A 57,671-nucleotide genomic window follows, 5' to 3' on the forward strand; every position below is an offset into this window, starting at 1 on the left:
CCGATTTAAACATCGAAGAAGGCAGCTGCAAGAGACCAAGTGTTACTGCTTCGTCTTTAACATACTTATGCAGAGCGGGGGCTTCTTCACTTTCAAACATAAAGTTAGGGATAAGCAGAACTAAAAAACCACCTTCTTTCAAATGGTTCATGCTCTTTTCAATCAATAAATGGTGAACATAAGAATGACCCTTATCAGCCTTTAAGGTAAACGATTGAGCTACTTCATCCTTTGGATAATACCCTACAGGAAGATCCGATACGACGACGTCAACTGGCGGGGACGCAAGCTGCTCAATGCTGTCTTGATGAAATAATTCCACGTCATGCTCTTGCAGGTTGGAAAGCACGTAAGCGATATTGAGAAGCGTTTCATCTACTTCTGCACCATAAGCTAAACTTTCTTTTGACAGCTGATTAAACACAGCACTCAAGAGGTTGGCTGTTCCTGCAGCAGGGTCCAGCAGTGTTAATGACTCTTTTTTGGTAGTTAATTTATTTACGAGATATCCCATAAACATGGCAACCGCGTCAGGAGTCATCGCATGGTGTGGCTGGACCGCTTCTTTCATTCCTTTTATGACAGCAAGTTGAAATGCTTTTCGTATTTCTTCTTTTTTCATTTCATTAGGCAGTTCTTCTGCCATTTTCTTTTCCAAGCGTTTCTTTTCTTCATCAGGAAGTGATTGGATAACGGCCTGCTGAAAAATATTTTCTCCGGTCTCAGCTAGTGCTTCTAAGTATGTCATCTCTGTATTATTTTGAATAGAAACAGCCATGTCATCAATTAATGCATGCAGCTTTTCCACTTCGGTTACCGGTTGCATGGTACATCGCCCTTTCCACAATAATCTATCTTATTATTGTTCGAGTTTTCATGCCTTTTCCCTTCGAAAGTATAGCAGAAATAAAGGGAAGAGGACAACAAAAACCCCATTCCTCATATGAAGGAACAGGGTTAAAATCGTGTGGTTTAAATAATCTGCTCTTATTTTGCTTCTTTTGCTGCGTTCACAGCCGCTTCATAGTCTGGATGATTGGTAGCTTCAGAAACATATTCAGCGTATGTTACTTCATCATTACTGTCAATAACAAAAATGGAGCGTGCTAACAAACGAAGCTCTTCAATTGCCACTCCGTAATTTTTACCGAAGGAAAGATCGCGGTGGTCAGATAATACTTGAAGATTTTCAATGCCTGCTGCTGCACACCATCTCTTTTGAGCGAATGGAAGGTCGACACTGATAGTAAGCACTTCTACACCTTCCAGGTTTGCTGCTTCTTCATTAAAGCGGCGGGTCTGCTGGTCACAAACCCCTGTATCTACAGAAGGTACCACGCTTATAAGACGTACATTTCCTTTCGAATCTTCTAAAGTGACCTCTGATAAATCATTAGCAAGCACTTTAAAATCTGGAGCTTTGTCTCCCGGCTTTACTTCCTCACCTAACAGCGTAACGGGATTCCCTTTAAAAGTAATTTCTGCCATATTACTTCCTCCTCTTTCCTCAAAATATGTACACTTCAATAGTACGCTTCTATTTTTCACTTTTCAAACAACAAACGTCAATAATTTCATTTTTCCTGTTTTGAAATAAATAAAACCCGGCAGATATAACATTTTCTGCACGGGTATATAATTTCCTTTAACTTGGAGGAGTTTGGTCCGGAGGAGTTTGGTCCGGAGGAGTTTGGCCGCTGTTACCTTTATTGTTTTGGTTTCCGTTTCCTTTTAGCATGTCTTGAATTTTATCTACGACTTGCGGGGTGAATTCAAGCAGTTTTTCATAAAGATGTGTACTTTCGTCCATGTGAACCATTTTTACGCCCGTGGAATTTACGATAAGAAAAGCAATTGGTGTTATCGATACTCCACCACCACTGCCTCCGCCAAATGGATGATCAATAGCTGCATCGTTGCTGCCGTTTTTCATGAATTCACTTCCACCAGCGGCGAATCCGAAACCTACTCTTGTAACAGGCATAATCACACTGCCATCCGGTGTTTCTACCGGGTCGCCTACAATTGTGTTTACATCCACCATTTCCTTCAAATTCTCCATCGCTGTGCGCATTAGGCCTTCAATTGGATGGTCAGTCATCAAGACGCCTCCTTGTTTTTATTTTCTTCCTTCGTCTTTTGCCACAATTTAATCACATTACCATTCATATGCTTTATCACACGAATTCCGGCAATGATAGCATGCCCCATCCGCATAAAAAACATACATGATAACCTGGTATCAGCTGCGGTACTTTTAAAATTAGGCACAATCTCCATTTGTGGAGAACATTTCCATTTAAATACAGCCGAAGCAATTCCAGCTGTCATGCTTTTGACCGACCAGAGCATTCCGGTTAGTAACCCTGTCCAGGCAGCATCTCCTGTACCGATTTCACTTTTCCAGTCGAATTCGATTATTTTTATTTTTCCTAGAAATGACGATAATATTTGGCGGAATCCATCTATGTGCTTCAACCATAATTGAATCATTTCCATTTGATTTTTAAATTCCTCCGGTGTTGCCTTCATATCTTTTTCCGTGTCTTTTCCTCCTGTAACTTTTGATTTTTCTTTAAAAACGAGTGAAGCGGATTCTTCATCAAATGAAACTATTGGGATTTGAAACGTTTTGTAAAAGAAGTACCAGACGGTAATTTTTATTGTTATATCCTGCTTTTTACTTTTTCTTTTAAATTGAAAGGAAATCTCAACCGGGGTTATTGATATAAGAATAATTAAAAACACAAACCCGACTGTAATACCTAAAAACCAAATCATACATCATCCATCCGTCTTTATGTAGTTGATTACCAGTATATCCAAAAATTCACTTCGTCAAACAAGAAGGTATCAGCAGCGGTCAATAGGCAATAAAACCAGCTGGTCTCAAAAGCCCCTGCATAGAAAACAGCCGGTCGTATAAAAAAAGTTCGACCGGCTGTTTAGATTTGTTTTCTCTTTTTGACAGGCTGTGCCATTACGTTTTTCAGATAGTTTGCAGCAGAACTTGATATGAACCCTCTCCAAACAGGATCTGCCACTTTCAATATAAATAGCGATTATATTTTAGTTGATGTAACATTCAGTCTTTTTATCGAAAGGAAGGTAACTGGGACTTCAATCTTTCTTGGTTACCGTTCGGCTTTTCTTTCACCTGTTCCGAGTTCCAAGGTCCCTTCTTGATGACCGATCCTCTTAGCTTCTTTCGGTTCCTGGTCCCAAGAGCTTTCCTTGAATACCGTTTTATCTTTCTTTCTCCCGCTACGGGATCCATGCCCACTTCTTGATGACCGTTGCTCCTTTGCTTCCCGAATGATTCCAAACATCAAGAGTCCTCCTTGGGGACCACTTCACTTTTCTTTTCCTGTCTCGGGCTTCAAGTTCCTGGCTTGCCGACGGCATTAGCACGTTTTCTGTAAAAAGAAGATTTGGTTATCCTTATATTAGGAAAGGGGATGCCCATTTCTTTCGAGACATCCCCTTAAATACTTATTTGTCGACATGTATCACTCTTGTATCCCCAAACATATCATGAATACCCTGTTTTTCATTTGTAAAACCAACCACAATATAAATAATATTTGTAATCACAAGGCTTCGGTAAATAAATCGGCCTACTACTTCCCGAAATAATAGGTCAGGCCAAGTTAGCGGAGCTGCATCCTTGTGCACTACTTTTAAACCAAAGATCATTTTTCCAAGCGTCTGTCCTAACCATTTTGTCATAAAAAGAAAATACAAATAAGAAGTTATCGCACTAAGAATCCCTTGCAATGTGAAAAATCCGAGTATATTTACAGGCTGGTTGTCAAGGAACATTAAAGGGCTGAGAATCAGGCCGTTTAAACTAAACACGATCAACAAATCTAAAAGATAAGCCCAGAACCTCATCCAAAAGCCTGCATATCTTCTAGACATAGCATACTTTTTTATATCTCTTCCGGAAGGCCGCACTGATTGTCCATCACCTGGGTATTCCTCACTTTGCCGTTCAGTATGTGAGGAGGGCTCATTATTCTTTATATCTTCGTTTTGGTAGTTGTTATCCATTTTCCGTGCACCTCCTTATTCCGTATATAAATACATAGCGCGCGGAGTTTCGGATTCCATCAGCAGCTCTTTAATTCCTAACAGCTCTGCATCATTAACAAACAAGCTCCGAGCGGATGTGCCGAGAAATTGATTAAACGTGAACGCCCCGTGGTAACGAACGACTTGCGGGTTATTAAGACCTTGATCTTCTTCCATTAATGATATGGTGTCTTCTAAAGATCCTAAATTATCGACTAGATCCAGCTCTTCTGCCTGCTTTCCGGAATATACACGGCCGTCCCCAATCTCACGTACTTCTTCTTCTGACATGCCGCGCCCATTAGCAATAACATTAACAAAATCTCCATAAAAATCATCAACCATAGATTGTAAAATCTCTTCTTCTTCCTCGGTCATATCACGATTTCCAGACATGATATCTTTAAACGGACCACTTTTAATGGTATTAAATTCAAGCCCTAATTCTTCAGCCAGCTCTGAATAATTAATGCTTTCCATTATCACACCAATTGAGCCGGTAACAGTAGCGGGATGAGCAACAATTTTATCCGCCGGAGCAGCTACATAATATCCGCCAGATGCTGCTGTGTTCCCCATAGATACATATACAGGCTTGCTATTCTCTTCTTGTATTTCCTGTACTTTATCATGTATTTCAGCGCTTTCCACTACGCCGCCGCCTGGTGTATTTACTCTTAGGATGATACCGTTTATGTTGGGATTTTCACCGGCACTCTCAAGCATCTTCATAAACTGACGGTGGTTATACATGCTTTGATTCATAAAGGAAGGAGCACCGCCGGTATCTTGAATAACCCCTTCTATATCAATTACTGCTATTTTATCCTGCCCCTGTCCTTCCTGCATTACTTCTTCTTCAATTCCATCGTCGCTTCCGCCGAACATGTTTTCAAAATTTCCCGATGCTATCGTCGAAACAAATTGAAAGCCTATCGACACAGCAAGCAGCAGTGCAGCGATTCCAAGTGCAAGCCATCTTTTCGTGCTCATTTGCAGTCCTCCTCAAAATTCGTGTCTAATCTTAAATATTTAAGTCATTATACTGAAATTCTTCTGCAACTACCGTTCCTTTGACATTTGCGTGAACCATTTCATCTTCGTTGATTGTCAAAATGTCCTGGTCTAAAATAGTGAAATCAGCTGTATAACCTGGAGCTATCTTTCCCATTTCCATTTCTTTTCCGATTGCCTTGGCACTTCCTGTCGTATAAAGAGAGACAGCTTCAAATGGTGTTAACTTTTGCTCAGGCAGATACCCGCTGTGAGTCTCGGCAGGTTTTTTTCTTGTAATAGCTGCCTGGATTCCTTCTAACGGGTCCACTGGTTCAATGGGAGCATCTGAACTGCCTGCGCACTCCACCCCTTTCTTTAATAATGTTTTCCAGGCGAATGAATGGGAAAGCCGAGTTGTTCCAAGCCTTTCTTTGACCCAAGGAAAATCAGACAGCACAAACCGGGGCTGTAAATCTAGAACAACATCGAGCTTCTTTAACCTGTCAATTAAGTCAGGAGGCGTAATTTGAGCATGTATAATCCGGTCTTTTTTGCCCCTGGGGACAGGATGCTCTTCAAGCGATTCGACAGCATACTCCAAAGCTAAATCACCAATGGTATGAATGGCAACGGGCATTTTTTCCTTCCGTGCTTTTTCAACCAGCTTTTTTAAATTCTCCCTAGAATGGATGGCAACGCCGGAAGTTTCTGGAGCATCATTATAAGGATAGCGTAAAAGAGCGGTCCGCCCGCCAAGTGCTCCATCGGCAAAGATTTTCACGGCACCAAATGATAAAAAGTCATCTACTGCGCCATATTCGTATCCAAGCTGCCTCATATCATCCACTACTTCGTGATGAACAAGTAGATTTGCTCTAAATTTCCACCGCTTCTCTTTTATAACATCCTGAAAAGCGCGAAAGGTTCTTTGAAAACCTCCATAGTAGTTTAGATCTTCAGTATGTCCGCCGGTAAGACCCTTTTTTACCATGTGTTCAACTGCTGAATTCAATGCCTGCCTTAACTCTTCATCGCTTACAGGCGGCTGCACTGCTTTAACTAAATCGGCTGCTTGGTCAAGCAAATAACCGGTTTCTTCCCCGTTATTATCTCTAACGATAATTCCCCCTGCCGGATTGGGTGTCCTTTTACTTATACCCGCTTTCTCTAAGGCAGGAGAATTTGCAAGCGCAGCATGACGGCAGATTCTTGTCAGTATAATAGGATTATGTGGTGCTATTTCATCCAATTCAGCTTTGTGAAAGATTTTTCTGTCCGCAAAATTGTTTTCGTTCCAGCCTTCTCCAATCAGCCATTGCCCTTCTTTTAAGGTTTTAGCTTTATCTACTAATGCCTGTTTCATTGCATTAGCATCTGTGAATTCAGATAAATCTAATTGAAGCATGGTTTCTCCAAGGGCAATCATATGTAAATGACTGTCTGTAAAACCAGGAAACATGACAGAACCTTTTAAATCCATACGTTGCTCAATATGAGGATATTTGTTTTCTAATTCTTCTTTTACACCAATGTCCTGTATCTTTCCATTTTCCGTATATACCGCTTCCGTCATATCATTTTCCTGCTTCATTGTATATATCTTGCCATTAAACCACAACGTACCCAGTTCAATCACCGTCTTTCGTCTATGTTTTACGGCACACCTTTAATAAAGTTTCACTTTATTAACGTACAATATATATCTTGATGTGTCACCTTAAACAGATCAAATGTAAAACTGTCTCCCGCAATCGATTCATTGGGGAGACAGCTGTGATTATAAAAGGTCATTCATTTGCTTTTCAAAACTTTCTTCTTCACTTCCTATATCAAGTATTTCTGCATTTTGAACAGCGGCTTCGATATAAGGCTCAAAGTCAAATGCTTCCTCAAAACGCCCAGCTTTATCCCGGCGCGGTTTTGTGACCGAATCAGGAGGAAGAAATATCGTACAGCAGTCTTCATAAGGAAGAACAGAGATGGAGTAAGTGCCTATTTTTTCAGCTACTTCTACTACTTCTTGCTTATCCATGGTAACAAGCGGCCTTAAAATAGGCATGTTGGTTACTTCATTAATGGTGTACATACTTTCAAGAGTCTGAGAAGCAACTTGTCCGAGGCTTTCTCCATTAACAATAGCCTTTGCCTTTTGTTTATCTGCTATTTTTTCTGTGATCCTAAACATCATACGACGCATAATAGTCATAGCGTAGTTCGAAGGAATGTTAGCATGTATAGCTTTTTGAAGTTCGGTAAATGGTACAACGTGTAATTTTATTCGGCCGCCAAACCTCGTTAAGGTTTTGGTCAAATCCTCTACTTTTTTACGTGCTCGTTCATTTGTATAAGGAGGGCTGTGAAAATGTACAGCTTCTAATTCAGCCCCTCTTTTCATAGCCAAATATCCTGCCACAGGACTGTCGATACCGCCGGATAACATGAGTGCTACCTTACCAGCTGTCCCAACTGGAAGTCCTCCGGCCCCTTCCACTCTGCCGCAGGTAATATATGTGCCCTGTTCCCTTACTTCCACTACTACTTCTACATCGGGGTGATGAACATCCACGGTTACTCCTTCGGTATTGCGAAGGATATAACCGCCAATGTACTGGTTTAAGTCTTGGGAGTGAATGGGAAATGGTTTATAAGAGCGGCGGGCACTCACCTTAAATGTTCCCTTTTTTCCGTCATGCTGTAAAAAAGCTTGCAGAGCGGCGTCTTTTATTTCTTCGATTTCATTAGATGCTTTCATAGCTAAACTAAACGAAGAAATGCCAAATACATGTTTCAGCTTCTCGATAACAGGCTCTGGATTTTCTTCATGTAATTCAATCATCATCCGGCCATAAGTCCGCTTTACTTTGCAGGCAGAATGTTCACTAATTGCAAATTGAATATTCTGCTTCAATTTTTTTTCAAAATCATTGCGATTTCTTCCTTTTAAAGCCAATTCGCCGTATCGAATTAAAATATGATCATATTTCATGAACGTTCCGCTCCCATAACCTTTTTCATTTCCGGTATAATCTCGTTCAATACCTCAATAAGTTTTTTTACATCTTCTTCTTTGGTGTCAAAAGAAAAACTTGCCCGAATAGCACTTTCCGCTCTTTCCATTCCTAAACCAGCAGCTTTAATCACTGCACTAGGCTCCTGCATTTTGGAAGAGCATGCTGATTTAGTTGATAAATGGTATTGACGTTTTGTCAGTGATTGAATAATAACTTCTGGTTTTACCCCGGGAAACGATACATTTACAATATGAGGAGCTGCACCTCTTTTAGGCGTATTTACTTCTGCTCCTTTTATATCGCTTAAGGAATCAATAAGAAAGTCTCTTAATTGATATAAGCGTTTTTCTTCTGCTGCTAAACGTTCTCTTGATATACGGAGTGCTTTTGCCATAGCCGTAATACCTGGAACGTTTTCTGTTCCTGCTCTGTATGTTTGTTCTTGAGAACCTCCATGAAATAATGGAGAAAGCACTGTACCCTCTTTCATAAATAAAGCGCCTGTTCCTTTCACACCATGAAATTTGTGTCCGGAAATTGTACATAAATCCACTTTTGCTTCATGTAAGTCCAACGGGTTGTGCGCCGCCCCCTGGACATGATCGGTATGAAAATAAAGCTTTGGATACTTTTCTAAACGCTTACCTATTTCTTCAATAGGCTGAATGGTTCCCATTTCATTATTAACATGGATAATGGAAACAAGAGTGGTATCTGCACGGACTGCGTTCTCTACGTCTTCCGGAGACACTCTGCCTTCTTTATCTACCGGTACATAGGTCACCTCGAAGCCAAATGCCTCTAACTGAGAAAACGCTTCTTTTACAGAAGGATGCTCGACAGTAGTAGTAACCAAGTGCCGTCCCCTTTTTCTGTGCTCTATAGCTGCTCCTTTAATAGCAAGGTTATTTCCTTCTGTCCCGCCAGATGTAAATATGATTTCATTTGGTTTTGCTTTTAATAATGATGCCACAGATTCTCTTGCTTTGTTTAGCAGTGTTTCTGCTTCTGAACCTGGCCTATGCAGCGAAGACGGGTTTCCAAAATAAGTGGAAGCTGCCTCCTGATAAGTCTCAAGGACTTCCTGCCATGGTTTTGTGGTGGCACTATTGTCTAAGTAAACCATTGGTTCTGCCCCTTTTCTTCATGTTACGGGCGAAAGCGAAAACCGACTCCCGTCCAATCTTCATGACCCTGTAATCTGCCGCCGCTTATTAATTTAGTCTTTGTTGCAGGGTGTTCTCCCTATTATTCCCGTAGGATGCAACAATATATATTAACATACAAGAATAGGAAAGAAAAGGACCAACGCCTTGTTTTTGAGCTGTGGAAACCAAGCAAAAAAAATTTCTATATACTTATAAAAGGATTCGCATAATTTCAAACAGATGGCCGGGCAGCTAGAATGGGATATGGCCTTCATTTGTCCGAAGTGCCTGGTTATCGAATGTAAAAAAGCTGTCCTTCTTTTAAAGGGCAGCTTTTAGCCGTATGGTTATTCATTTATGATTTCAAGCAGTTCGTCCACTGAAATAGTCCCTTCTTCAGATGCAATATATATAGCTCTGGACTCAGTAATTTTATTCGTTTCATTTTGTAAGGCCAAAGCGGTGGAAGAAGAATTACTATCTTGACCAGAAGCATTATCTTCTTTTTTGGCATCCTCATCTAAAAGATTTTCACTATCTTGTTCTAAAGAATTGTCTCGATTCAATGCCTCTTCTTTTGATGAAGAATCAGAAGTTGTGACCCCCAGTTCCCGGTCAAGCTCTGCGGCTAGTTCTTCTGTAGATTTTTGGGCTGCTGGTTCTTTCTCGTTATTATCAGCAAAAAGCATCATCCCGGCCGCCCCCAATACGGCAAAGCAAAGAATGATCGCTGCAGCCACTATATAAAAAGGTTTCATCCACCCTCCCTCCTTTCAATCGTGACTATTATATCACTTTTGATGAAAGAAGCGAACAAATTTGTGTATCTTTCGTGTATATCTAGCAAAAACTAGATACTAAGACCTAAATTTGCAGTGGATACATTAATATCTTCCGCTTATGTTTTCTAGTACATTGGGTTCTTTTTGTTCTAATGCCGCGATTGCTGTATTTACTGCTTCATCATAATATCCTTTGCGAAAATGATCTTCTGCTTTTAATAAGGCTTCGTCAATAGATAGGGACTGGCTTCGATATTTATTACCATGTTGGATAGCACGTTCAGCAAGACGGGCTTGTTCTAATGTTGTTCTTAATTCCTGATGAACTCTTTTGACATGATACTCTGCATCCTCTACTGCTGCATTGACTCTTCCCATTTCTACTGGGACTTCTTCAAGGGCAGACGCAGCAGCTTCCAACCTTTCTTCTGAAGCATCTACCTCGTTTAACAACAAAGAAGGTACTCTTGGCAGGAGGGATCGTTCAAGTTTCATTCTATCCTGAAGTAATTGTCTGCGTAACGTTTTCAAGGTTTCTAATGCTTTCAGTTCATCTTTGCGGAGCATATATAACTTTTCTTTTGAACTTCTAATATCCTTATCTAAAGAGTTTAATTCTTTTTTAAGTGCTTCGAGCTTTTCTTTCAAACTGGTAAATGACTGCTTGCGAAAATCATACATATCTTTAAAGACATTCCAATTTTTGAGTGTTTCTTCCATTCCGTTTTCTGCCTTCTTTTGCCGCTCATTTTCTTCTTCCGGGATTCTGTAGCTCATTTTCACTTTTTCGCATTCTATTTGGAGCTCATTTAATTGTGTTTCGAGGCGGTTTATTTCCTCTCTTACTTCGAGTGCTTGAACTTCAACGAATCTGCGTGCTTCTACTTCCTTTTCAAGCGTTTGATAAATATGCTCAAAATAGTCACGAATTTCTTGAATTCGATCCTTCACTCTTTCTAATTCCAAGTCAGCAACGGCTTTGCTTAACAAAGGGAATTCACTGTGAAACTCTTCTAATTGATAGCGGAAATCAAAATGAGAAAGTTCATACCCTGCCTGTTCCATTTCTTCCATGCCTTTTTCTACTTCATTGCATTCCTCCGGCAATTCACTTTCAACATCAACCAAGAGAGCAGGTACACTCTTTACATTTTCTTCCGTTTCGATAAGCTTCTCATTTAAATCTTTTAATATTTGATTTGCTTTCATGTAGTTCCCGGCTTCTGTTTCTTCATGAAACAACGCAAACAAATCCCTTAAGTCATTCATTTTGCTTTCAAACATACGGGCTGTGCCGCCTAAAGAAAGCCTGTTCTGAGAAATAAACTCTTGAATGGAATCAAATTTCCCTTGTGTTTCTGTTATTCCCGTTCGATTTTCTTCTTCACTATGTATTAGCTCTTCTACTTCATTAAAAATAGCAAGAATATGAGAATCTATATCTTGTAACTGAGTTTCTACGCTTTCTAAAAGCTCGTTTGATTTGCGGAAACGATATTTATTCGCCCACTCTTCTATATCAAAAAGAGCTTCTTCAATATCAGGGAGGTATGAGGCAAGAATTTCATCCCATTCTTTACGCCATTCTTCAAACTTTTCTTCGGTTTGCCCTGACATAGTAAGGCCTTTGACTTTAGAAATTTCCTCTGCTACAGGCTGGTTGGCTATTTTTGTTTTCCATTGCTCCAGCCTGTCCACTTTTTTATATATTTTTCTCCTAGAAACAGCTCCATAAATAATTACTGCAGCTATAATAAGAGCTGCTGTTAATATCACATACATCATCATGGGCCTTCACTCCAGTTTTGCCGCCGCTTAAATCGCATAATTTATTAGTATTGAAGTTTTTCGTCACGTTCAGCTAAATTCCTGCTTTTTCTGATATACTTTTTTTACTGTTCAAAAAGTATAAAATTTATTTACATAGATAAGCTAAGTTTTTCTCAAAATCTGGTTTGCACAGCAATAAATTCAATTATATGATAACATGGAAAGACTTTATTTGTGAAAAACGCAGGACAAAAACACAAATTTTTTCTATTCATTTAAATTGATCTTTAATTTTTAAGAGAAGAGGAATGAAAATTGGCTGTATTAAGAGATGGACACATTCACACCCCGTTTTGTCCGCACGGGTCTGGCGATTCATTTAAAAAGTATATAGAACGTTCTATTTCAGAAGGACTCCAAACAATTACTTTTGCTGAACATGCTCCGCTTCCTGCTGGATTTGAAGACACTGTTCCTGAAAAAGACAGCGCGATGCCATACACAGAATTACATTCGTACCTAGAAGAAATTAATAAATGGAAAAAAGAATACGAGAACGATATTGAAATATTAACAGGGCTGGAAGTAGATTTCATTGAAGGATTCGATCATGAAACGAAGGCCTTTCTTGATAATGTTGGACCTATGCTGGATGATAGTATTTTGTCTGTTCACTTTCTCCTTGCCGGAGGAAGCTATACTTGTTTAGACTACAGCCCTGAAAGTTTTGCGGAATTAGTGAAAAAAACAGGTTCGGTTGAGCGCACAGTAAATCTTTATTTCCAAACACTTCATCAATCGATTGACTGCGACCTAGGGAAGCACAAACCAAAGCGCATTGGACATATTACCCTTATCCGCAAATTTCATAAACGGTTCGACCCAGTTGATCTTCAAAGCAAAGTGCATGCTCTTTTAGATTCTATTGCAAGTAAAGGAATGGAGCTTGATTATAACGGAGCAGGTACAGCTAAACCATTGTGCCGTGAGTCCTATCCACCTCGAGATGTTGCTTTAGAAGCAAAAAAAAGAGGCATCCCGCTCATATACGGTTCGGATGCACACCAGGCAAAAGAATTAATGCAGGGGACAGGACAGCTTATATAATGGGAGTGATCATTACGGATGGATATAGTCAGCCCGCTTTTCTCTGGCGAATGTACGCCTCCCCTGATTCTTCTTATTTTCTTTTAACAATACTTTTGATGCCCATTCTCTTATTTCTTTACGGTAAACCGTAACAAAATGTGATTGCTGAGGCTGAAGATGGAAAACTTCTCTTACATACTGATGATGTAAAAAAGGCATGATAACCATTCCTCTAAATTGCATAATAGTCCAATTCACAGGGATGGAGGCAAATGTTCCTTCCTGGATTCCTTTTTTCAAAACAATAGAGTACAGGTGTTTTTCTTTCATGAGATAAGTACTGGTTATTTCGCGAATAAGAGTAGAATCTAATGTCATCTCGCGAAGTACAAAGCGAGCGCGTAAATGATGTACTTGCATATAAGTTAAGCTTCTTTCAGCCATATACAGCATCTTTTCATAAGCATCTGCATGCGTGACTTTCACGGCCTGCTCCAGCTCTTTCATATACCCTTCTAGAAAGTCTGTCATCAATGCTTCAAGCAGGCCCTGCTTTCCTCCAAAATAGTAGGACACAAGGGAAATATTGACGCCAGTCTTTGCGGCTATTTCTCTAATAGAGGTTCCATGAAATCCTTTACTGGTAAATAAGACCGTTGCAGCTTCTAACATTTTTTCCTTGGTGTTTTCGGTGGCGGACACAGCCATCGCCTCCTTTATAAACAATGTAGAAACCTATGATCATGAGCGATTTTCAACCTTACTTAATAATTCCTTCTTTCTTACTAATAACCCTTTAAAAAGTTGTCGACACTTTCAAGGTTTATTCGGCAAAGTGCTGTGTGAGACGTGACAAAATCTATATGATAAACTTGTTTTATCCAGAACCATGTTAGAAAAGGAGAGGAAAATAATTGTTTCAACCGGTTGAATATAAAGGTACACTGCAAGAAGGATTCACTACTTTATTTAAACAGCTCGATGCTTTACTAGAAGGGGAAACAGAGCAAACCGCCAATTTAGCTAATGCTGCTGCTTTATTAAATCAATTTCTAGATGAAGTTAATTGGGTAGGTTTCTATTTATACCAAGAACAAAAAGAGGAGCTTGTGCTCGGTCCGTTCCAGGGCCTGCCTGCCTGTGTGAGAATTCCAATGAAAAAAGGAGTATGCGGGACTGCAGCGAATGAACGACGTACAGTACGTGTAGCAGACGTTACTGCATTCCCCGGACATATTGCCTGCGACGGGGCTACACGCTCTGAAATTGTTGTTCCTCTTGTAAAGGAGAGTCAGTTAATAGGAGTGTTAGATATTGACAGCCCTGTTGATAACAGGTTCTCTAAAGAAGAAGAACAGTATCTGGAGCAATTTGCTGACATCTTATTGAAACATATTTAAACACTGGCATAGCTTCTATTCATTTAGTGCGTGCTGTCTTCGATTGTTCCTCACTTGCGTAAAGAAACCTATCAAAAGGGGGCAGCACGCACCTTTAAAATAAAGCATCCTTTGATTCTTCTTCGAAAACGACTTGATTTTTTCCTTACTTTTTCGCTTGATAAAGGGCGCGATCAGCCCGCACAAAGAGAAGATCAAGAGACACCTGCTCTTCTTGTTTCCAGTTTGCAGCGCCGCAAGACACAGTCACTGCTGGGGCTGATTCCCTTGCAACACTTTCTACAATTCGGCGTGCCACTTTTTTCCTGCTGACGCAGCAGTCTGAGGTAAATAAACTGCTAATTCTTCTCCTCCCCACCTTGCTGCAATATCATTTTTACGAATATTCTGCTGAATAATCGATCCAACTTGAATAATAATCTGATCTCCTGTTTGATGGCCAAAGGTATCATTTACTTTTTTGAATTTATCAATATCGAAAAGTAGAAACGTACCTTCCTTCTCTTGAGTAAGCGCCCGAAGTATACATTCATCAAGATAATGCCTGGAATGCAGTTTTGTTAAGTGATCGGTAATTACCATAGTTTCCAGCTGTTCATGGAGCATAGCATTCAGAAAAGCAAGGGTGGAATGATGAACAAGCGACTGCAGCAGTTTAAATTGGTGAAAAGTAAATTCTTTTACCAGCACAATAACAATACCCTTTATTTCCCTGCTTTGTACCATAGGCACAGCCATCAGGAGTTGTATTCCAATAAGCAATAGGTTGGTCTTGTGTTTAGGTCACTTATAAATAAAGGATCTGCTTGATTTTCAAATCGTTTAATCATTTTATATATAACTTTTATATGCTCCGGTTTTTTAAAGAAGCTTTTATTTAGCATTCGAAAATTATCATTCTCATTTGTAAGTACAAATTCAATTTTCATTTTTCAAGAGGGGATAAATTTTTTGATTTGGCTTTTCATGCTTTGTGCTGTCTCTTCCAGCTTTAACCTGGAATTTAATATATATGATGTCTCATTACATTTGAAGGACTCCATAAATTCCCTGTTTCCCTCGAAGCGGAATATATAACACAGATGTGTTGTTTCCAGAGGTGTCATCCTCTTGTATCATGCCGGATAAATAAGTTTGTTTCATTTATCCATTCATATTTTCTAACCCATTTGAATAATCAATCTCCGGCAAATCTTCTTGTACATCCCATTCTTGTGATAAATGCAGGGCAATACGGCATGATGAATAGACAGATTGAAGGGCCTTTATTACTTCTTTTAATACGGAACCAGCCCGCATCGATGAACTCGGCTGATCGCATTTTAAAGGAAACCGCCAAAGACTCCACTTCCCGTGGCAGCGGCGGCATTAGTCCATCCTGTACGTTGAAAATTTTATGATTTATTATATATGATACATTTGACCTGAGTCTTTTGCAGTTAAATATAACTTATTTATCCAAACTTTTCCTTTCTTTTCTTAAAAAATTATTTCACTTTATACAGCGGGAAATATTGACTTAGATTTCGAAAAATTATATAATGGCGTCTGTGTGAAAGACAGCCAGGACAAACTTGATATGTACACCCTTATCATTTTGTTCCTTAAACCTGCGGCTGAATCATTGGTTTAAGGGGCATTGCGTAACCTCTAGCTGTCGAGGCGAAGATGCTTGAAAACAAAATGAGCATGTCAGGAGATTGTCAACGTTGTTCTTTTTCCAATACTTTAATATAGAGGAGGCTTCTTGTATGGCACGTTATACAGGACCATCTTGGAAAAAATCCCGCCGTTTTGGTATTTCTCTAAGCGGTACAGGAAAAGAATTAGAAAAACGCCCATATGCACCAGGCGAACACGGACCGACTCAACGGAAGAAACTTTCAGAGTACGGCCTGCAGCTTCAAGAAAAACAAAAACTTCGCTATATGTACGGTTTGAACGAGCGTCAATTCCGCAAGTTGTTTGAACAGGCTGGTAAAATGCAAGGGGTACACGGTGAGAACTTTATGATCTTGCTTGAATCCCGTCTTGATAACTTAGTATACCGACTTGGCCTTGCTCGCACACGCCGTGCTGCGCGCCAGCTTGTTACACACGGACACGTAACGGTTGACGGAGAACGTGTAGATATTCCATCTTACCGCGTTAAGCCGAACCAAACAATCGGTCTTCGCGAAAAATCCCGCAACCTTTCTGCTGTAAAAGAAGCAGTAGAAGTGAACAACTTCGTACCAGAATATTTAACTTTTGACGAAGAAAAGCTTGAAGGAACGTACAACCGCTATCCTGAGCGTTCTGAACTTCCTTCTGAAATTACAGAAGCGCTTATCGTTGAATACTACTCCCGTTAAGCTAAACAAAAGTCAGGCTTCCTAAATTTAGGGTGTCTGACTTTTTTACGTTCAATATGAAAGAACCTGAGACCGGCTGCATGGTCTCAGGTCTGTTTTTAAGCATATTGAATTAAAAAATATTTCTTTTTCCCGCGGCGAATGATAGTAAAGGCACCATCAATTTTATCTTCCTTTCCAATGACTTTATCCAGCTCCTGACAACGATCTCCATTAATATAAATTGCTCCGTTTTTAATATCTTCTCTCGCTTGCCGCTTAGAAGGAGAGATGCCTGCTTCAACCAGAAGATCTAAGAGTCCCTTTTCTTTCTCCTCTATTACGTGAGCTGGTACATCTTTAAACCCTTGTTTAATTTCTTCGGCAGATAGTTCTTTCAGGTCCCCTCCGCCAAATAAAACTTGTGAAATGTGCTGCGCCTGGGTGAGTGCATTTTCCCCATGGACGAAACAAGTCACTTCTTCAGCAAGTCTGCGGTGGGCTTTACGCTCTTCAGGACGCGCTTCCAGTTCTTTTTCTAATTCATTAATTTCTTCATTATCTAAAAACGTAAAATACTTCAAGAATTTAATAACGTCACGGTCGTCCGTGTTAATGAGAAATTGATAAAATTCGTATGGTGACGTTTTTTCAGGATCAAGCCAAATGGCTCCGCCTTCCGTCTTCCCAAACTTCGTCCCATCTGCTTTTGTAACAAGAGGTATCGTAAATCCATAAGCATCCGGCTGTTCTCCTTCTTCTCCACCTTTCATCCGGCGGATCAGCTCTAGACCAGCTGTAATATTTCCCCATTGGTCGCTTCCGCCAATTTGCAGCTGACATCCTTTTTCTTTGTTTAAATGGTAAAAATCAAAGGACTGCAATATTTGATAGCTGAATTCTGTAAAAGAAATACCGGACTGGATGCGGGATTCAACTGACTCTTTTGCGAGCATATAATTTAAACCAAAATGTTTTCCTACATCTCTTAAAAAGGAAACAACACTCATGCTTCCAATCCAATCATAGTTATTTAGCACCTCAGCTTTATCGCCGCCCTCGAAATCCAAGTATTTTTGTAGTTGTCCTTTAATTCTATCACTATACATTTTGACGACATCTTCTTCATTCAATGTCCGTTCCGCTTTTTTTCCGCTTGGATCTCCAATCAACCCAGTAGCCCCGCCTACAAGCGCGAGAGGCTTATGTCCTGCCAGCTGAAAACGGCGAAGAGTTATTATGGTCAGCAGGTGTCCAATATGAAGACTATCCCCAGTTGGGTCAAAACCACAATACATCGTTACTTGTTTTTCATTTAACAGTTCCTGAAGCCCTTCTCTGTCTGTAACTTGATTAATCAATCCGCGAAATTCTAAGTCTTTTAAAATATCCACATTCCAGCGCTCCTTTTTTGAGAATAACAAATACGTTTCAAAGCTGAGTATCAAAGCCTAGGGATTTTTTCCCATTAAAAAACGCCCCTTCCTCTCTAGAAGGGACGATCTTTATCGCGGTACCACCCTTGTTGAAAGCTTACATGCTGCTTTCCACTCGGTTGTTATAACGGCAGATTCCGTCTTTTGATTCATAGGAAGAACACGTATAAACCAAAAGAAGCTCGAGAACGTAATTCACATCTTTCCTTTGTACCGGCTTGCACCAGCCGCCGGTTCTCTGAATACAGGGAGGAATATGCTACTTCAATCCTTCAATGCTTATTATTATAAAATTTTTAGACTATATTTCTTTTATCATATTTGCTTTCTTTCTGTCAACGGCAGAAGAGAAAATCAGTAAAACGCATAGGAAGCTAGTACCGCTTATGCTATAATATCGTTGACGTTTAGGAGGAATTATATATGCATAAATTTTTTGAAAGACTAAACCACAAGCTCGACAAGGTGAAAAACCATTCATTCATTAAAGGACTTAATATTACATCCCATGTGTTCTGGAACCTTGTCTTAATATCGGCTGTTCTGATGGTAATGCTGGCATTATTTGTTGGAGGGGCCGGGGCCGGCTATTTTGTCTCATTGGTAGAAGATCAGGAAGATTACAGTAAAGAAGAATTTCAACAGGAAGTTTATAATTATGAAGAAGTAAGCGATCTATATTTTGACGATGATGAATACTTAGGAAAAATACCTGCTGACCTTGAAAGAAAAGAACGGTCGCTTGATGAAATGTCTAATCATCTAATTCATGCTGTTATTTCTACAGAAGACGAATACTTCTTTGAACATAAAGGGGTCGTCCCAAAAGCATTATTTCGTGCTACTTACCAAGAGATAACCGGGGCCAGCACGCAGACCGGCGGCAGTACGCTGACCCAGCAGATTATTAAAAACCAATTATTGACAAATGAAATTTCTTTTGACCGAAAAGCAAAAGAAATTGCCCTGGCCTTACGAATGGAAAACTTTTTTGAAAAAGAGGAAATCCTCGAAGCCTACCTTAATATTGTTCCTTTTGGCCGAAACGCAAATGGCCGGAATATCGCAGGAGCCCAATCTGCCGCAGAAGGATTATTTGGAGTAGATGCTTCGGAATTAAATATAGCTCAATCTGCTTTTATTGCAGGTCTTCCAAAAAACCCCTTCGTCTATACCCCTTTTGCTGCAGGCGGAGAAGTTAAGGAAGATTTTGATGCCGGTTTAAACAGAATGAAATTAGTTTTAAACAATATGCATGAAAACGGCTTTATTACAAAAGAAGAATACGAAGAAGCTCTTGAATATGACATAAAAAATAATTTAACCGATCCATCCGGAAGCCTCGTTGAAGATTATCCATACCTTACGTATGAAGCACAAGACCGGGCTTCTCGAATCATACGTGAAAATTTATTAGAAGAAGATGGTATTGAGATTGATGACCTTGATGAAGAAGAACGTCAGGAAACTCTCACACAATATCTAGCTCAAGCTAAAAAGGAATTAGCCCTTGGCGGCTACAATGTCCACCTTACTATAAAAAAAGATATTTATGATTCCATGCAAGAAGCGGTTAATAACTCGGAATGGTTTGGACCTGACCGGCAGGGTGAAGATGGTACAGAGCCTGAAGAAGTCGGAGCCATTTTAATAGATAATCAAACGGGAGCTATTTTAAGTTTTGTTGGAGGACGAGATTTTAACAGGGAAAACTTAAATCACGCCACTCAAGCATACAGGCAAAACGGGTCAACGATGAAACCCTTGTTAGCATACGGCCCTGCTATTGATCAAGGTGTTGTACAGCCGGGCACCGTACTTCCCGATGTCCCAAGTGAGTATAGAGATGGGACAGAGTTTACAAATTTCGGAGGCAGTTATCAAGGTTTTGTCAGTGTTCGAGAAGCATTAAAGGAATCTAGAAATGTTCCAGCCGTCAAGACTTTTCAAAGGATAGAACATGAAACTTCCAGGCAGGCGCTTGAAGACATGGGATTTCAGAGGCTTGATCCTGATGAACCTTATGAGTCTGGATCAATCGGCGGTTTAACTTACGGGGCAACTGTCGAACAAAATACGAATGCCTTTGCTACATTTGGAAACGAAGGGCAATTTCACGATTCGTATTTAATCGAAAAAATCGAGAAAAAAGATGGGGAAACTGTTTATGAACACAATGCGGAAAACAATAAAGTCTTTTCGCCGCAAACTGCTTTTCTAACGGTAGATATTTTAAGAGACGTCTTAGAACCAGGTGGTACAGCAAGCGCTCTTCCTGGTATGCTCAAATTCGGCGGTGATTGGGCTGGTAAAACAGGTACAACAAACGACACAAAAGATTCCTGGTTTATCGGTTTAAACCCAAACGTGACCTTTGGTACCTGGATCGGATATGATGACCCACAGGCTCTCGCTACACCTTACAAAGGGTTAAGTTATGGTGCTAGAACACAGCAAATATGGGCAGAAATGATGAACGCAGCTTATGACGCAGACCCTGATGTATTAGGAATTGATGATGAGTTTGAACAGCCTGACGGCATAGTACGTCAGACCATTTGTGGTATTTCAGGAAAACTGCCTAGCTCCCTTTGTAAAGAAGCAGGCTTGACAACAACAGATTACTTTAACGAGGAATTTTTACCATCAGAAACTGATGACAGTCTTAGCGAAGTATCTTCTGTTACGATTAATGGTGAAAGATATAAAGCTTATGACTCCACTCCGTCAGACTTCACTCAATCAGGAGTATCGATTAAAGAAGATTATTTTGATGCTGACGATATGAGTGAATATCTACCAGATGATTGGGATAATATTGTTCCTGACCAATCGGCTCCTAATAATGGCCGCAGACCATCACAGGTGACCGGAGTGTCTTTTAATGGCGGTCAAATTACATGGAACCAGCATCCTGACAATGACATTGTTGGCTACAGGATATACTCTCGTGACGGATCGAGAGTAAAAACAGTGCGTTCAAATACCACTACTTCTACAAGCGTGAACACAAACGGAAAATTTTTCGTGACTGCTGTTGACTCCAGGGGCAGACAATCAACAGAATCTAATTCGGCTGAAGGCAGCAGTCAAAATAATGACGACAACGAAGAAGACAATGATTACGGTGATTCTTCTAATAATGAGTCCAATAATGATAATAGCAATGAGAAAAATAATGATCGAAGTAATGATAATAACAACGGGGGCCGTGAAGAAGGCGATGACAGCTCCTCAGAAGACAATAACAGGGAAGAAGATAGCGATACCGAGCAGGATAACAATGATACGAATGAAGATGATAATACCGATGAGGAAAACGATGGCGATGATAATGACAACAGTGAAGACGATGACGATTAATCATACTTTTTCTTGATAAAGCGATTGTAAAAGCCCTGCTGAATACTTTCAGCAGGGCTTTTGTTAAAATAAATTAATCTTCCATCGTAGAAAGGTCACCAGTTGGTAAATCAAGCTCCCAGGCTTTTAACACACGGCGCATAATCTTACCGCTGCGCGTCTTCGGCAGCTTATCACGGAATTCAATTTCACGAGGTGCCGCATGAGCAGCCAAACCTTTCTTAACGAAATTGCGAATATCCTCTTTTAATTCTTCTGTTACTTCATGCCCATCTCGAACTGCAACAAATGCTTTGATGATTTCTCCTCTTACCGGATCAGGTTTTCCAATGACACCTGCTTCCGCTACAGCCGGATGTTCTATAATCTTACTTTCTACCTCAAACGGGCCTACACGCTCGCCAGATGTCATAATAACATCATCAATACGGCCCTGGAACCAAAAGTAGCCATCCTCATCCATATAAGCTGAATCTCCAGAAACATACCAGCCATCTAATTCAAAATAGCTGTTGTATTTCTCTTCGTTATTCCAAATCGTTCTCATCATGGATGGCCACCCTTTACCAATCGCAAGGTTCCCCATTCTATTCGGAGGTAATTCATTTCCCTGGTCATCTATAATAGCTGCTTTTACGCCCGGAATAGGTTTACCCATTGAACCTGCTTTTATCGTCATAGAAGGATAGTTACAAATCATCATAGCCCCGGTTTCCGTCATCCACCAAGTATCGTGAATACGCAGATTAAATACTTTTTCTCCCCAGCGCACTACTTCTGGATTCAACGGCTCCCCAACGCTTAAGATATGGCGCAGGTTAGAAAGATCATAGTTTTTCACTACCTCGTCACCAACACTCATCAGCATACGGAAAGCTGTAGGAGCACTGTACCATACAGAAACTTTGTAGCGTTCTAAAGTTTCATACCAATCTTGAGGACTGAAACGGCCGCCGCGTACAACATTTGTCGCTCCAGCGAGCCACGGCCCAAAAATACCATAAGATGTTCCAGTTACCCAGCCCGGGTCAGCTGTACACCAATAAACGTCATCCTTTTTAAGATCGAGCACCCACTTAGCCGTTTGATAATGCTGAAGCATTGCATTATGAACATGAAGAACACCTTTTGGTTTCCCAGTTGACCCAGAGGTGTAGTGAAGGATTAAACCATCTTCACGATCGACCCATTCTGGTTCAAATTCAATACTTGCTTGATCCAAGCGGGATTGAAAATCAAGATAAGGTCCTTCTTCTTTTACCCCGTCTCCCTTAATGAAAACAGTATCTAAATAAGGAAGATCATCTACCGGAACGCGTTCAAGCAAATCAGGAGTAGTGACTAGTGCTTTTGCTTCGCTGTCTTCAAGACGGTCCCGTACAGCTCCTTCCATAAAGGCTTCAAATAAAGGCCCTACAATAGCGCCTGCTTTGATTGCTCCGAGCACCGCAAAATATAACTCAGGAGAACGCGGCATAAAAATAAACACGCGGTCGCCTTTTTGAATTCCTGCTTCTTTCATAATATTTGCCGCTTTGTTCGTTTTTTCTTTCATTTCGGCAAATGTATATTTCTCATCTCTGTTCGCGTCACTGTAATATAACGCTACTTGATCTTTTTTCTCTGGAGAGTCCGCATGGCGGTCGATAGCTTCATGGGCCATGTTCACTTTTCCTGTCTCGAACCAGCTGAATTCCTTTTCTGTTTCAGTCCAGTCAAAGCTTTTAGCCGCTTCTTCATAATTTTTTAGATTAAATTCTCCATTTTTTGGTGGAAGCGTTTGCACTTTCATATACCATCTTCCTCTCTGCTATGTATTTTATGTTCTAATACACATTATAATATATTATGAATTTTTGTTCAATTTATATTTGCAGGATAGTCCTCCTCCTCTCTTAAACAAGTATATTTTTTATTTCACCGCTGTTTTAATTTAAAACCCCGCCCCAAAAATTTATTGGTTGTCCCCAACGTCTGCATTCAATAATGTATAATAGAAAATAATTAACTTAGGTAATAAACAACATAAAAGGTGGTACATGGATGATCCATAAGAAGACGTATTATTCCAGGGAATTAGAGTTCGAAGGCCGTACTCTCCTTATGGAAGGCCCTATTTCAGGAAAAAAAATTCATGAATATGATTTTCATGAAGGGCTGGTAGCCTTCCGTCCTCCAGAAGAGCAAAAAAAAGCATTAATAGGTATTGCCGACCTGCCCGAGGGCCGTATTAACGCAGTTATCGATGAAAACACGATTGTCGGTTATGTTACGCTTGTGCACCCAGATCCACTTGAGCGGTGGTCCGAAGCAAATATGGAGAATCTGCTGGAGCTTGGAGCAATTGAGATTGCAGCAGAGTACCGGGGAGCAAAATTGGGAACAAACCTGCTTGAGTTTTCTATGCTGGACGATGCTGTAGAAGACTATATTATTATAACAACAGAATATTATTGGCATTGGGATTTAAAAGGAAGCGGTTTGTCTGTGTGGGAATACAGAAAAGTTATGGAAAAAATGATGAATGCCGGAGGACTGGAGTGGATGGCAACCGACGACCCTGAAATCAGTTCTCACCCTGCCAATTGTTTAATGGTGCGAATTGGAGAACGTGTGGATAATGAGTCTATTCAACAATTTGATGCCGTTCGTTTTTCAAACCGCTTTATGCATTAGGCAGCTGTTCCTCCAACCATCATACCTGGATAAGTATGAAAACGCTTAAAGGGGTGAACTTTGAAACATGCTCGTAGAAGAAATTATGAAAACAAATATTATAACTATCTCAAAGCATACCACTATTAAAGAAGCCATGGAGCTGCTTCATCAAAACAAAGTCCGGCATATTCCCGTGGTAGAAGACAACTATAAGATCGCCGGTATTGTTTCAGATAGAGATATTCGAGATGCCAGTCCTTCTATCTTTCATATGAACGAACATGAAGAAGATCTGAATAATCCGGCCTCTAAAATAATGAAATTTCCTGTCGTTACTATACAGCCGCTGGAGTTTGTAGAAGAAGCAGCAGTTATATTGTATGAAAATGATATCAGTGCCCTTCCTGTCGTCAATGAAGAAGACAAAGTGGTGGGCATACTGACAGAAACCGATGTCTTACATACACTTGTGAAACTTACAGGGGCCCACCAGCCTTCCTCAAGAATCGAAGTCCAGGTACCGAACCTTTCCGGTCAGCTGGCTGAAATATCTTCTATTTTCAAAGAAAACAAAGTGAACGTGACGAGTGTGCTCGTTTACCCTAACCCTGAACCTGATACTAAAATTTTAACCTTCCGAGTACAAACAATGGACCCTAGACATATTATTAAACAAATTGAATCTAAAGGCTATGAAATTAAGTGGCCGCGCATTCCGGGGATAAATCAATGACACGTGAAGCTATTTTTGTTTACTCGGAAGAACAATTAACCTACAAATTCAGTGAAGATCATCCATTTAATCATCTGAGGCTAAATTTAACACATGATTTATTAAAATCGATCGGTGCTCTTCATTCGGATGTGATCATTCCTCCAAGAATGGCCACAGACAAGGAAATTGAGCTTATTCATGATAAAGCGTATATCAACGCGATCAAATCTGCAGGAGAAGGAAAACTGAGCCGTGGAATTGCAAATAATTATGGCATTGGTACAGAAGATACACCTATTTTTCCACACATGCATGAAGCTGCCTCTTTGCTGGTAGGAGGAACACTCACAGCTGTAGATATGGTGATGGAAGGAAAAAGTAAGCATGCTCTCAATCTTGGCGGAGGGCTTCATCATGGCTTCAGAGGAAAAGCTTCGGGGTTTTGTATCTATAATGACAGCTCTATTGCTATTGAATATATGCGCCGCAAATATGGCGTTCGAGTATTATATGTTGATACCGATGCACATCATGGCGACGGAGTACAATGGGCTTTTTACGATGACCCGGAGGTTTGTACATTATCTATCCATGAAACAGGACGTTACTTGTTTCCTGGCACAGGCAGCGTAAATGAAAAAGGGCACGGTCAAGGTTTTGGTTTCTCTATTAACCTTCCTATTGATGCATTTACCGAAGACGAGTCCTTTCTTGAATGTTATGAAACTGCTTTTCGAGAAGTGATTGAATTTTTTAAACCTGATGTTATACTTACTCAAAATGGGGCTGATGCTCATTACTATGACCCTTTAACTCATTTATCTTCATCCATCAAAACCTATTGCCATATTCCAAAACTGGCACACGAACTGGCTCATGAATATTGTGATGGAAAATGGATTGCAGTAGGAGGAGGCGGCTATGATATGTGGCGTGTTGTACCGAGAGCCTGGTCTATGATTTGGCTGGAGATGACCAACCAAACACCTCTTATTAAACAGGGAATCCCAAAAGAATGGCATGATAAATGGCAGCCTAAAGCTCCTGTTACTTTGCCGGCATCCTGGACAGACCCGGAAGATATGTACCCTGCGATTCCAAGAAGGTCTGAAATCATGGAAAAAAACCATAAAACGTTAGAAAAAGCACTTTTTCACATCCGTAATGAAAAAAATAAAAGGTAACAAGCGCATACTCAAAAAGCAAAGACCTGTAGTTGCATGACTTCATATTAGGGACATGCTGCGATCCCGCTAATGCTTTGGACAAAACTTCCAAGAACGCAGTGGTACCATTTTGCTCTGGAGAAGCCGTGTGTACTCTCTTTGGAACCACGTACAATAGGGAATGTAAAATACAATGGGGGTGTCCATAGCCGGTTTTTATCGACTAGCGGACACCCCTCATATTAAAAGGACAACCCGATTTCTTGATGAGAAACAGGTTATCCTTTTAATTAAATATCACCAGCTCCTTCCATTAAATCCTGTTCATAAGCTGGATCGGATATAACAATAACCACGCGCCGGTTTTCTCTTAGGTTGTCCTCGGAATTGTTAGGAGCGATTGGCCGTGTTTCACCATAACCAGCAGCTATAAAGCGATCGGAATCTAGAGAATGATTATCTGTTAAATAGCGAATCACACTGCTTGCCCTCGCCCCGGATAATTCCCAGTTCGAAGGATAGCGATATGTAGAAATTGGCCGGTTATCTGTATGGCCTTCAACTTTAACAAGGTTAGGCAGAGAATGCAGGAGGGTTCCTACTTTATTTAAAAATGGTTCAGCATCGTTTAGTATGTCTGCTTCTCCCGTATCGAAGAGAAGCTGCTCCTGCAAAACGAGAACAACACCCCTATCATCTCTGGTTGCAGAAATATGATCATTTAAATCATTTTCTTGAAGATAAGTTTCTACTTCATTTAACAGTTCATCTAGGTCCATTTCTTGATCTGTTTGTTCATCATTCATTCCACTGTATAGATCTGCTTCATTTTGAGCTGTTCCCTGGTCCGCATTTTCAAATTCTATCATAGAAGGAAAATGTTCAAGGATTTCTCTGTTTTGAAAAGAATCTGCAATAGCTTCAAATTTTTTAGCGTCAATCACCGACATCGAAAAGAGCATCACAAAAAATACAAGGACAAGAAGAATCATATCCGAAAATGTAACCATCCACTTCGGTGATCCTTTTTGAGGCTTTCGAACTCTACGCCTCATTAGCTAGCTCCTCCGTTTCTTCAAGTTCTTCATCCTTTCCATTTTCCCTTACAAATGCACTTAGTTTTTCTTCTAAAATTTTAGGATTTTGACCGGACTGAACACCAATAACTCCTTCAACGACTATTTGTTTCACAAACACTTCATCATCTGTTTTTTGTTCTAGTTTACTAGAGATTGGTAGAAAAATAAGGTTAGCCAATATCGTTCCATAAAGCGTTGTTATAAGTGCCAGAGCCATATTAGGGCCGAGGGTTGCAGGGTCTTCTAGTTCTTGCAGCATGAGTACAAGACCTATCAAAGTCCCTACCATCCCCCAGGCTGGTGCATATTCCCCGGCCTTCTCAAATAACAGTCGGCCTTTTTTATGACGTTCTTCCATAGCAACTACTTCTGCCATCATAATATCCTTTATTATATCTGGTTCAATACCATCTACCGCAAGTAATACACCTTTTTTTATAAACGGGTCTTCTACCTCATCAAGACCTGCTTCTAATGCGAGCAAGCCTTCCCGGCGTGCTTTAGTAGACAGATTAACAAACGTGTCAATTAATTGATTTAAATCATGTTCTTCGTAGCGAAACACTTCGCGCGTGACTCTTGGCAAAGCCTTCATTTCTTGTGAAGAAAAATTAATTAACAATGCAGCAGCAATCCCTCCAAATACAATAAGGAAAGAAGCAAGCTGGATAAAAAACACAACAGAACCCATGCCCGCGTTGGTAAATACTGCAAACAGCAAGGTCGATATCCCTACTAGTATTCCTATGGGCGTCAATATATCAAATTTTTTCATACGCCGATCCCTGACTCCCTATAAATTAAAATTTTCACATACCACGCATGCAGGCACGAGCAAGCAATTTTGAAGCATGCATTTTACCCAGCTGTTTTTTTATGAGATTCTTAAAAAGAAGTAGAATCTCTATATTCAAGCCGGTGAGGCAGCTCCACCACTTCATCTTGAACTTCTTCTTTATTCATATACTTTGTTAACAGGCGCATAGACACGGCTCCAATATCGTACATTGGCTGAACAACCGTAGTAAGAGTGGGGCGTACCATGGTGGCAAGGCGTGTATTGTCAAAACCTATGACTTCTACATCCTCTGGTACCTTTAAGCCATCATCCTGCAGTCCATGTATAACGCCTAATGCCATTTCATCGGTTGCTGCAAAAACGGCAGTTGGCGGGTTTTCCAGCTTTCTAAGTTCCTGTACAGCCTCTATACCGGAATCGTAGGTATAATCCCCGACTGCTACCAGGTTTTCATCAAAACCTTGTCCTTTTTCTTCGCAAGCTTTTTTATACCCGCTGAATTTCTGGTATCCATTTACCGGGTCTTCTAAAGAACCAGATACCATTCCAACTCTTTTGTGGCCTGCTTCAATTAATTCGGTTACAGCGTCAAAAGCTGCTTGATGGTAGTCGATATTTACAGAAGGTATTTCCTTATTTTCATCTAATGTCGCTGCCAAAACAACTGGAACCGGTGAGCGTTTAAACTGTTCTACGTGTTCTGGGGTTATTTCGCCGCCCATAAACAAAATACCGTCCACCTGCTTTTCAAGCAGTGTGTTAATCAAATGAATTTCTTTTTCTTTATTCTGGTCAGAGTTACTAAGGATGATGTTATATTTGTACATCGTTGCAATGTCCTCAATTCCGCGTGCTAATTCAGCAAAAAATATGCTTGAAATATCTGGAATTATTACACCGACCGTCGTTGTTTTCTTGCTGGCAAGACCACGAGCTACCGCATTAGGGCGGTATCCTAGCCTTTCAATTGCGTCCAGTACCTTTTTTCTGGTTGCTGGCTTAACATTAGGGTTTCCGTTCACTACGCGTGAGACAGTAGCCATTGAAACCCCTGCTTCTCGTGCTACATCGTAAATGGTTGTATTCACTCCGAAAGCCTCCTCTTTCTTCCTTTCATTATACTTTCATAACGTAGTGTTATCATATTATAACTAAAGGAGGTTCCGCAATTCCTTTCCCTAGTTATATCGGTATGTTCACCAAATTTTACACTATTTTATACTAAATACGACAATTTTTTATAACTTCTTCTTCGTAAGAATACGGAAAAAACGCCTTCCCTGTTTCAGGAAGACGCCTTTTGATGCTTATAATTTGTATAAACCGGAATCACGTAATGATTGAATGAATTCATTAAATTGCGGAATATCCATTTGCTGAGCGGAATCAGACAACGCCACTGCCGGGTCTGGATGAACCTCTGCCATAACTGCATCTGCTCCAATAGCAAGAGCTGCTTTCGCCGCTGGAAGAAGTAAGTCACGTCTTCCGGTAGAATGCGTAACATCCGCCAATACTGGAAGGTGTGTTTCTTGTTTCAATATAGGAACAGCAGAGATATCTAAAGTATTTCTTGTAGCTTTTTCATAGGTACGAATACCGCGTTCACATAACATAACGTTTTCGTTACCTTTAGCAAGAATGTATTCAGCTGCTTTTATAAATTCATCAATAGTGGCCGACAGTCCGCGTTTAAGAAGAACTGGCTTACCTGCGCTTCCTGCTTCTTTGAGCAGATCAAAGTTTTGCATATTACGGGCACCGATTTGGATAACATCGAGGTATTCAGTGGCTAAGCCAATGTCTGCCGGATTCATCACTTCACTAATAACTACCATATCCAATTCATCTGCAACACGCTTTAAAATTTCGAGTCCTTCTTTTCCAAGACCCTGGAAATCATATGGAGAAGTACGAGGTTTAAAAGCCCCGCCGCGAAGCAGCTTTAAACCATGTTCTTTCATAGCAGAAGCTACTTCGTATACTTGCTCGTAGCTTTCAACAGAACACGGACCAGCAATAAGTCTTTGGGTTCCGTCGCCAACTGCTTCTCCTTTTAAGTTAACAATGGTATCTTCTGCTTTTTTCTTTCTGGACACAAGCAATGCTTTGCGGTTATCATCCTCTTGCAATTCAAGACTCGCCTGAAAAATTTGTTTAAATAAATGCTGCAACGTGGAGGTCTCAAATGGTCCATCATTGTTTTCAGCAATCATATCAAGCATTTTTCTTTCTCTGACTGGATCAAAACGTTTCTGACCAGCTATACTTTTTACCTGGCCAATGTCCTGAACCAGGCGGGCACGTTCATTTATTAAATCTAATAGTTTCATATTTACATCGTCAAGCTGTTCTCGCAAAGCATCTAATTGTTCGTTACTCATTTTCTCCACTCCTTAGGTCTCAGTTTCCATTTTTTTGATATGTGTTACATTTCTTAATGATTAGGGACTATTATATACGAAGATTTACAGAATGTCAGCCCCTTTTTCTTTATTAATTAAACGCTTTTAAGTGTTAAAGTAAAAAATGTTAATTTATCAGTAAATCCTCCATTTTTATTCAAAAATTTTTTGCAGCTTCGGCTTTCATCATGCAGAAAGTGATGTTTAGAGCCGACGAGTGCCGATATCTAAAGCGAATAGTTGCTGCCCGGTTGCTTTCATAATAACCACACCCTTTTAGAAAAACTCAATTTACCACCTTGTAAAGGAGCGAGCCGAATTAGAAATGGGATATACTGTATTAGAGGAGGACATTGTCCCACTTGAACTTGGATTCTTGCTTTGGAAGCGGAAAAAGAGCAAACATTTTCCGTTTACATAGAAAACATTCAGAAAAACGGAGCAACGCGGATATAAATCAGAAGGTTCAACATCTGGACAAAATCACAACAAAACCTGTTTCGGTATCGTTTATCTTTCAAGACGTTTTTAACTACGTTGACATTGATTTAAACCATGCCTCTTCTCATCAATAGACATTAACTAGAAATGAGGAGCCTGCGTCCTTTGCCGAAGACCTCCTTAATGGAGATGTCATTGAACTTTTTTTTCAAGATTAAATACAAAGTAAATGAGAGCTCGAAAGTAAGAGGGAGTTCCTTTTACTTCCACCGGATTTTCTTTTTTGCAGCATACGTGTGATTGTGCTGTGCCTTTTCGAAAAACAATAGGCTGTAAACTCATATCAGGAGAAAGCCAGGAGGAACAGTAATCAAAGAAGGCTCTTGGCACTCGAAATCGGAGGAAGAAAGAAGGAGGATCTTGAAAAGATTTTGGAGCCCAGTCACCCGTATTTCTAGGGTTGTTGGCAGGAGGGGCCCTCTGTACAAAAAGAGAAAAAGAACAAAAGCGCAAGCGCCCTGATCAGCCTCGACAGGTAAATGTTCAGTCATGAAAGGCGCTCTTACTTCCACAGGATGTGGTGACTTCTGCGTTGCACTTTCGTCGCCAAAAACGCCACGTCCTGTGGCATTGGCGACATTAGCACGTCCTGTGCGTCGACGTGTGCGTCTTTAGCAGATGGGTCCTGAAGGATGTTCGACTAAGAACGTCACGTCCTGTGACAACGTCGAACTGGCTTGCACAGGATGTCTGACTTTTGCGTTGCGAACACGATGTTCGCGATTCTAGCAAAAGTTCCTTAAACCGTCTTGGGCCTCCGAGAGGCTGGGCGCTGAAGCTAGACGCGGATCAAACAATATGAAGATAGTTATCCACAACTTGTAAAAACATAATTTCCTAAACAACAAGCAAAACAGCCTTGAGAATAGCTCCTTTTGAATTAGCGTCAGCTTATTATTTTAACGGTTTGCTTCTTGCTCCACGGAAGCATGCAATTCTCTTACATCGTCTTTTACATTTTCGCTCATTGCTTCTTCTGCTTCGTCCAAATCACTGGATAGCTCGTCTGCCAATTCATCAGCTGTTTTCTCCTCGTTTCCATTTGATGGTTTGACGTATGAGGTCGCTTCTCTAACTCGATCGTACAGCTGGCTTGATTGATCAGAGACGTTCCTTGCAAAATCAGATGATTTTTCTCTAGCTAACGTTGCCCACTCCGAGCCCTTCTCATAAGCATTCGTAGTAAATTCACTCGTTTTTTCCCGAGCAGATTGAGCACCTTCTGATATGTTTCCGCGTAATTCTTTACCTGATTTAGGAGCAAGCATTAAAGCAGAACAAGCTCCAATAATTCCACCAATTAAAGTTCCTATCACAAAATCTTTCGTATTCATATCTGACATCACACATCACCCTCCTGTTGAATAAGAATTTTCTTTTCGCTGTTCTTCTCTTTCCTTCTTCTTTGTCTGCCATTTCGCATAAAGATCAATTGCTGCGTTTCCCCACTGAACAGCTTGGGCTACCTGCTCAGACTGTTGTTTCGACTGGCGGGTTACCGTCTCAGACATATCCCGAAAGGAGTGGTTAATAGAATCAAGCGAATCACCAACATTTTTAAGAGATGCAAACAAACCGTTCAATGATTCGGTTTTGTGGTGCACATCTTCTGCTATAATGTTCGTTTTTTGAACTAATTGTTCCGACTCTTTTGTAATTCCCTGCATCTGGTTTTCAAAACGTTCAAATGTTACCGATACTCTTTCCATGGTTCCTGTTGCTGCTTTTAAAGTTTTAATTACATAAACGGTGAGCGCTGCGATGGAAAGTGCCACAATCAATGCACTTATGTATACTATTTCCATTGAACGATTCCACCTCCTTTTGTGAGTGTACCACTTTTTCTTTACTCTGAAACGTGATTATTTCACCCAGCCATATATCTCATTTCGTTTCATGTATAATTTTCGATAAAAGCCTGCTCAAATCCTTCTTGTATCTTATAAAAACTTGGTTTTTCACTGTGTTTTACTTACAAAAACAACAATCCGTTTCCTTTCTTATTCCAACGAGAAGAAACGGATTTATAAGTTTTGTCTTTATTCAGCCTTTCTATCCTCGTAAGCCTGCTGAAATTTTTGAATATCTCCTGCTCCCATAAACAGCAAAACACCATTTTCATGAGCGGTGAGTTTATGAATGTCCTCTTCTGTAATAATCCTTGAGTCAGGGACTTTAGCTTGCAGGTCTTCGATAGTAAGAGAACCCTTTTTTTCCCGGGCTGATCCAAATATATCGCACAGATACACGTAATCTGCAGCTTTTAAGCTTTCTGCAAATTCATCTAAGAAAGTTTGAGTTCTAGAAAAAGTATGTGGCTGAAAAACAGCTACAATTTCCCTGCCAGGATATTTTTGCTGTGCTGATTCTAACGTTGCTTTAATTTCCGTTGGATGATGGGCATAGTCATCTACCAGGATTTGACTGCCAAAGCTTTTTTCAGTAAATCTTCTTTTCACTCCCGGGAAAGAAGCTAGCTGTTCTTTCATTACCGAAGCAGGTACTTCCTCATAATGACAGAGCGCTATAACGGCTAATGTATTTAATACGTTATGTCTGCCAAAGCCGGGAATAGTAAACGTGCCAAAACGGTCTCCCCGGATTTGCACATCAAATGTAGTGCCATTCTCATCATATTCAATATTTTCTGCATTAAAATCATATTTCCCATCGATACCGTAATACATAATCGGCACAGAAGCGTTTAGTGTTTGTAAATGTTCGTCATCCCCGCAAGCTACGATGCCTTTTTTAACTTTAGCTGCCATTTCTTCAAAAGCAGACACTACATCCTCAATATCTTTAAAATAGTCCGGGTGATCAAAGTCTATGTTTGTCATAATGGCGTAGTCTGGCTCGTATTGGAGGAAGTGGCGCCTGTATTCACAAGCTTCAAACACAAAGAATCTGCTGTTTTCTTCGCCTTTACCAGTTCCGTCTCCAATGAGGTAGGAAGTTGGTTTATAAGCTTCTAAAACATGAGAAAGCAGCCCTGTCGTAGAAGTTTTTCCATGTGACCCAGCCACTGCTATAGAAGTAAATTGGCCAAGAAACTGCCCGAGAAAATAAGGATAACGCTGGACTGGTATTCCAAGTTCTTGAGCCTCTTTAACTTCTTCATTTTCCTCTCCATAGGCTGCAGATGCAATCAAAGTTTGATCTTTTTTTATGTTTTCTTTTTGAAAGGGGTAAATAGGTATTCCTTTATTCTCCAAAGGGTTTTGCGTAAAAAAACGCTTTTCCACATCTGACCCCTGTACTTTAAAATTCATGTCGTGAAGGATTTGAGCAAGCGCACTCATTCCTGATCCTTTTATGCCTATAAAATGATAGGTTGTCATAATTATGGCCCTCCATCTCATCCTACTGCCCGCTTAGAACTTTAATATACGGGCAACAAACACACTGAAGTTTCCTTCTATGTTTGTTATGTAACTGTGTATTTTTGCGCTTTTCCTATTATAGCAGAAACAATTACCTGCTCCAATAAACGAAATAAAACAGCAAACTTTTTGTGATTCTTTTAATATTCCTTGTCATCAGCGTATGCAATCAGACGTACTCCGTTTTCTTTTAAAAATCGTAAACGCTGATGCTCCTCTTCTTTCCCTTGCACTGTTTTTCGCCAATTCTCTGCTTGGTCCTTATGAAGCAGCCGTAATGGAATGACGGGGCTTATTATTCGATTTTCAAACCCGCAGCGAATGAAGCGCGCCAGAAAATGAGAAGCTGAAAAATGCAGTGATGCAGATGCAGCCGGCCCCATAGTTAATTCTATCTTTTCCTTTTTTAACCAGGATTTCGCTACAAGAGCACCTTCTTCTTTTTCAATAAGCTGATAAGGTTCAAGTGCCGCCGTTAGAATCAAACCGCTCAATTGTTTTTCAGCTGGAGAAAGCTGCTCTGCTTTCTCTTTAACAAACATGTCGAAAAGTCTCGTTCCTATAATTGTAATATAGTCAAAAGCAAACCAATCTTCAAAATAAAGCTTCCACGGCACTTCCTCCAGCTCAAGCATCAAACATCCTGTTTTTTGGGAAAAAAGATGTTTGGCTCTTACTTTTTCTCTTAAGTTAGTATTAACAGCAAGCCATTTATGATAAGACTGAAGCAAATTTCTTAGGTCACTGTCAGCTTTTTGCTGTTTACGCTTTCGATACTCCTTGAAATCTGGCAGATTCGGAGCCATTATCAAAGACCCCTTTCCATCCTTTCTTGTCATCCTGGGCTGTTTTAAACTTTTTCCAAACGCGGATTTGGTCTGAATTTGCGCCCAGCTTTTGCTTCGTGGCTTCCGTTCAATTTTACATTATCTCCGGTAAACCCTATATTTATTTTCAACAGACTGCTTCCTACTCCATACATATCCACTGGTACATTCTGCTCTTCATATTCTTTAATTCTATCCACAGTAAACCCGCCGCTGGCCATGATTTTAACATGGTCGAAGCCTTCTTCATCAAGCGCACTCCTCAGAGCAAAAATCAATTCCGGGTTAACACCGCGAGGATCAAAGGAACCCATTACTTCAGGATGGCGGCAGAAATATTGATCCACAATATTATTCGAAGTATCAAGGCGAACGGCTTTCAAGTACTCTCCAAATTCTCGGGCAACCTTTAAAGAATCATTAATCACATCATTGTTGTAGTCGACTAAAGAAACTAGGTCATCTTCTGGATACGTTTCCTGGTAGGCTTTAGAAGCAGCTACAATATCGCCTTCAAACAATTGTATTAACGCATGAGGCATCGTGCCCATGCCTCTTTTTCCCCACCACTCACTCATGGCATGTGTCGCCTGGGCTTTTGAACCGCCTATATAAGCTGCATAACCATCTCCAGCCTGCTGCGTGAAATGATCGTCCCGGTCCCCCATAAAAATAACCGGCTTTTGCTTTCCAGATTTTCTTGCCGCTTTTACGACATTATATACATTTGTAGCCACTGATGTGCGGCGGGCAAAAATACCATCAATGATACCTTCTAAAAAGCCGAAATTTTGATAAGGACCTGTAATCGTCAGCACCGTTTCAAAAGGTTTTATTTTATCTCCATCTTCAAGTGAATGTATTTCGAGTTCTTCCGGGTTTTTTGAAAATGTTTTGATTAAGGCTATTACTTCGTCTGTTCCACATAAGACGGCATGAGATTTTTGAAAAAACTGCATCGTTACTGTTTCATTTTCCTTATATTTTTCTGCAATTTCCCGGGTCTTTAAAAAGTAAACTGCAGAAAACCATCCTTCCCCCACCCGTTCATCGAATTTAAATGTTTTATTTGTTAACCTTTTTATTTTTCCTTGCATTTTCAGTTCAATTTCTTTCATGTCCCTGCTCCTTGTTTTCCTTTGTAATGATGTGAGTTAATAAGCTAAGTATTAGAAAATCTCGGCATATCGCCGAGGCCTTATTGCGAATGCCGTAGTTTTGCTTATACTGTTTACCAATAAAAAAGTTATACGTTCCTAACTGTATAAAAAAACAGGGTAGGACTGCCTGTCGATAGTAAAAACATCTTTTAAGGCTATTTTATACTTTTTATATTATCAGAAAAAGCTGCCTCAAAAGAAGGCGAGCTGCAGAGGTCCCTTTTAAAGGTGAAAACCTCCGTTATAACTCGCACTCTTTACTTTTGAGACAGCCCCTGAGTTTTTTCTTGCTACGTTGTTTCTGTTTGAGATGAACCCCAAACACAAAATTTTTAATGGGGCACAGAACTTTTGCCGCGTTCCATAATCACAGCCTCTACGATCTCTTGTACATCTGTTTCACTAACATCTCGCAAACCATCCTGAAGAACGATGGGTACGCTGCGTTCTTCTTTCTTCAACAACTTTAATCCTTGCGGATACATAAATTCTAATAATACTTCGAGCTGAATCTGTTCCATAAGAACTCCTCCTTTTTATTGTAAGAAGTCGACTTACGTAAAAATTCAGCCTTTGCTGCGAATCTTGCTGCAATGGAAGAAGATTTTATTAGATTGTCAAAAGGCTGGTTTGATGCAATAGATCTGTGTTACTACCTATCATATATAACCTTGAAACGAATGACAAGAAAAAAAGGCTTAAAACTTTAGTCTCTATGCTAATATATTATCTTCTATCTCATTGTATGTCATAAGAACACGCCTTGGTTTGCTGCCCATGGATTCAGAGATAATACCCCGATTTTCCATCATATCTATTAATTTAGCAGCACGGTTATACCCTATTGAAAACCTGCGCTGAAGAGATGAGGAAGAAGCACTTCCCTGCTCTACGACAAATATACATGCTTCCTCAAACAATTCGTCTCCACTTTCCTGCTGATCGACTTTCTTTACTAATTCTTCACGCTTAAACAAATAGGAAGGTTCTCTCTGTTTTTTAACAAAGTCAGTAACAGCATCTATTTCTTCATCCGTCACAAATGTGCCTTGCACCCTGATTGGTTTTGGGGAACCATTCTCGTGAAATAGCATGTCCCCTTTTCCGATCAGTCGCTCTGCTCCTCCCATATCAAGGATGGTACGGGAATCAGCCTGAGAAGATACAGCAAATGCAGTACGGCTTGGTATATTTGCTTTAATCAAGCCGGTAATAACATCAACAGAAGGCCGCTGCGTTGCCAGCAGCAAATGAATCCCACAGGCCCTTGCTTTTTGAGCTATCCGGCAGACAGCATCTTCAACATCCTGAGGAGAAACCATCATTAAATCTGCCAGCTCATCAATAATAATGACAATGTAAGGCATTTTCTTTTCCGGGTTTTCCTGCTGCATCATGCGTTCATTGTATTTTTTTATGTCCCTTACTCCTTCATGAGCAAGCTTTTCATACCTGCTTTCCATTTCTTCGACAGCCCACTTCAAACCTGCTGTAGCTTGTTTAGCATCGTTAATTACAGGAGTAACAAGATGCGGCACATCTTTAAAAGAAGCAAGCTCGACCATTTTAGGGTCGATTAACATAAGCTTCAGTTCTTCTGGTGAAGCTTTATAAAGCAAGCTTAGCAGAATGGAGTTAATACATACACTTTTTCCTGAACCTGTAGCGCCGGCAATTAACCCGTGAGGCATTTTTTGAAGATCTGCTACGATTGGATTGCCTGAAATATCAAGTCCCATTGCTACTGTTAAAGGGGAGTCACTTCGTGTAAAAACATCTCTCCTTAATATCTCTCTTAAAAATACAGGCGTACTTTCAGGGTTTGGCACTTCAATACCAATAGCATTTTTTCCGGGGATAGGAGCTTCCATCCTTAAGTCTTTGGCAGCTAAAGCCAATTTAATATCATCAGTTAAGTTTGTGATCTTATTGACCTTAACACCAGGAGCCGGCTGTACTTCAAACCTTGTGACAGAAGGACCTCGTGTGACATCCACTACTTTTGCATTTACGTTAAAGTTATGAAGTGTTGCTTCTAACTGGTCTCTTTGCTTCTGTAATGCTTCCCCGCCATTATCTTCTTTTCGCGGCGGAACATTTAAAAGCTGCAGTCCAGGGAAGTGATACTGTCCTTTCTGTACGGCATTTCCTTCTTTTACCGGATTTTTTTCTTTTCTTTTTTTGTCGCTCGGATACATTAACACATTAAAGGGCACACTCGGTTTTTGCTTTTCGTTTTTATTTTTTCGTTTCTCATCTCTTCTGATTCGTTTTTCGGGTGCATATGTCCGGCCTTGTTTTTGATCAGGGAGTGGTTGTTCTTCTGCTGGCTGCGGATAAGTTGGACTCTCTTCACTTTTTTCCGTCCCGCTTGTTAGGTTCTCATCGGGTTTTGAGTGATTCTCTTGTGTCGGAGCATCCTTGGTATTAACTTCTTCCTTTTCTTCCTGACGGTTCGAAAAACGTGCTTGACTTTCATCTGTAAACGCATTAATTTCTTTTTCTTCGTAACTCTCTTCTAATATATCGCTGTCCGTTTCCATCTCACTGGTGTCTGCTCCCGCAGCAGTTTCTTCATTCGTTATAAAAGAAAAAACATTACTATCTGCTGACACGAAGGGCTCGTAATCACTCTCCTCATTAACAGGAGCCTTTCCTTCACCAGCATACTCCTCTTTATCATGTGTTACAGGTGTGATAGATTCATTTTTCTTTTTTAAATTATCTGGATGGAGCTGGACTTTTTCAAATCCAAATACAGGCGAGGGAATATCCTCTGGTGCAAAATCATTTCCTTGGAAATATGACCGCTCTGTTGAATAGGCTGCTTTTTCATATGTTTTATTTTCTTGTTTACTTTGCTGAGGTTGTGGTTTTTCCCAGTTTTGTCGATTTGATTTCTCTTCAGTACTGTTTATGTCTTCCCTATAACTTTTTGTCTTGTATTCTGCTGACGTACTGCTATTTTGCTTCGTTTTATTTGGTCTTGATGGTCTACTGGATTCCCTTGGCTTTGTTAGAGAGGATTTCTTATCCTCAACGTCTAGTGGAAAACGAAACTTTCCTTCTTTAGGGTACTGATGAAAAATCTTTGCACCAGTTTCTTGTTGATGAAAAACACGCGGCCTGGATTCTGGTTTCCTTTTTCCTGCTTTCGGATAACGACGGTTTGAGTCAGACTGTTCGGAGGCAGGTTGTGTTTCTTCCCATTCGTCTGTTTCCTCGCCAAACATGAAATTTTGCAATCTTTTTATCATTCGTTGAAAGGAACCGGCCATTTTACCATCTCCTTTTTCTATAATTAACCATTATGTACTTCAAATTGTAAAGAGTGCCTTAATTTTATTGTAAAGGAGCAAGAAAAAAACCACTAGCCCCTGCCAGTGGTTTTTCGAATCTCCTACCTTTGCCTCAGCTGGTTCAGCGGTGGTATTGAAGCAGAAAATCTCTTCCCGTTTCGTACTGTTCATCTAAAACAAGTATACCTTTTTCTTTTGGTGCTTCCGGTAAAACGATTTCTTTTGCAGAACAGATCATCCCGTTGGAAACAACACCACGCAATTTTGATTTTTTTATTTTCATACCCGTAGGCATAACCGCCCCCGGCAAAGCTACCACTACCTTTTGCCCTTTTTCTACATTTGGAGCTCCACATACAATTTGGTGACTCTCATCTCCTGTATCCACCTGGCAGACGCTCAGTTTATCTGCATCCGGATGCTTTTTCTTATCTTTTACTAGTCCGACTACAAATGAGGGTTTTTCAGGAAGTTCTATAGTTTCTTCAAAGCCATTTACTTTCAATGCCGTTTGAACAATATCAATAAGGGCTCCTGTTATAGGCAGCATTCCCGAGTGTTGAATGGTTCCGTACTCAGATACATTAAATATGTTATAACCTGCCGTAACACCGCTGTCTTTGTGATGCAGCCGGGCAATATCTCCTTTACGTTCCACCTCCCGTTTGTCTTTTTCGATTTCTTTTAGTGAAACGAGAAGCGTATCACCGATTCCTGTTTTGTTATAAAATACATTCATCGTACCCATTATCTCCTTCTTATTGCAATTTCCGTTTCATATTTTACCATACCCTCATTTTTGCTGTGACTGCTTTTCTTATTTCTGAGGTTTTTTGCGTGCAAGAATAAATATTGGCTCTAATTTTTTATCTTCATATAAAAATGGAAGAGCGGTAATGGGTACCCGTCCATTGGAAAAAAAGCGGAATGAAAGCTGTCCCAGCACATCATACCCCTGCTTATTCCGAATGTCTGCAAATATCAGTACGTCCTGGTGCGGCACAGCAACAGCTGTTTTACCTTCCATTTTTTTGTCCATCTCTACTACGAAATTTTCATTCAATAGACGGCTCGCATCATAACCATCATTTGTATTGACAAAGTAAAAAATATTTCCGGCAACTTCGTCCGTTTTATAAGAGGTTTTTGCCGCACGAATATTAAAAAGTGCCGTTTCTTTTATCTGCTCAGCTGTATACCCTTCTTGCTCTACTGTCTGTTTTTCAAGCATGGTATAAGCTTCTCCCATGTCAAGCGCGTAATAAATACGGGTTTCTGCTGTGTGGTCTGTAAATAAAAGCTCTTTTCCATCTTTCGTTTCTGTTGGAAAGGAGGTAGAGCGAAGAACAGGATAAATATATTTTTCTTTTCCTTTTATAACGACTTCTCTTTCCATTGCCTCAAAGGAAGTATTGATATAGTGGGCCGCATCCTCCAATGCCTGCTCTTTATTTTTCTCATGCTTTGCGAGCAGTTTATTTAAATCCAAATCGACTCCTTTTTTCAAAGCGGTATGGTCTACGCGCAGCATACTCTTTTCTTTGTCAAAAGAAAAGGAGCGGTTTTTTCCGGCCAGTCGTTTTTCTAATTTATTACGGAATTCAGTGATATCCACGAATCTTCCTCCTTGAGCATACTTTTTCAAACGTCCAAATTAAGCTTTTTATAGTTTAACATGCCACGAATAGACATAAAAACGATCTGCCCTTATTTTCTTCAAAGCAATTTAACAGGACATAAGTTTTGTGCATTTAGGTTTAAAGTTGTGCGATAAAAAACTTTTTGTCCACATCTTTAGAATCAATTATTTACAGTTATAAAGGAGAGTTTTTTAGCAATTGTGCTCGTCTTATTATTCAACAGCACCATTTCTAATATTATTTTATCTGCCATTGAGTCCGCACCTGTAAATTTGGGAGTGCTTGGTGTCTGGCTTAATAATTTCATGAACATAATAATCTCTACTGTTAGTTTAGGACTTCTTGTTCACTTTTTTATTCTTCGCCCTATTCGATCTATGATCAAAAAAATGGAGCAGTTAGAATTGATTAAGAACAGCTTTCGAATACAGAGAGCATTCGAAAAGCACTCAAGCAGTTAAAAGATGATTTTTCGAACAATGAAACGTCTATCTCCACTTCATCGGCAGAAACTCTCGCTGCCGTACCAACTTCTAAAACAATCGCCGGGCACACGCTTAAAAAAACTCGCCCAGCAAGGCGAGTTTTTTATTGATCTAAATGAACTTTTGTTTCATTGATAAACTGCTGTACCTCATCGGGAGTTTTTCTTGTTTTGCTGACAAATCGGTGAATTTCCTTCCCATTATGAAAAGCAATAAAGCTTGGAATGCCAAAAACATCATACTCCTGACAAATATCAATTAATTGATCTCTGTCAGCGTGATAAAAAACAAAATCTTCGTTTTCTTTCATAATTTCAGGCAGCACTGGTTCAATCACACGGCAGTCCGGACACCAATCAGCAGAAAACATAACAATTACTCTGTCGTTATTAATAGCATCTTCAAATGCTGCCCGGTCCTTTATTTCTCTCATTTTAGCGACCTCCTTATCCCTGGTCTAATTTCATATCTCCTAGTGTAATCCAATTTCTTTTTCTCATCCACTCAGACAAACTGAGACTAACGACTGCAGGCCCGATAATATGTAAAAGAATAATTCCTGATAATACATGAGAACTGAATCCCATAACCGAAAAAGTCATAATTTGTCCTACGAACCCGCTTGTTCCCATTCCCGCGCCAGCTGCATTGTTTTCTAATAAAAATACCATTGTTGAAAACGGAGCACATACGGCACCCGCAACAGTCGGCGGTATTAAAATAAGCGGATTTTTAATGATATTAGGTACTTGGAGCATGGAAGTCCCAATCCCTAGTGCCACAAGCCCCCCTGCCCCATTTTCTCTGTAACTGCTTACAGCAAAACCAACCATTTGGGCTGAACAGCCTACCGCAGCTGCACCAGCAGCAATGCCTTCAAGACCTATCATAATGGCTATAGCTGCACTTGATATTGGCGCAGTTAAAGCAAGTCCCATTAATACAGCTACTATGATCCCCATAATAAATGGCTGCTGTTCAGTTGCCCACATAATCAGTTCCCCAAAACCAATTAAACCTGTATTAATTACGGGACCTAGAAAATATGCAACAGTAAAGCCTGCTGCTATTGTTACAAATGGAGTAACAATAATATCAACTTTCGTTTCTTTAGACACAAGCTTTCCTATTTCAACAGATAGCAGAGCTGCGAGAAAAGCTCCTGCAGGGCCGCCAAGCTCAGATCCGGCTGCTCCGCTTACTACCGCTGAAAAAAGGATAAGCGGAGGAGCCTGTAAACCATATGCCACTGCTGCCCCAATTGCAGGCCCCATCAGGCCCATTGCTAAAGCTCCCATTTCGATTAAAAACGGCCAATTCATCTGCTCGCCTGCAGTTTTAATAATTAAACCAATAATAAGTGACGCAAACAGCCCAAGTGCCATATAACTCAGCGAAGTTACAGTATATGTCTTTACAGATAAGTTTACACCTTTACGTAAAAAAAAGGGCTTCATGTTTCTCCTCCTATGTACTCCCATGTGTTAGTATTCACTTATTTTCATCATACCTTGTTTGCATTTTCTAAAGCAACAATATTATGATTTAATTATTAGATTTTAACATACTGAACTCGAGGAGGAGCCGTAATGGAATTAAACGTTTATTTAGCTGGACAGATTCATGATGATTGGCGTGAGGAAATTCGACAAAAAGCCGAAGAAATGCATTTACCTTTGAATTTTACTGGTCCAATGGAAAATCATGACCGCTCGGACAGTATCGGCGAAGAAGTGATCGGACAGCAGCCGGATAATGTGTTAAAGGATGAAGCTGCCTCAAGTTTAAATAATCTGCGAACTCAGATTTTATTACAAAAAGCTGATGTCGTTATTGCTTTATTTGGCGAAAAATACAAACAATGGAATACTGCTATGGATGCAGGTTCAGCTATTGCATTAGGAAAACCGCTCATTCTTATTCGGCCGCAAGAGCTTCATCACCCTGTAAAAGAAATTGCAAACAGAGCTCAAGTAGTAGTGGAAACGAAGGAACAAGCATTACAAGCTTTATCTTACGTATTTGAAACCAAATAGATGTGATTAAAATATCAGCAGCCTCTAGGCACTGAATCCATCTGGTCGTTCGGCTATTAAAAAAAATGGATCTGGTACCCTCACCAGATCCTCACCATTATTTTAATTTTTGATAGAATTCCCACTGTCCATACAATAACCGGACAATATGGGCAAACATCTTCGCACGTGAAACCAGTCCATCAGAAAAGATACCTACAGCACCTTCGTTATGGCTGACTCCTTTTCTATTGGTGTAAGCATCCATAACTGTTTTCAATTCTTCTCCTTTATAAAGTCCGTCTGCAACTTCTTTCGGCAGAAGGATTTTAGCTCCGGCAGCAGTAAATACCCGTCCTTCCTGGTCGGCCAAGCCACCCCAGTTACAAAGGTATAAGCCGTCATCCATAGGCTCTACTCCGCCTTCTAAACCTACTCCAAAAAACGCGTCCTTTGCAAGAGCCGCTTTCGCTCGGCTGATTGCTCCTTTTTTTGTTTCTTCCTCTGAAAACGGCTGTTCTGATACGGTTGTATCTACACGAAAACCTTTAATCTTATATGCGTCAGATGGAAAAACACTCGCCGCAGCTTGTATTTTCGCCTTGTTTTCTGAACCTATAACTATGATTTTTTGCATAAATAATCGACGCTTCTTTCTTTAGACACCTTTTCTAATTTGTTCGATAGTATTTTTATCGGTTGTTTGTACAAGTTTTACTATTAACTCTTTAGCAGCCACGTAATCATCTATATGAAGAATAGAAGCAGAAGTATGAATATATCTCGAACAAACTCCTATAACTGCTGACGGTACTCCTTCATTAGACATGTGAACTCTTCCGGCATCCGTACCGCCCTTAGAAATAAAAAATTGATAAGGGATATCATGAGATTCTGCCGTATCAAGTACAAATTCCCGCATTCCTCTGTGGGTCACCATTGTTCTATCGAAAATACGAAGTAATGTTCCTTTTCCGAGATGGCCGAATGCATCATTACCACCGGTAGCATCGTTTGCCGGACTGGCATCTAACGCATAAAATACATCCGGCTTTATCATATGTGAAGAGGTAGCTGCTCCTCTCAGTCCGACTTCTTCTTGAACGGTAGCACCGGAATACAAAATGTTCGGATGTTCTTTTTTATGCAGCTCCTTTAGAAGTTCAATAGAAAGTCCCACGCCATATCGATTATCCCAAGATTTCGCTAAAATTTTCTTTTTATTTGCCATTGGTGTAAACGGACATATAGGAACAACTTGCTGTCCTGGTTTAATTCCTATATTTTCAGCATCTTTTTTATCATCCGCTCCAATATCTATGTACATCTTTTTAAGCGGCATAGGTTTTTTTCGCTGAGCTTCTTCGAGTAAATGAGGAGGCGTTGAACCAATGACACCTATTACTGGACCATTCTCCGTCATAACCTGTACGCGCTGCGCAAGCAGTACCTGGCTCCACCAGCCTCCCAGTGTCTCAAAGCGGATAAGGCCTTTTTTATTTATAGACTTAACCATGAATCCTACTTCATCCATATGTCCGGCTACCATCACTCTCGGACCTTCAGCGGCCCCGTGCTTCACCCCAAAAACGCTGCCTAAATTATCTTGAATGATGTGATCACTGTATTTTTCCAATTCACCTTTTAAATATCTTCTTACTTCATGTTCAAAACCAGGTGCCCCTGGCAGCTCTGTTAGCGTCTTAAACATTTCCTGGGTTTCTTGATTCATAAAAGTCTCCTTTCTCGTTCAACTATTACATATATTTTACCGAAAGCCCTTGTTTATTTCTACCATATTAAAGATTGTCGTTTGGAAATTTGTTCATTTTAGGCTATACTTGAGAGAAAGTAAATAGGAAAGGCAGGTATATGTATGAAGGTAAGAGATATCCTTATTGGAGCAGGTATTGGCTTTTTAGCAGGTTATGCACTTAAGGAATATGCGGGCGGGGATCAAATCTCCCCGGAAAAAGCACTGAAAACAGTTAAAGAAAACATTCAGGATCATATTCCTGTCAACGGTTCCTGGATTCACATGACAGCTGAAAATTACAAAAAAGATGACCTGGAATACAAAGTATACCGGGGCGGCATTTCAAGCACAAAAGAAGGCGAAACAAAGCAAATGGATTTTATTGTAGATGCAAAAACAGGTACGATTTTAGAACTTACCTCATAATGAAAAGCAAAGAAAAGGGGGCTGTTTGTAAGTAAGAGAACAGTCCTTTTATTAACACCTTTTTACAATATTCGTGTGATTAGAAGTCCCGTGCGGCCTTCCTCACACAAAGATGTTGAAGCCAAATACACTAGTAAGTAACATGAAACGGTCACCAAGGAGGGCTCTTGGCACCCGAAACTACCTAAAACAAGAGGCAACGGTCATCAAACAAAGGGCTTGCATTCTATAGCAGTCGTAAAGAGAGTTGCAACGGCAATTAAAGTGAGCTCTCAGCTCCCGAAACTTTGGAAGATAAGAGGCCCGGGCATCACAATGGACTTCGAAAACCACAACAAGAGGAAGAAGCGCCGAACAGTAACCTAGAAAGAATTGGAAATCGAAACCCCAGTTCTCCCTCCTTAAGTAAAATATAATATAATAAAAAATTTGTACTTGAGGAAGGTTCATATTTAGCACTGCTGAACCTTTCTGAATAAATGCAGTGACACCGCCCACAGAAAAACAGCTGGTCGTGAAAATAATAAATCACGACCGGCATTTCCAGTATCTATTTTAATTCTCTTGCAGGTTTTTTCAATGTTCCTACGAGCAGAGCTGTGACGACAGTTCCGATGAGAATCGCAAGAACATACAGCCAAGGACTTCCTCCTTGAATAGCAGGGATGACAAATATTCCCCCGTGAGGTGCCGGCAGGCCATTTCCAAACAACATCGCAAACGCTCCCGCTGTTGCGGAACCAGCAATAATCGAAGGAATGACACGCCCCGGGTCAGCCGCTGCAAACGGAATGGCACCTTCTGTTATGAAAAATGCTCCAAGAAAATAACTTGAGAATCCTGCTTCTCGTTCCTCTTTTGTAAATTTCTTTTTAAACAGTGTCGTAGCAAGTGCGATACCAAGAGGCGGCACCATACCTCCAGCCATAATCGCAGCATGCGGAGCATAATTTCCAGCATCAATCATAGCAATACCGAACGTAAACGCAGCTTTGTTGACAGGACCGCCCATATCTACAGCCATCATACCGCCAAGGATAAGTCCTAGAATGACAATGTTTCCAGTTCCCATGCCATCCAGCCAATTTTCTAAAAATGTGTTAAACACACTGATCGGTTCGATAACAACAAAATGCATGAGCATCCCCACAATGAATATGCTTAATACAGGGTAAAATAAAATCGTTTTAATTCCATCTAATACTTTTGGAAAGCCTGCTAGTGCTTTTTTAAGGAAAATCACTACATAACCAGCAAGAAAACCTGCTATTAAACCGCCAAGAAACCCAGCTTCTCCAGTAGCAGCCATTAAACCGCCAATCATACCAGGAGCAAAACCTGGACGGTCAGCAATGCTCATTGCGATAAAACCAGCAAGGACCGCTACCATTAGTCCAAAGGCGTGATCCGCACCAATGACACTTAAGGCTTCAGCAAACGGATGATAGCTTGGATCCTCTGGATCAGCTGCATTGATACCGAAAAAGAAAGAGATTGCGATTAATACACCACCGCCGACAACAAACGGCAGCATGTTGGAAACACCATTCATTAAGTGCTTATAAAAACCTTTTCGTCCGTTGCTGTCACCAGACCCTTCCTCCTGGCCTCCGCCAGAAGCTTTGTAAATAGGAGCTTCTCCGTTTTTCGCCTGTGTTAACAATTCTTCTGGACGGCGAATACCGTCTGTCACACCTTTTACCAGCACGGGCCTTCCGTCAAAACGGTTCATTTCTACTTTTGTGTCTGATGCAACAATAATAGCGTCGGCTTTTTCAATTTCTTCTGCCGAAAGGCGGTTTTTCACGCCGTCGGATCCGTTGGTTTCAACTTTTATAGACAGCCCCATTTCTTTAGCCTTGTCTTTTAACGAATCAGCCGCCATGTAAGTGTGAGCAATACCAGTCGGGCAGCCTGTCACAGCAAGGATTTGAGGTGTATTACTTGTATCTTTGTACTTTTCTGTACTTTCTGCTGATTCTTCTTCTCCTAATTTCTCTTTTTCTTTTTTATCAATCATTGTAATAATTTCTTCTTCCGTGTCTGCCTGAAGCAGCTCACTGCGGAAAGATTCGTCCATTAACAGCGTGGAAAGTCTGGATAGTGTCTGCAAATGATCTTCATTTGCCCCTTCACTAGCAGCAATCATAAACACTAGATGTGCAGGCTGTCCGTCAAGCGATTCATATTCTGCTCCATTTTTTGAGCGTCCAAATGCTATAGCAGGTGTTTTTACTGCTGCCGTTTTAGCGTGAGGGATTGCCACCCCTTCACCGATTCCTGTAGAACTCTGCGCTTCACGTGTAAGAATAGCTTCTTTAAAATCAGCTTTATCGTTCAGCCTGCCTGCGTTATCTAATTTGTTGACAAGCTCATTAATGACCCCGTCTTTTGTATTAGACTCAAGATTTAATACCATCGTGTCTGTTTTTAACAGCTCGGTAATCTTCATTGTATTCACCTCTTTTAAATATCCTGAAAAACACTTATTATTCAGCCAAAGCTGCGATTTTAATTTGTTTATAAATTTCTTCTACTTCTTCTTTTGTACAAAATGTTTCTGAAAAAGCAGTCGCACTGCCAGCCGATACAGCATACGATAAAACTTCACTTGGATGGTTTGATTCCAAATGTTTCGCAATAAAGCCAGCTACTAAAGAATCTCCAGCACCTACAGAGTTTACAGCTGGCCGTACAGGAGGTTTTGCTTGGAATGCTTCTTCCCCATATAAATAAACAGCACCTTCGCCCGCCATAGATATAACAGCATGAGAAATATTATAATCAGCCAGCAGCTGTTTCCCGTAATGAACCGCTTCTTCTACGCTTGAAATAGAAACGCCATACAGTTCTGCCAGTTCTAAATGATTTGGTTTTACAAAATACGGGCTTGCATGTAATGCTTCTTTCAAAGCTTCTCCGCTTGTATCGAGATAAATCCGAACACCCTTTTCTTTTAGTCCGATCATAAGCCTCTTATACGTATCAGGTGAAAGCGTCGATGGCAGACTTCCTGCAATCACAAGCTGGTCTTCCTTATTAAGCCGTGTTAACTTGCTTTCTAAGGAACTTATATCCTCGTCAGATATAGCAGGAGAAATCCCATTTACTTCTGTTTCTTTTCCGCCTCTAATTTTTATGTTAATACGGGTATCTCCATTAACCCTCATAAAATCAGTCGTAATATCTTCCTGCTTGAGCATATTCTCAATATAATCACCTGTAAAACCGCCTGTAAATCCTAATGCACGACTTGAAACTCCGAGCCTATTTAGCACTCGGGACACATTAATCCCTTTTCCGCCAGGATATTTCAGCTCTTTTTTTGTACGATTAATGCTCCCTTCTGTAAAACCGTCAACCTCCACCACGTAGTCGAGAGCAGGATTCAATGTCAGTGTATAAATCATACATCCACAACCTTTACTTCTGTTTCTTGTTGTAACGCTTGCAGTTGATCAGCTTCTGTTTTATCAGAAGTAATAATAAAAGCCTTCGCTAGTGAGGCAACACTTCCAAAGGAAACTTCTCCTATTTTCGAATGATCAGCAAGCACATAAGCGCGGGACGCAAGTGTTATAGCAGTCTTCTTCACCGATGCTTCATCAGGATCAGGAGTTGTATAGCCTTGTTTAGCGTCAATACCGTTCATCCCAAGAAAGCATGCATCAAAACGAAACTCTTTCATCGATTCTACAGCTCTGCCGCCAGTTAAAGCAGCTGTATTAGGTTTTGCTTTTCCACCGGTCACATACGTCTCAATGCCTTGTTCTAATAATAATGGAACATGATGAATACCATTTGTAACGACTATCACTTCTTTGTCTGCTAAAAAAGGTATCAGCTCTATGGTCGTGGTACCGGCATCAAGGAACAAACAATCTTTATTTTTTATAAGAGATGCTGCTGCTTCTGCCATTCTCTTTTTTTCGGCTTGATTTACACTCTTTTTTTCTGCCATGCTTGGCTCTTCTGTCTTTCTTCTTGAAAGAGAGGCTCCGCCGTGTAATCGTTTAATATAATTTTGCGATTCTAAATCCGTCAGATCTCTTCGAATAGTCGATTCAGATGCTCCCGTTGCTTTTACCAGTTCTTGCACCGTAGCTACTTCCTGCTTTTCAAGAACAGATATGATAGCTTCTTTTCTTTCAATATGAAGCAAGGATTATAATACCTCCTTCTTTGTTATGGAAAACGCTTACTTTCTTCTAATCTATCTCCAGTATATAATCGTTTGCAATCAAAATCAATCATAATTAGTCATTATTTCTAACATAAATGATTGAAAACAATCAACTTCTAGGAACAAAAAGCGCAAGCGCCTTGATCAGCCTCGACAGATAAATGTTCTTCAGTCATGAAAGACGCTCTTACTTCCACAAGGATGTGGTGACTTCTGCGTTGCACTTTCGTCGCCCTGTGGCATTGGCGATATTAGCACGTCCTGTGCGTCGACGTGTGCGTCTTTAGCAGAAGGATCCTAAAGGATCGTCACGTCCTGTGACAACGTCGAACTGGCTTGCACAGGATGTGCTGACTTTTGCGTTGCGAACACGATGTTCGCGATTCTAGCAAAAGTTCCTTAAACCGTCTTGGGCCTCCGAGAGGCTGGGCGCTGAAGCTAGACGCGGATCAAACAATATGAAGATAGTTATCCACAACTTGTAAAAACATAATTTCCTAAACAACAAAAAAACGTCTGCTCTCGCAGACAGTTTTTTCTCGAATCATGTATGATGTTTCAGGGCGTATACAGGTCCTGTGTTCGGCCTTTTACACTTTCTACAAATACCGGCTACCACCGTTTTTTCCGTAATAACCAGAGCGGAAGAAATTTCTTTATTAGAACATTCTTCGGTAATTTTTCGTAATACCTCTATTTCCCGCTTCGTTAATCGGTGGAGAAAATTTTCTTTTTCCCGTTGTTCATGTCCCTCCCTGATATAAGCATATAAAAACCCGTGCCTTTTCTCTTCCGGCACGGGAATGATTTACTTATACTGCATAAAAGGTATATTTTTTGACCTATATCTCTGACTCTAGACCGAGAATCCAATCAGCCTTGTTTCTCCACAGTTTTTATTTTCTCGCCTTGCCCATCATACTGAATAGCGCGATATTTATAATCATGATAAAACGTAAACCAGGCTTCATTATTGTAACCAATATCCATATATTTTTGTTTAGCTGCGATCGAATCCATTGGATAATCATCAAAAGCCATCACCCAAAGAACGTTTTGATGAGCATGGGTTCCCATATTGTCTGCCATATGAATGACCATGTCATCGCCTTCTTCAATCGTTACTATACTTAAACCTGCACTATGCCCACCGACTGATGTCAGCTTGATGCCGGGAGCGGGTTCAAGTTCTTTAGCATACGCCTTTACCTTATGCTCTACCGGTTTCCAGTTCTGCTCCCAATATGTATTACGGGACCTAATGTTAGGATGCTTTGTTTCTTCCCATTCCGTTTCAGATATATATATAACCGCGTTTTCATATGCAGGCACTTCCTGCTCGTTTTCCCATTTCACCAGCCCTGCTGCATGATCGAAATGCATATGAGTCATCAACACTGCGTCAATGTCCGCTGTCGTTAAACCAAGCTTTTGAAGATCCTCTTCTACAAAAGATTCTTCTGTTATTCCATAATTACGCTTTTGCTTATCGGAGAAACGGTTATTGCCAAGTCCCGCTTCAATTAACATAGTTTTGCCGTTTCCTTGAATAAGAATTGGATCACTGCGCAGTTCAATCTGATTTTTATCGTTTACTGGATACTTTTTACTCCACAATGCTTTTGGTACAACTCCAAACATCGCTCCGCCATCAAGGTGTGTCACCCCGCCTCGGAGCCATGTTAATGTGTAATCACCGATTTTTAACTGCTCCATTTTATTCCTCCTATGAATCCGTTTTCGCAGTTTCATTGTAGCATATCTTTTCCTTTATGCCTTACAAAAACTTGGTGAGGAATGGAGTAGGTATGAGCAATATAGCATTTTTCCTACAGCGCAGTCAGCCAATGAAGACTGTTCCCTGAAGCTCAAGAACAAAAGCGAAGCGCCCTGTTCAGCCTCGACAGGTAAATGTTCTCCAGTCACAAAAGGCGCTCTTTGCCTTTCATGACTGGAGATTATTTACCCCCGAGAGGCTGGGCGCTGAAGCTAGACGCGGATAATCCACAACTTGTAAAAACATAATTTCCTAAACAATAAGAAACCGTCCCCTCACAATAATTTAATAGGGACGTCTCCATTAATTATTTTGTTGAAAGGTATGCTTCAAGTCTAAATATCCGTTGACCTTTTTTCGAAAATTTCTCTTCATATTCGGTCATCACGTTATCATCGTAATTACTATTATGAAGATCCAGTGAAATATTCTTTAATTTCATTCCATATTTAGAGAAACTTTCCAAAGAATATTCAAAAAGCCCTTGATTATCTGTTTTCATGTGGATTTCACCATGAGGACGTAATGCCTGCTCATATAAAGATAAAAATGATTTATACGTAAGACGTCTTTTTTCATGGCGTTTTTTAGGCCAGGGATCTGTAAAATTAATAAAAAGTCTATCTATTTCTCCAACATTAAAATACTCCAATAAATCATTTACATCACCATGGATAAATTTCAAATTTGCAGGCTTGGTTTCTAGTACACGCTGTACTCCAGTAACCAAAACACTTTCAAATTTCTCAATACCTACAAAATTAATATCAGGGTATTTCACACTCATATTATCTAGAAATTTTCCTTTACCAGTGCCTACTTCTACATAAAGGGGGTTGTTATTATTAAATATTTCCTTCCAGGATGTATTTTTTTGACAAGGAGAAGAAATGACATACTCTGGATGTTCTTCAATAAATTCCTTCGCCCAAGGCTTGTGACGGAGTCTCATATCTACCCTCCCTATGTGTCTTTACTGTTTATTTTTTTCTATTTCCTCTAGTGTCGGTAAGGAAGACATCGCTCCCTTTGAAGAAGCTGCCAGCCCTCCGGATAAGCTCGCAAATGATGCTGCCTGTTTCCATTGCTGCAGGCTCATGTCTTCGATTGAAGCATCAAATTCATGTACGTGATATAGAAGTCCAGATAAATATGCATCTCCAGCTCCCGTTGTATCCACAGCCTTCATTCTTTCAGCTTCAGCATCAACCCGTCCTTTTTTTGTTATAATGGTGCTGCCGTGTTCGCCTTTCGTAATAACCAGAATAGGAATTTGATATTTCTCAAGCTTAGCTGTCCCTTTTTCTTCCTCTGTTTCACCTGTCAAAAACTCTAGTTCATCTTCCGAGATTTTCACCAAATCTGCATGACTGATCGTGTTTAAAATAGCTTCACGGGCTTGTTTTTCATCAGGCCACAATGGAAGACGGACATTGGGATCAAAAGTAATGTGCAGGTCGTTTTTCTTTGCTAATTCAATTGCCTTTAATGTAGCAGAACGTGCTGGTTCATTATTAAGGGTAATCGAACCAAAATGAAGTACTTTGGCTTGTTCAAATAGACGCTCATCAATTTCATCGGGATGAAGAAACTGATCTGCGCTGGGATTAATATAAAAGTCAAAGCTTCTTTCTCCGCTTTTGTCGAGCGTTACAAAAACAGCTCCTGTACGAACTTCTTCGGTTAAAAAGAGATTCTCTGTGTTCACTCCATAGCTTTGCAGTGTATCAATCAAGAACCTTCCCAGCACATCTTCTCCTAATTTCCCTAAAAAATATGTATTTATCCCAAGACGTGACAAACCCACAGCTACATTTGCCGGGGCACCACCTGGACTCTTTTGATATAAAATATTCGTTTCATCCATTGGAATAAAATCAATTAACGCTTCACCCAAACTAATAACACCATTTTTCATTTCGTTTATCCCTCATTTTTACTATATTATTTAAGCTCGGCTTTCAAACCGAGCTTTAAACGGAAACGAATAAATGACTATTTTCTGCAAGATATATCTGGATTCCTGAAAAAATTATATTACCCGGGAAATATCTTTTCGTACAATTATATTTGATCCAATAAACGTTTCAACTGATTTATCCATGTTTCGACCTGGCCGTGCTCTCCTTTTCTCATGAAATAAAGCACATTGTGTAAAGAATGAGATACTACATACCAATGCATTCTTTTCTCTAAATTAGAAGTTAACGGCAAGCCGTAATGATAAAGCCAGTTTTCCCAATGCTCTCTAGGAATGTATTCATACAGCAATAGGCCGAGATCAAAAGCTGGATCAGCAACCGTTGCTCCATCCCAATCAATTAAATATAATTCATTGTTGGAGTTAATCATCCAATTATTATGGTTAATATCACAATGACAGACAACCATACGAGGTGGAGTTACTTCATGACGGTGCAGGGACAAATAGTCTACTGCATCTTGTAATAATGAATGCGTCGAACCTGATGCTGTTAATTGATTTTGTAAATCTTCAGTAATGGTAGTGGGAGTAAGCAGCTCGTTCCCTATCCTTTTAAACATATCAAGCAGTTCACTAGAAGAGTGAATTTTACTTAATAACCTGGCAACATCGGAACGGTCCATATCTTTAGAACCTAGCTCGCGCCCGTGTACCCACCTCTGAGCTGTGATTACATCACCATTTTCCAAACGCTTTGTCCATAAAAGCTTAGGAACAATCCCTTCTGCGGACAGTACTGCAAGAAAAGGAGAGGAATTGCGCTTTAAGAACAGCTTTTGTTCACCCGTTTGAGCAATGTAAGCTTCTCCAGTTGATCCTCCAGCTGGTTCAACCTTCCAATCTTCCCCTAATAGCAATTCCAATAGTTTCACCCTCGTTTTTGTAAAATGTTCAAAATAGTTCATGACGTAATCCTTTTCCGATATATTGCCGCAACAGTTTTCCCGGATGTATATAGATTGCGGTTTTGATCTGTTATTAGAAAAACCCGGCTTCTCACCTTTTAAAGGACACCGCCTAAAGAAAACTCGCTGATGGACTTGCCTGATAGGTGATGGCAAAGGCTTAGTTGCACTTATACTATCTTCCGATTAATATTGTCCATTAGATAGTATAAAATCGCTTCGTGCTGTGGCAATGGCGGTAATAGTAGATCCTGTACGTTGAAGAAATCCGTAGTTTTACTTACACTGTTAACCAATAAAACTTTATACTTTCCTAACAGTGTAAAAAACAGGTGCGCTGGCGCATATTATAACGTAGAACTAAGCAGAGCCTGACAAAAGCGACTCTGCTTTATTTATATACAATCATGGCACTAATTGGCCGGATCTTCATCCGATTAGAGTGAATCGCTTTTAATGGTATCAAAGAAGCTCTTTCATCGTCAACGATGAGTTGAAAGCTTCCATCATCCGGCAAATGAACTTCCTGGGCTTGTCTTGATGCATTTAACATAACGTACAGATCATTTGCCTCCTCTTCTTTCTGTTTACGAAGTTTAAAAGCTAATATACCTTGCGGCGTAGGGATATGTTCAAAATGTTCATTTATTTCGTCTGGTGTCTGAAGGCGCAATGCTCCAAACCTTTTTCGAATTTGTATTAACCCTTTCACATATTGAACATTGGAGTGAAACAGCTGTCTTCTCTCCCAATCTATTTGATTAATCCATACAGGAGCGTTATAGCTGTTTTCTACTCCAAATTTTGTTCTGAAAAATTCCTGGCCTGCATGTAAAAACGGGATGCCCTGTGCCGTAAAAACCATAACAGTCGCCAATCTGTGCATCTTCATACGCTCTTGCTCTGTGCATTCCGTATCGACAGATAACTGGTCCCAAAGTGTATAGTTATCATGACATTCTACATAATTGATAGATTGGGACGCTTCAAGAAACATCCCCTCTTTTTGTTTGCCAGGCCACTCTACTGATCCTCTCATGTAATAGGCGAGGTCAATTATATATTGGTGTCCTTGAATAAAACCATTATGTTTATAAGGCTGCCCTTTTACCGCATCTCTAAATTGATCATTAAAAAAACCTATATTACTACCTAATTGATGAGCCTGTTCTATTGTAGCTTTCTGGTCCTCCTGAAGCGGTGTCGCCATGTTCCAGCCTTCTCCATATAGTAAAAGGGATGGATTCATTTGAAAAAGGATAGAAGCTGCTTTTTTTATTGTATGAATATCGTGAATTCCCATTAAATCAAAACGGAAACCATCTATTTTGTAATAGTGAATCCAATGCTTCAAACAATCTATGATATATTTACGCATCATTTTTCTTTCTGAAGCGGTGTCGTTTCCTACTCCAGTGCCGTCAGAAGGTAGATCATTTTCTCCATAGCGAAAGTAATAACCTGGTACAAGCTTTTCTAATGAAGAGTTTTCTCTAATATAAAAATGATTAAAAACAACATCCATAATAACCCTGAAGCCTTCACGGTGCAGCGTTTGTATTAAGCTTTGAAATTCTAGTATCCTTGCCTCTGGGTTATATTTATCATTCACATAGCTTCCTTCAGGGACAAAATGGTGGACAGGGTCATACCCCCAGTTGTAGGAAGGTGCATCCTTTGTTTCATCCACACTGCCAAAATCCTGGATAGGCAGGAGCTGGATGTGAGTAACTCCCAGTTCTTTTAAATAGGCGATTGTTGTCGAATAACCTTCATAGGTTTTTCCATTTGTCTCTACCCATCCTAAATATTTGCCTTTATTTTTTACACCGCTGTATAAATGAGCAGTAAAATCCCGCACATGCGCTTCATAGATAATTGCATCTGTTTTTCTAGCCATAGGAGGAGGATAGACTTGCTCATCGTCTTTAGCATTCAACTTTTCCCAGTCTAATACCACGGACTGCTCCCCATTAAGTGTAGAAGACAAAGCATATGGATCTGCTGTTTCCTGCCAAAAGCCGTTAACATAAGCCCTGTACGTATAACGAAGGCCATGCTGAGAACCGGTTATTTGTAACCGCCATACTCCTCTTTCCGAACGTTTCATTGGATAAGATTTTTTCGCGTGGGTTTTGTCTGGTTCATAAATCATCAGCATAACTTCTTCTGCAGTTGGCGCCCAAACTGCAAAATTAGTTTCGGCCTTTGTAGAAACGGCTCCTAGATCGTCTCCGTCATAAGCATATAATTCGTCAAATTGAGATGTCCGAACAGCCTTTCCTGATAATAAATGAGCGCGCTGCTTGTTTGGACCTTTCACTTCATATCGCTTCCCAGCCACAAATGGATGTTGTACTCGAAAAGTTAATAATCCATCAGTAAAAGCAGGAACTCCTTGAAGATCTGTTTCTTTACCATTTTCAACTCTTACAATTTTCCAGTTATTCAATGGAGGAGTGAGAGGTCCTTTTACTTTTGCTGTATATAAATCTTCCATCCATGCTATCAAGGGATCATTTACTAATTTAGGTTCCATCTGCCGCCTCCAATTTAAAATATTATGCATTAATATCTTTTTTTTCTCATGAAGGAGTGATATAGTAATTTCGTTATCCTCTAGTCATTGAGGTATTTTTATGCTTTCACATTCATGTAAACCATGCCGGTTAAACGTGTTTAACATAGTGCAATTTAAATATTGAAACAAGTGATGAAATCGGAGGAATTATCGATGAAACGAACAAAAAATGTAAACCGCGCAAGATTGCTTATCTCTTGTTCAGACCAACCTGGGATTGTTGCTGCCGTATCTGAGTTTTTGCATAGAAAAGGAGCTAATATTGTTCAATCCGACCAGTACAGTACAGACCCAGAAGGCGGCATGTTCTTTATGAGAATAGAATTTGATCTTCCTTCTTTTGAAGAAGAATTCTCTTCCGTTGAAGAAGAATTTCATACAATCGCTGATCGTTTTGATATCACCTGGAGATTAGAAAGTGAAAGAAAAACTAAAAAAATGGCCATATTTGTGTCTAAGGAAGACCATTGTTTACTAGAACTTCTTTGGCGCTGGCGCTCTGGTGAATTGGACGTTGACATCCCC

General features: G+C 40.2%; 54 protein-coding genes and 1 other annotated feature (2 of these 55 cut by a window edge). Of the genes, 10 read left to right on the forward strand and 44 right to left on the reverse strand.

Features of this window, described 5'->3' with window-relative positions; genetic code table 11:
* The 12 genes from ACE1TI_RS04110 to ACE1TI_RS04165 form a co-directional block, all read right to left on the reverse strand.
* On the reverse strand, positions 1–826 hold the 5' portion of the coding sequence (locus ACE1TI_RS04110) for a class I SAM-dependent methyltransferase (RefSeq protein ID WP_375006312.1). The gene continues 167 nt to the left of window position 1, outside the view; only the first 826 of its 993 coding nucleotides appear in the window; the start codon lies at positions 824–826; its stop codon lies beyond the left edge, outside the window.
* 161 nt (positions 827–987) lie between these two features.
* The gene (gene tpx, locus ACE1TI_RS04115; protein WP_375006313.1) at positions 988–1,488 is read right to left on the reverse strand and encodes a thiol peroxidase; all 501 of its coding nucleotides are present in this window, start codon (positions 1,486–1,488) and stop codon (positions 988–990) included.
* 157 nt (positions 1,489–1,645) lie between these two features.
* Positions 1,646–2,101: a GerW family sporulation protein gene (ytfJ, locus tag ACE1TI_RS04120; RefSeq protein ID WP_375006314.1), complete on the reverse strand. Its 456-nt coding sequence runs from the start codon at positions 2,099–2,101 to the stop codon at positions 1,646–1,648.
* Positions 2,101–2,781 carry a DUF2953 domain-containing protein gene (locus ACE1TI_RS04125; protein ID WP_375006315.1) on the reverse strand — a complete coding sequence of 227 codons (681 nt, stop codon included), beginning with the start codon at positions 2,779–2,781 and terminating at the stop codon, positions 2,101–2,103. The genes ytfJ and ACE1TI_RS04125 overlap by 1 nt, the downstream gene beginning before the upstream one ends.
* Positions 2,782–3,134: 353 nt before the next feature.
* Entirely contained in the window at positions 3,135–3,329 is a 195-nt protein-coding gene (locus tag ACE1TI_RS04130; protein WP_375006316.1) for a hypothetical protein, read from the reverse strand.
* A 163-nt stretch (positions 3,330–3,492) separates the two neighbouring features.
* Positions 3,493–4,053, reverse strand: coding sequence for an RDD family protein (locus tag ACE1TI_RS04135; protein ID WP_375006317.1), 561 nt, complete (start codon positions 4,051–4,053; stop codon positions 3,493–3,495).
* A gap of 15 nt (positions 4,054–4,068) precedes the next feature.
* Positions 4,069–5,067, reverse strand: a complete 999-nt coding sequence (gene sppA, locus ACE1TI_RS04140) for a signal peptide peptidase SppA (protein ID WP_375006318.1) — start codon at positions 5,065–5,067, stop codon at positions 4,069–4,071.
* Positions 5,068–5,098: 31 nt separating this feature from the next.
* A complete protein-coding gene (locus ACE1TI_RS04145; RefSeq protein WP_375006319.1) occupies positions 5,099–6,643 on the reverse strand; it encodes an amidohydrolase in 1,545 nt (514 codons plus the stop codon).
* Positions 6,644–6,847: 204 nt separating this feature from the next.
* A complete protein-coding gene (gene thiI, locus ACE1TI_RS04150) occupies positions 6,848–8,056 on the reverse strand; it encodes a tRNA uracil 4-sulfurtransferase ThiI (RefSeq protein ID WP_375006320.1) in 1,209 nt (402 codons plus the stop codon).
* On the reverse strand, positions 8,053–9,207 hold the full coding sequence (locus ACE1TI_RS04155) for a cysteine desulfurase family protein (RefSeq protein ID WP_375006321.1): 1,155 nt from the start codon (positions 9,205–9,207) through the stop codon (positions 8,053–8,055). The genes thiI and ACE1TI_RS04155 overlap by 4 nt, the downstream gene beginning before the upstream one ends.
* A gap of 369 nt (positions 9,208–9,576) precedes the next feature.
* Positions 9,577–9,987 carry a hypothetical protein gene (locus ACE1TI_RS04160; RefSeq protein ID WP_375006322.1) on the reverse strand — a complete coding sequence of 137 codons (411 nt, stop codon included), beginning with the start codon at positions 9,985–9,987 and terminating at the stop codon, positions 9,577–9,579.
* Positions 9,988–10,113: 126 nt separating this feature from the next.
* Positions 10,114–11,799 (reverse strand): septation ring formation regulator EzrA, encoded by a 1,686-nt coding sequence (locus ACE1TI_RS04165; protein ID WP_375006323.1) that lies wholly within the window; start codon positions 11,797–11,799, stop codon positions 10,114–10,116.
* 297 nt (positions 11,800–12,096) lie between these two features.
* Between ACE1TI_RS04165 and hisJ the strand changes: the two genes are divergently transcribed.
* A complete protein-coding gene (hisJ, locus tag ACE1TI_RS04170; protein WP_375006324.1) occupies positions 12,097–12,888 on the forward strand; it encodes a histidinol-phosphatase HisJ in 792 nt (263 codons plus the stop codon).
* 12 nt (positions 12,889–12,900) lie between these two features.
* Here hisJ and refZ read toward each other — a convergent pair whose 3' ends face one another.
* The gene (gene refZ / locus ACE1TI_RS04175; protein WP_375006325.1) at positions 12,901–13,572 is read right to left on the reverse strand and encodes a forespore capture DNA-binding protein RefZ; all 672 of its coding nucleotides are present in this window, start codon (positions 13,570–13,572) and stop codon (positions 12,901–12,903) included.
* A 212-nt stretch (positions 13,573–13,784) separates the two neighbouring features.
* Between refZ and ACE1TI_RS04180 the strand changes: the two genes are divergently transcribed.
* Positions 13,785–14,270, forward strand: coding sequence for a GAF domain-containing protein (locus ACE1TI_RS04180; protein ID WP_375006326.1), 486 nt, complete (start codon positions 13,785–13,787; stop codon positions 14,268–14,270).
* 145 nt (positions 14,271–14,415) lie between these two features.
* On the opposite strand, the gene ACE1TI_RS04185 is transcribed toward ACE1TI_RS04180, so the two are convergent.
* The 3 genes from ACE1TI_RS04185 to ACE1TI_RS04195 form a co-directional block, all read right to left on the reverse strand.
* Positions 14,416–14,568, reverse strand: coding sequence for a diguanylate cyclase domain-containing protein (locus tag ACE1TI_RS04185; RefSeq protein ID WP_375006327.1), 153 nt, complete (start codon positions 14,566–14,568; stop codon positions 14,416–14,418).
* Positions 14,550–15,008 carry a GGDEF domain-containing protein gene (locus tag ACE1TI_RS04190; RefSeq protein WP_375006328.1) on the reverse strand — a complete coding sequence of 153 codons (459 nt, stop codon included), beginning with the start codon at positions 15,006–15,008 and terminating at the stop codon, positions 14,550–14,552. Before ACE1TI_RS04190 ends, ACE1TI_RS04185 begins: the two co-directional genes overlap by 19 nt.
* Before the next feature lie 405 nt (positions 15,009–15,413).
* Entirely contained in the window at positions 15,414–15,569 is a 156-nt protein-coding gene (locus tag ACE1TI_RS04195) for a hypothetical protein (protein ID WP_375006329.1), read from the reverse strand.
* Between the two features lie 452 nt (positions 15,570–16,021).
* On the opposite strand from ACE1TI_RS04195, the gene rpsD reads away from it, so the two are divergent.
* Complete coding sequence (rpsD, locus tag ACE1TI_RS04200) at positions 16,022–16,624, forward strand: 30S ribosomal protein S4 (RefSeq protein ID WP_375006330.1); 603 nt, start codon at positions 16,022–16,024, stop codon at positions 16,622–16,624.
* Between the two features lie 98 nt (positions 16,625–16,722).
* On the opposite strand, the gene tyrS is transcribed toward rpsD, so the two are convergent.
* Complete coding sequence (gene tyrS / locus ACE1TI_RS04205) at positions 16,723–17,997, reverse strand: tyrosine--tRNA ligase (protein WP_375006331.1); 1,275 nt, start codon at positions 17,995–17,997, stop codon at positions 16,723–16,725.
* Positions 17,998–18,094: 97 nt separating this feature from the next.
* Positions 18,095–18,324: a binding site (T-box leader), on the reverse strand.
* Between the two features lie 138 nt (positions 18,325–18,462).
* Here tyrS and ACE1TI_RS04210 point away from each other — a divergent pair.
* Positions 18,463–21,402 (forward strand): transglycosylase domain-containing protein, encoded by a 2,940-nt coding sequence (locus ACE1TI_RS04210; protein WP_375006332.1) that lies wholly within the window; start codon positions 18,463–18,465, stop codon positions 21,400–21,402.
* Between the two features lie 73 nt (positions 21,403–21,475).
* Here the strand turns inward: ACE1TI_RS04210 and acsA are convergent, their stop codons facing one another.
* Complete coding sequence (gene acsA / locus ACE1TI_RS04215; RefSeq protein WP_375006333.1) at positions 21,476–23,194, reverse strand: acetate--CoA ligase; 1,719 nt, start codon at positions 23,192–23,194, stop codon at positions 21,476–21,478.
* A 251-nt stretch (positions 23,195–23,445) separates the two neighbouring features.
* Between acsA and ACE1TI_RS04220 the strand changes: the two genes are divergently transcribed.
* From ACE1TI_RS04220 to ACE1TI_RS04230, 3 genes are all read left to right on the forward strand, one after another.
* Positions 23,446–24,078 carry a GNAT family N-acetyltransferase gene (locus tag ACE1TI_RS04220; RefSeq protein ID WP_375006334.1) on the forward strand — a complete coding sequence of 211 codons (633 nt, stop codon included), beginning with the start codon at positions 23,446–23,448 and terminating at the stop codon, positions 24,076–24,078.
* Between the two features lie 67 nt (positions 24,079–24,145).
* On the forward strand, positions 24,146–24,793 hold the full coding sequence (locus ACE1TI_RS04225) for an acetoin utilization AcuB family protein (protein ID WP_375006335.1): 648 nt from the start codon (positions 24,146–24,148) through the stop codon (positions 24,791–24,793).
* A complete protein-coding gene (locus tag ACE1TI_RS04230) occupies positions 24,790–25,959 on the forward strand; it encodes an acetoin utilization protein AcuC (RefSeq protein ID WP_375006336.1) in 1,170 nt (389 codons plus the stop codon). The genes ACE1TI_RS04225 and ACE1TI_RS04230 overlap by 4 nt, the downstream gene beginning before the upstream one ends.
* Before the next feature lie 272 nt (positions 25,960–26,231).
* Here the strand turns inward: ACE1TI_RS04230 and motS are convergent, their stop codons facing one another.
* The 15 genes from motS to ACE1TI_RS04305 form a co-directional block, all read right to left on the reverse strand.
* Positions 26,232–26,996 carry a flagellar motor protein MotS gene (gene motS / locus ACE1TI_RS04235; protein WP_375006337.1) on the reverse strand — a complete coding sequence of 255 codons (765 nt, stop codon included), beginning with the start codon at positions 26,994–26,996 and terminating at the stop codon, positions 26,232–26,234.
* A complete protein-coding gene (gene motP, locus ACE1TI_RS04240) occupies positions 26,986–27,795 on the reverse strand; it encodes a flagellar motor protein MotP (protein WP_375006338.1) in 810 nt (269 codons plus the stop codon). Before motP ends, motS begins: the two co-directional genes overlap by 11 nt.
* A 110-nt stretch (positions 27,796–27,905) precedes the next feature.
* Positions 27,906–28,907 (reverse strand): catabolite control protein A, encoded by a 1,002-nt coding sequence (ccpA, locus tag ACE1TI_RS04245; protein ID WP_375006339.1) that lies wholly within the window; start codon positions 28,905–28,907, stop codon positions 27,906–27,908.
* A 219-nt stretch (positions 28,908–29,126) separates the two neighbouring features.
* Entirely contained in the window at positions 29,127–30,203 is a 1,077-nt protein-coding gene (locus ACE1TI_RS04250) for a bifunctional 3-deoxy-7-phosphoheptulonate synthase/chorismate mutase (protein ID WP_375006340.1), read from the reverse strand.
* Between the two features lie 1,421 nt (positions 30,204–31,624).
* The gene (locus tag ACE1TI_RS04255; RefSeq protein ID WP_375006458.1) at positions 31,625–32,068 is read right to left on the reverse strand and encodes a YtxH domain-containing protein; all 444 of its coding nucleotides are present in this window, start codon (positions 32,066–32,068) and stop codon (positions 31,625–31,627) included.
* A 6-nt stretch (positions 32,069–32,074) separates the two neighbouring features.
* Positions 32,075–32,530, reverse strand: coding sequence for a DUF948 domain-containing protein (locus tag ACE1TI_RS04260; RefSeq protein WP_375006341.1), 456 nt, complete (start codon positions 32,528–32,530; stop codon positions 32,075–32,077).
* Between the two features lie 234 nt (positions 32,531–32,764).
* A complete protein-coding gene (gene murC, locus ACE1TI_RS04265; RefSeq protein WP_375006342.1) occupies positions 32,765–34,066 on the reverse strand; it encodes a UDP-N-acetylmuramate--L-alanine ligase in 1,302 nt (433 codons plus the stop codon).
* Positions 34,067–34,248: 182 nt separating this feature from the next.
* Complete coding sequence (locus tag ACE1TI_RS04270) at positions 34,249–34,914, reverse strand: hypothetical protein (protein WP_375006343.1); 666 nt, start codon at positions 34,912–34,914, stop codon at positions 34,249–34,251.
* Between the two features lie 44 nt (positions 34,915–34,958).
* The gene (locus ACE1TI_RS04275; protein ID WP_375006344.1) at positions 34,959–36,053 is read right to left on the reverse strand and encodes a nicotinate phosphoribosyltransferase; all 1,095 of its coding nucleotides are present in this window, start codon (positions 36,051–36,053) and stop codon (positions 34,959–34,961) included.
* 374 nt (positions 36,054–36,427) lie between these two features.
* Complete coding sequence (locus ACE1TI_RS04280) at positions 36,428–36,616, reverse strand: hypothetical protein (RefSeq protein WP_375006345.1); 189 nt, start codon at positions 36,614–36,616, stop codon at positions 36,428–36,430.
* Between the two features lie 192 nt (positions 36,617–36,808).
* Entirely contained in the window at positions 36,809–39,373 is a 2,565-nt protein-coding gene (locus ACE1TI_RS04285) for a DNA translocase FtsK (RefSeq protein WP_375006346.1), read from the reverse strand.
* Between the two features lie 142 nt (positions 39,374–39,515).
* Entirely contained in the window at positions 39,516–40,133 is a 618-nt protein-coding gene (gene ytpR / locus ACE1TI_RS04290; protein ID WP_375006347.1) for a YtpR family tRNA-binding protein, read from the reverse strand.
* A 78-nt stretch (positions 40,134–40,211) separates the two neighbouring features.
* Positions 40,212–41,009 (reverse strand): DUF1444 family protein, encoded by a 798-nt coding sequence (locus ACE1TI_RS04295; protein ID WP_375006348.1) that lies wholly within the window; start codon positions 41,007–41,009, stop codon positions 40,212–40,214.
* A 613-nt stretch (positions 41,010–41,622) separates the two neighbouring features.
* Positions 41,623–41,952 (reverse strand): thioredoxin family protein, encoded by a 330-nt coding sequence (locus ACE1TI_RS04300; protein WP_375006349.1) that lies wholly within the window; start codon positions 41,950–41,952, stop codon positions 41,623–41,625.
* A 13-nt stretch (positions 41,953–41,965) separates the two neighbouring features.
* Positions 41,966–42,976, reverse strand: coding sequence for a PTS sugar transporter subunit IIC (locus ACE1TI_RS04305; protein ID WP_375006350.1), 1,011 nt, complete (start codon positions 42,974–42,976; stop codon positions 41,966–41,968).
* Between the two features lie 132 nt (positions 42,977–43,108).
* Here ACE1TI_RS04305 and ACE1TI_RS04310 point away from each other — a divergent pair, with 132 nt between their 5' ends.
* On the forward strand, positions 43,109–43,555 hold the full coding sequence (locus ACE1TI_RS04310; protein ID WP_375006351.1) for a YtoQ family protein: 447 nt from the start codon (positions 43,109–43,111) through the stop codon (positions 43,553–43,555).
* Positions 43,556–43,652: 97 nt separating this feature from the next.
* Here ACE1TI_RS04310 and ACE1TI_RS04315 read toward each other — a convergent pair whose 3' ends face one another.
* Positions 43,653–44,171, reverse strand: a complete 519-nt coding sequence (locus ACE1TI_RS04315) for a DUF84 family protein (RefSeq protein WP_375006352.1) — start codon at positions 44,169–44,171, stop codon at positions 43,653–43,655.
* Positions 44,172–44,192: 21 nt separating this feature from the next.
* Positions 44,193–45,266: a M42 family metallopeptidase gene (locus ACE1TI_RS04320; RefSeq protein ID WP_375006353.1), complete on the reverse strand. Its 1,074-nt coding sequence runs from the start codon at positions 45,264–45,266 to the stop codon at positions 44,193–44,195.
* 144 nt (positions 45,267–45,410) lie between these two features.
* Between ACE1TI_RS04320 and ACE1TI_RS04325 the strand changes: the two genes are divergently transcribed.
* A complete protein-coding gene (locus ACE1TI_RS04325) occupies positions 45,411–45,716 on the forward strand; it encodes a PepSY domain-containing protein (protein ID WP_375006354.1) in 306 nt (101 codons plus the stop codon).
* Between the two features lie 550 nt (positions 45,717–46,266).
* Here the strand turns inward: ACE1TI_RS04325 and ACE1TI_RS04330 are convergent.
* From ACE1TI_RS04330 to pulA, 9 genes are all read right to left on the reverse strand, one after another.
* On the reverse strand, positions 46,267–48,168 hold the full coding sequence (locus ACE1TI_RS04330) for a PTS fructose transporter subunit IIABC (protein ID WP_375006355.1): 1,902 nt from the start codon (positions 48,166–48,168) through the stop codon (positions 46,267–46,269).
* Between the two features lie 37 nt (positions 48,169–48,205).
* Entirely contained in the window at positions 48,206–49,126 is a 921-nt protein-coding gene (gene pfkB / locus ACE1TI_RS04335; protein ID WP_375006356.1) for a 1-phosphofructokinase, read from the reverse strand.
* Positions 49,123–49,878 carry a DeoR/GlpR family DNA-binding transcription regulator gene (locus ACE1TI_RS04340; protein WP_375006357.1) on the reverse strand — a complete coding sequence of 252 codons (756 nt, stop codon included), beginning with the start codon at positions 49,876–49,878 and terminating at the stop codon, positions 49,123–49,125. The genes pfkB and ACE1TI_RS04340 overlap by 4 nt, the downstream gene beginning before the upstream one ends.
* A gap of 565 nt (positions 49,879–50,443) precedes the next feature.
* Positions 50,444–50,698 (reverse strand): LuxR C-terminal-related transcriptional regulator, encoded by a 255-nt coding sequence (locus ACE1TI_RS04345; protein WP_375006358.1) that lies wholly within the window; start codon positions 50,696–50,698, stop codon positions 50,444–50,446.
* A 74-nt stretch (positions 50,699–50,772) separates the two neighbouring features.
* The gene (locus tag ACE1TI_RS04350) at positions 50,773–51,615 is read right to left on the reverse strand and encodes a YtnP family quorum-quenching lactonase (protein WP_375006359.1); all 843 of its coding nucleotides are present in this window, start codon (positions 51,613–51,615) and stop codon (positions 50,773–50,775) included.
* A gap of 368 nt (positions 51,616–51,983) precedes the next feature.
* Positions 51,984–52,628, reverse strand: coding sequence for a tRNA (guanosine(46)-N7)-methyltransferase TrmB (trmB, locus tag ACE1TI_RS04355; RefSeq protein ID WP_375006360.1), 645 nt, complete (start codon positions 52,626–52,628; stop codon positions 51,984–51,986).
* A gap of 21 nt (positions 52,629–52,649) precedes the next feature.
* Positions 52,650–53,594, reverse strand: coding sequence for an aminoimidazole riboside kinase (locus ACE1TI_RS04360; RefSeq protein WP_375006361.1), 945 nt, complete (start codon positions 53,592–53,594; stop codon positions 52,650–52,652).
* Between the two features lie 146 nt (positions 53,595–53,740).
* Complete coding sequence (locus ACE1TI_RS04365) at positions 53,741–54,565, reverse strand: phosphotransferase family protein (protein ID WP_375006362.1); 825 nt, start codon at positions 54,563–54,565, stop codon at positions 53,741–53,743.
* Positions 54,566–54,956: 391 nt separating this feature from the next.
* Positions 54,957–57,104, reverse strand: coding sequence for a type I pullulanase (gene pulA, locus ACE1TI_RS04370; protein ID WP_375006363.1), 2,148 nt, complete (start codon positions 57,102–57,104; stop codon positions 54,957–54,959).
* A gap of 195 nt (positions 57,105–57,299) precedes the next feature.
* Between pulA and purU the strand changes: the two genes are divergently transcribed.
* A protein-coding gene (gene purU / locus ACE1TI_RS04375) for a formyltetrahydrofolate deformylase (RefSeq protein ID WP_375006364.1) crosses the window boundary here: on the forward strand, positions 57,300–57,671 show its beginning. Its footprint extends 501 nt past the window's final position; the window shows 372 of its 873 coding nt (coding positions 1–372); it begins with the start codon at positions 57,300–57,302; its stop codon lies beyond the right edge, outside the window.

It is taken from the genome of Alteribacillus sp. JSM 102045 (genome assembly GCF_041949975.1).
Taxonomy (GTDB): Bacteria; Bacillota; Bacilli; order Bacillales; family Marinococcaceae; genus Alteribacillus.

Bases quoted from the DNA above. Each gene is read 5' to 3' on its own strand.
- tpx (WP_375006313.1), bottom strand. From the start codon at position 1,488: ATGGCAGAAATTACTTTTAAAGGGAATCCCGTTACGCTGTTAGGTGAG.
- ytfJ (WP_375006314.1), bottom strand. From the start codon at position 2,101: ATGACTGACCATCCAATTGAAGGCCTAATGCGCACAGCGATGGAGAAT.
- ACE1TI_RS04125 (WP_375006315.1), bottom strand. From the start codon at position 2,781: ATGATTTGGTTTTTAGGTATTACAGTCGGGTTTGTGTTTTTAATTATT.
- ACE1TI_RS04130 (WP_375006316.1), bottom strand. From the start codon at position 3,329: ATGTTTGGAATCATTCGGGAAGCAAAGGAGCAACGGTCATCAAGAAGT.
- ACE1TI_RS04135 (WP_375006317.1), bottom strand. From the start codon at position 4,053: ATGGATAACAACTACCAAAACGAAGATATAAAGAATAATGAGCCCTCC.
- sppA (WP_375006318.1), bottom strand. From the start codon at position 5,067: ATGAGCACGAAAAGATGGCTTGCACTTGGAATCGCTGCACTGCTGCTT.
- ACE1TI_RS04145 (WP_375006319.1), bottom strand. From the start codon at position 6,643: ATGACGGAAGCGGTATATACGGAAAATGGAAAGATACAGGACATTGGT.
- thiI (WP_375006320.1), bottom strand. From the start codon at position 8,056: ATGAAATATGATCATATTTTAATTCGATACGGCGAATTGGCTTTAAAA.
- ACE1TI_RS04155 (WP_375006321.1), bottom strand. From the start codon at position 9,207: ATGGTTTACTTAGACAATAGTGCCACCACAAAACCATGGCAGGAAGTC.
- ACE1TI_RS04160 (WP_375006322.1), bottom strand. From the start codon at position 9,987: ATGAAACCTTTTTATATAGTGGCTGCAGCGATCATTCTTTGCTTTGCC.
- ACE1TI_RS04165 (WP_375006323.1), bottom strand. From the start codon at position 11,799: ATGATGATGTATGTGATATTAACAGCAGCTCTTATTATAGCTGCAGTA.
- ACE1TI_RS04190 (WP_375006328.1), bottom strand. From the start codon at position 15,008: ATGGCTGTGCCTATGGTACAAAGCAGGGAAATAAAGGGTATTGTTATT.
- ACE1TI_RS04195 (WP_375006329.1), bottom strand. From the start codon at position 15,569: ATGCGGGCTGGTTCCGTATTAAAAGAAGTAATAAAGGCCCTTCAATCT.
- rpsD (WP_375006330.1), top strand. From the start codon at position 16,022: ATGGCACGTTATACAGGACCATCTTGGAAAAAATCCCGCCGTTTTGGT.
- ACE1TI_RS04210 (WP_375006332.1), top strand. From the start codon at position 18,463: ATGCATAAATTTTTTGAAAGACTAAACCACAAGCTCGACAAGGTGAAA.
- acsA (WP_375006333.1), bottom strand. From the start codon at position 23,194: ATGAAAGTGCAAACGCTTCCACCAAAAAATGGAGAATTTAATCTAAAA.
- ACE1TI_RS04220 (WP_375006334.1), top strand. From the start codon at position 23,446: ATGATCCATAAGAAGACGTATTATTCCAGGGAATTAGAGTTCGAAGGC.
- ACE1TI_RS04225 (WP_375006335.1), top strand. From the start codon at position 24,146: ATGCTCGTAGAAGAAATTATGAAAACAAATATTATAACTATCTCAAAG.
- ACE1TI_RS04230 (WP_375006336.1), top strand. From the start codon at position 24,790: ATGACACGTGAAGCTATTTTTGTTTACTCGGAAGAACAATTAACCTAC.
- motS (WP_375006337.1), bottom strand. From the start codon at position 26,996: ATGAGGCGTAGAGTTCGAAAGCCTCAAAAAGGATCACCGAAGTGGATG.
- motP (WP_375006338.1), bottom strand. From the start codon at position 27,795: ATGAAAAAATTTGATATATTGACGCCCATAGGAATACTAGTAGGGATA.
- ACE1TI_RS04250 (WP_375006340.1), bottom strand. From the start codon at position 30,203: ATGAGTAACGAACAATTAGATGCTTTGCGAGAACAGCTTGACGATGTA.
- ACE1TI_RS04255 (WP_375006458.1), bottom strand. From the start codon at position 32,068: ATGTCAGATATGAATACGAAAGATTTTGTGATAGGAACTTTAATTGGT.
- ACE1TI_RS04260 (WP_375006341.1), bottom strand. From the start codon at position 32,530: ATGGAAATAGTATACATAAGTGCATTGATTGTGGCACTTTCCATCGCA.
- murC (WP_375006342.1), bottom strand. From the start codon at position 34,066: ATGACAACCTATCATTTTATAGGCATAAAAGGATCAGGAATGAGTGCG.
- ACE1TI_RS04270 (WP_375006343.1), bottom strand. From the start codon at position 34,914: ATGGCTCCGAATCTGCCAGATTTCAAGGAGTATCGAAAGCGTAAACAG.
- ACE1TI_RS04275 (WP_375006344.1), bottom strand. From the start codon at position 36,053: ATGAAAGAAATTGAACTGAAAATGCAAGGAAAAATAAAAAGGTTAACA.
- ACE1TI_RS04280 (WP_375006345.1), bottom strand. From the start codon at position 36,616: ATGGAACAGATTCAGCTCGAAGTATTATTAGAATTTATGTATCCGCAA.
- ACE1TI_RS04285 (WP_375006346.1), bottom strand. From the start codon at position 39,373: ATGGCCGGTTCCTTTCAACGAATGATAAAAAGATTGCAAAATTTCATG.
- ytpR (WP_375006347.1), bottom strand. From the start codon at position 40,133: ATGAATGTATTTTATAACAAAACAGGAATCGGTGATACGCTTCTCGTT.
- ACE1TI_RS04300 (WP_375006349.1), bottom strand. From the start codon at position 41,952: ATGAGAGAAATAAAGGACCGGGCAGCATTTGAAGATGCTATTAATAAC.
- ACE1TI_RS04305 (WP_375006350.1), bottom strand. From the start codon at position 42,976: ATGAAGCCCTTTTTTTTACGTAAAGGTGTAAACTTATCTGTAAAGACA.
- ACE1TI_RS04310 (WP_375006351.1), top strand. From the start codon at position 43,109: ATGGAATTAAACGTTTATTTAGCTGGACAGATTCATGATGATTGGCGT.
- ACE1TI_RS04315 (WP_375006352.1), bottom strand. From the start codon at position 44,171: ATGCAAAAAATCATAGTTATAGGTTCAGAAAACAAGGCGAAAATACAA.
- ACE1TI_RS04320 (WP_375006353.1), bottom strand. From the start codon at position 45,266: ATGAATCAAGAAACCCAGGAAATGTTTAAGACGCTAACAGAGCTGCCA.
- ACE1TI_RS04325 (WP_375006354.1), top strand. From the start codon at position 45,411: ATGAAGGTAAGAGATATCCTTATTGGAGCAGGTATTGGCTTTTTAGCA.
- ACE1TI_RS04330 (WP_375006355.1), bottom strand. From the start codon at position 48,168: ATGAAGATTACCGAGCTGTTAAAAACAGACACGATGGTATTAAATCTT.
- pfkB (WP_375006356.1), bottom strand. From the start codon at position 49,126: ATGATTTATACACTGACATTGAATCCTGCTCTCGACTACGTGGTGGAG.
- ACE1TI_RS04350 (WP_375006359.1), bottom strand. From the start codon at position 51,615: ATGGAGCAGTTAAAAATCGGTGATTACACATTAACATGGCTCCGAGGC.
- trmB (WP_375006360.1), bottom strand. From the start codon at position 52,628: ATGAGACTCCGTCACAAGCCTTGGGCGAAGGAATTTATTGAAGAACAT.
- ACE1TI_RS04360 (WP_375006361.1), bottom strand. From the start codon at position 53,594: ATGAAAAATGGTGTTATTAGTTTGGGTGAAGCGTTAATTGATTTTATT.
- ACE1TI_RS04365 (WP_375006362.1), bottom strand. From the start codon at position 54,565: ATGAACTATTTTGAACATTTTACAAAAACGAGGGTGAAACTATTGGAA.
- pulA (WP_375006363.1), bottom strand. From the start codon at position 57,104: ATGGAACCTAAATTAGTAAATGATCCCTTGATAGCATGGATGGAAGAT.